62 protein-coding genes and 1 riboswitch (1 of these 63 cut by a window edge) are annotated in these 53,472 nt (G+C 64.7%); of the genes, 30 read left to right on the top strand and 32 right to left on the bottom strand.

Annotated features, from left to right (window positions below):
* On the top strand, window positions 1–547 hold the 3' portion of the coding sequence (locus tag CIT39_RS27300; protein WP_094977243.1) for an AraC family transcriptional regulator. It extends 479 nt beyond the left edge of the window; the window shows 547 of its 1,026 coding nt (coding positions 480–1,026); its start codon lies off the left edge, out of view; the stop codon is at window positions 545–547.
* A 10-nt stretch (window positions 548–557) separates the two neighbouring features.
* Here the strand turns inward: CIT39_RS27300 and CIT39_RS27295 are convergent, their stop codons facing one another.
* Complete coding sequence (locus CIT39_RS27295) at window positions 558–2,420, bottom strand: ATP-binding protein (RefSeq protein ID WP_094977244.1); 1,863 nt, start codon at window positions 2,418–2,420, stop codon at window positions 558–560.
* 129 nt (window positions 2,421–2,549) lie between these two features.
* A complete protein-coding gene (locus CIT39_RS27290; protein WP_094977245.1) occupies window positions 2,550–3,182 on the bottom strand; it encodes a cupin domain-containing protein in 633 nt (210 codons plus the stop codon).
* Window positions 3,183–3,402: 220 nt separating this feature from the next.
* On the opposite strand from CIT39_RS27290, the gene CIT39_RS27285 reads away from it, so the two are divergent.
* From CIT39_RS27285 to CIT39_RS27260, 6 genes are read left to right on the top strand one after another with little or no spacing between them, the layout of a single operon-like run.
* A complete protein-coding gene (locus CIT39_RS27285; protein ID WP_094977246.1) occupies window positions 3,403–5,094 on the top strand; it encodes a peptide ABC transporter substrate-binding protein in 1,692 nt (563 codons plus the stop codon).
* Between the two features lie 27 nt (window positions 5,095–5,121).
* Window positions 5,122–6,072 carry an ABC transporter permease gene (locus tag CIT39_RS27280; protein ID WP_094977247.1) on the top strand — a complete coding sequence of 317 codons (951 nt, stop codon included), beginning with the start codon at window positions 5,122–5,124 and terminating at the stop codon, window positions 6,070–6,072.
* A 3-nt stretch (window positions 6,073–6,075) separates the two neighbouring features.
* Entirely contained in the window at window positions 6,076–6,951 is an 876-nt protein-coding gene (locus CIT39_RS27275) for an ABC transporter permease (protein WP_094977248.1), read from the top strand.
* A 55-nt stretch (window positions 6,952–7,006) separates the two neighbouring features.
* Window positions 7,007–8,335 carry an NAD(P)/FAD-dependent oxidoreductase gene (locus CIT39_RS27270; RefSeq protein WP_094977249.1) on the top strand — a complete coding sequence of 443 codons (1,329 nt, stop codon included), beginning with the start codon at window positions 7,007–7,009 and terminating at the stop codon, window positions 8,333–8,335.
* Between the two features lie 7 nt (window positions 8,336–8,342).
* Window positions 8,343–9,269 carry a 2-hydroxyacid dehydrogenase gene (locus tag CIT39_RS27265; protein ID WP_094977250.1) on the top strand — a complete coding sequence of 309 codons (927 nt, stop codon included), beginning with the start codon at window positions 8,343–8,345 and terminating at the stop codon, window positions 9,267–9,269.
* Between the two features lie 9 nt (window positions 9,270–9,278).
* Window positions 9,279–11,147, top strand: a complete 1,869-nt coding sequence (locus CIT39_RS27260) for an ABC transporter ATP-binding protein (RefSeq protein ID WP_094977251.1) — start codon at window positions 9,279–9,281, stop codon at window positions 11,145–11,147.
* Window positions 11,148–11,153: 6 nt separating this feature from the next.
* On the opposite strand, the gene CIT39_RS27255 is transcribed toward CIT39_RS27260, so the two are convergent.
* Entirely contained in the window at window positions 11,154–12,377 is a 1,224-nt protein-coding gene (locus tag CIT39_RS27255; protein ID WP_094977252.1) for a polyhydroxyalkanoate depolymerase, read from the bottom strand.
* Window positions 12,378–12,541: 164 nt separating this feature from the next.
* Between CIT39_RS27255 and CIT39_RS27250 the strand changes: the two genes are divergently transcribed.
* Complete coding sequence (locus CIT39_RS27250; RefSeq protein ID WP_094977253.1) at window positions 12,542–13,198, top strand: glutathione S-transferase family protein; 657 nt, start codon at window positions 12,542–12,544, stop codon at window positions 13,196–13,198.
* Window positions 13,199–13,478: 280 nt separating this feature from the next.
* Here the strand turns inward: CIT39_RS27250 and CIT39_RS27245 are convergent, their stop codons facing one another.
* On the bottom strand, window positions 13,479–13,703 hold the full coding sequence (locus CIT39_RS27245) for a hypothetical protein (protein ID WP_094894014.1): 225 nt from the start codon (window positions 13,701–13,703) through the stop codon (window positions 13,479–13,481).
* Window positions 13,704–13,887: 184 nt separating this feature from the next.
* Here CIT39_RS27245 and CIT39_RS27240 point away from each other — a divergent pair, with 184 nt between their 5' ends.
* Window positions 13,888–14,241: a hypothetical protein gene (locus tag CIT39_RS27240; protein WP_094977834.1), complete on the top strand. Its 354-nt coding sequence runs from the start codon at window positions 13,888–13,890 to the stop codon at window positions 14,239–14,241.
* Between the two features lie 9 nt (window positions 14,242–14,250).
* On the opposite strand, the gene CIT39_RS27235 is transcribed toward CIT39_RS27240, so the two are convergent.
* The gene (locus CIT39_RS27235) at window positions 14,251–15,354 is read right to left on the bottom strand and encodes a mandelate racemase/muconate lactonizing enzyme family protein (RefSeq protein ID WP_094977254.1); all 1,104 of its coding nucleotides are present in this window, start codon (window positions 15,352–15,354) and stop codon (window positions 14,251–14,253) included.
* 248 nt (window positions 15,355–15,602) lie between these two features.
* Between CIT39_RS27235 and CIT39_RS27230 the strand changes: the two genes are divergently transcribed.
* The 6 genes from CIT39_RS27230 to CIT39_RS27205 all read left to right on the top strand — a co-directional run bounded on the left by CIT39_RS27230 (window position 15,603) and on the right by CIT39_RS27205 (window position 20,077).
* Window positions 15,603–16,529 carry an SMP-30/gluconolactonase/LRE family protein gene (locus CIT39_RS27230; RefSeq protein WP_094977255.1) on the top strand — a complete coding sequence of 309 codons (927 nt, stop codon included), beginning with the start codon at window positions 15,603–15,605 and terminating at the stop codon, window positions 16,527–16,529.
* 159 nt (window positions 16,530–16,688) lie between these two features.
* The gene (locus tag CIT39_RS27225; RefSeq protein ID WP_094977256.1) at window positions 16,689–17,282 is read left to right on the top strand and encodes a GNAT family N-acetyltransferase; all 594 of its coding nucleotides are present in this window, start codon (window positions 16,689–16,691) and stop codon (window positions 17,280–17,282) included.
* Between the two features lie 17 nt (window positions 17,283–17,299).
* Window positions 17,300–18,946, top strand: a complete 1,647-nt coding sequence (locus tag CIT39_RS27220; RefSeq protein WP_094977257.1) for a GMC family oxidoreductase — start codon at window positions 17,300–17,302, stop codon at window positions 18,944–18,946.
* Between the two features lie 183 nt (window positions 18,947–19,129).
* Window positions 19,130–19,390 (top strand): BrnT family toxin, encoded by a 261-nt coding sequence (locus CIT39_RS27215; protein ID WP_094977258.1) that lies wholly within the window; start codon window positions 19,130–19,132, stop codon window positions 19,388–19,390.
* Window positions 19,377–19,670 carry a BrnA antitoxin family protein gene (locus CIT39_RS27210; protein ID WP_094977259.1) on the top strand — a complete coding sequence of 98 codons (294 nt, stop codon included), beginning with the start codon at window positions 19,377–19,379 and terminating at the stop codon, window positions 19,668–19,670. Before CIT39_RS27215 ends, CIT39_RS27210 begins: the two co-directional genes overlap by 14 nt.
* Window positions 19,670–20,077: a hypothetical protein gene (locus tag CIT39_RS27205; RefSeq protein WP_155526033.1), complete on the top strand. Its 408-nt coding sequence runs from the start codon at window positions 19,670–19,672 to the stop codon at window positions 20,075–20,077. The genes CIT39_RS27210 and CIT39_RS27205 overlap by 1 nt, the downstream gene beginning before the upstream one ends.
* A gap of 816 nt (window positions 20,078–20,893) precedes the next feature.
* Here CIT39_RS27205 and CIT39_RS27200 read toward each other — a convergent pair.
* Together CIT39_RS27200 and CIT39_RS27195 are read right to left on the bottom strand one after the other, a co-directional pair.
* Window positions 20,894–21,736, bottom strand: coding sequence for an AAA family ATPase (locus tag CIT39_RS27200; RefSeq protein ID WP_027529387.1), 843 nt, complete (start codon window positions 21,734–21,736; stop codon window positions 20,894–20,896).
* 95 nt (window positions 21,737–21,831) lie between these two features.
* Window positions 21,832–22,077, bottom strand: coding sequence for a GlsB/YeaQ/YmgE family stress response membrane protein (locus CIT39_RS27195; protein WP_018318587.1), 246 nt, complete (start codon window positions 22,075–22,077; stop codon window positions 21,832–21,834).
* Window positions 22,078–22,200: 123 nt separating this feature from the next.
* Here CIT39_RS27195 and CIT39_RS27190 point away from each other — a divergent pair, with 123 nt between their 5' ends.
* The 3 genes from CIT39_RS27190 to sseA all read left to right on the top strand — a co-directional run bounded on the left by CIT39_RS27190 (window position 22,201) and on the right by sseA (window position 24,935).
* Window positions 22,201–23,376: a vWA domain-containing protein gene (locus CIT39_RS27190; protein WP_094977260.1), complete on the top strand. Its 1,176-nt coding sequence runs from the start codon at window positions 22,201–22,203 to the stop codon at window positions 23,374–23,376.
* A gap of 133 nt (window positions 23,377–23,509) precedes the next feature.
* On the top strand, window positions 23,510–23,923 hold the full coding sequence (locus tag CIT39_RS27185; RefSeq protein WP_094977261.1) for a rhodanese-like domain-containing protein: 414 nt from the start codon (window positions 23,510–23,512) through the stop codon (window positions 23,921–23,923).
* A gap of 160 nt (window positions 23,924–24,083) precedes the next feature.
* Entirely contained in the window at window positions 24,084–24,935 is an 852-nt protein-coding gene (gene sseA, locus CIT39_RS27180; RefSeq protein WP_094977262.1) for a 3-mercaptopyruvate sulfurtransferase, read from the top strand.
* A gap of 232 nt (window positions 24,936–25,167) precedes the next feature.
* Here sseA and CIT39_RS27175 read toward each other — a convergent pair whose 3' ends face one another.
* A complete protein-coding gene (locus CIT39_RS27175) occupies window positions 25,168–25,974 on the bottom strand; it encodes a hypothetical protein (RefSeq protein ID WP_094977263.1) in 807 nt (268 codons plus the stop codon).
* A 321-nt stretch (window positions 25,975–26,295) separates the two neighbouring features.
* Between CIT39_RS27175 and CIT39_RS27170 the strand changes: the two genes are divergently transcribed.
* Entirely contained in the window at window positions 26,296–27,504 is a 1,209-nt protein-coding gene (locus tag CIT39_RS27170) for a L,D-transpeptidase family protein (protein ID WP_162308708.1), read from the top strand.
* 58 nt (window positions 27,505–27,562) lie between these two features.
* Here CIT39_RS27170 and CIT39_RS27165 read toward each other — a convergent pair whose 3' ends face one another.
* Window positions 27,563–28,525: a D-2-hydroxyacid dehydrogenase family protein gene (locus tag CIT39_RS27165; protein WP_094977265.1), complete on the bottom strand. Its 963-nt coding sequence runs from the start codon at window positions 28,523–28,525 to the stop codon at window positions 27,563–27,565.
* Between the two features lie 130 nt (window positions 28,526–28,655).
* Entirely contained in the window at window positions 28,656–28,871 is a 216-nt protein-coding gene (locus CIT39_RS27160) for a hypothetical protein (RefSeq protein WP_094977266.1), read from the bottom strand.
* Window positions 28,872–29,103: 232 nt separating this feature from the next.
* On the opposite strand from CIT39_RS27160, the gene ettA reads away from it, so the two are divergent.
* Together ettA and CIT39_RS27150 are read left to right on the top strand one after the other, a co-directional pair.
* Entirely contained in the window at window positions 29,104–30,753 is a 1,650-nt protein-coding gene (ettA, locus tag CIT39_RS27155) for an energy-dependent translational throttle protein EttA (RefSeq protein ID WP_094977267.1), read from the top strand.
* Between the two features lie 7 nt (window positions 30,754–30,760).
* A complete protein-coding gene (locus tag CIT39_RS27150) occupies window positions 30,761–31,987 on the top strand; it encodes a lytic murein transglycosylase (protein ID WP_094977268.1) in 1,227 nt (408 codons plus the stop codon).
* A gap of 79 nt (window positions 31,988–32,066) precedes the next feature.
* On the opposite strand, the gene CIT39_RS27145 is transcribed toward CIT39_RS27150, so the two are convergent.
* Window positions 32,067–32,351 (bottom strand): hypothetical protein, encoded by a 285-nt coding sequence (locus CIT39_RS27145; protein WP_091966137.1) that lies wholly within the window; start codon window positions 32,349–32,351, stop codon window positions 32,067–32,069.
* Between the two features lie 238 nt (window positions 32,352–32,589).
* Window positions 32,590–32,913, bottom strand: coding sequence for a hypothetical protein (locus CIT39_RS27140; protein WP_162308707.1), 324 nt, complete (start codon window positions 32,911–32,913; stop codon window positions 32,590–32,592).
* A gap of 136 nt (window positions 32,914–33,049) precedes the next feature.
* On the opposite strand from CIT39_RS27140, the gene CIT39_RS27135 reads away from it, so the two are divergent.
* The 3 genes from CIT39_RS27135 to bfr all read left to right on the top strand — a co-directional run bounded on the left by CIT39_RS27135 (window position 33,050) and on the right by bfr (window position 34,385).
* On the top strand, window positions 33,050–33,331 hold the full coding sequence (locus CIT39_RS27135; protein ID WP_094977270.1) for a hypothetical protein: 282 nt from the start codon (window positions 33,050–33,052) through the stop codon (window positions 33,329–33,331).
* 161 nt (window positions 33,332–33,492) lie between these two features.
* Window positions 33,493–33,765 (top strand): (2Fe-2S)-binding protein, encoded by a 273-nt coding sequence (locus CIT39_RS27130; protein WP_094893810.1) that lies wholly within the window; start codon window positions 33,493–33,495, stop codon window positions 33,763–33,765.
* Between the two features lie 131 nt (window positions 33,766–33,896).
* Window positions 33,897–34,385 carry a bacterioferritin gene (gene bfr, locus CIT39_RS27125; protein ID WP_027529403.1) on the top strand — a complete coding sequence of 163 codons (489 nt, stop codon included), beginning with the start codon at window positions 33,897–33,899 and terminating at the stop codon, window positions 34,383–34,385.
* A 129-nt stretch (window positions 34,386–34,514) separates the two neighbouring features.
* Here bfr and CIT39_RS27120 read toward each other — a convergent pair whose 3' ends face one another.
* The 4 genes from CIT39_RS27120 to CIT39_RS27105 all read right to left on the bottom strand — a co-directional run bounded on the left by CIT39_RS27120 (window position 34,515) and on the right by CIT39_RS27105 (window position 37,207).
* Window positions 34,515–35,117 carry an MSMEG_1061 family FMN-dependent PPOX-type flavoprotein gene (locus CIT39_RS27120; protein ID WP_094977835.1) on the bottom strand — a complete coding sequence of 201 codons (603 nt, stop codon included), beginning with the start codon at window positions 35,115–35,117 and terminating at the stop codon, window positions 34,515–34,517.
* 51 nt (window positions 35,118–35,168) lie between these two features.
* The gene (locus CIT39_RS27115) at window positions 35,169–35,582 is read right to left on the bottom strand and encodes a DoxX family protein (protein WP_094977271.1); all 414 of its coding nucleotides are present in this window, start codon (window positions 35,580–35,582) and stop codon (window positions 35,169–35,171) included.
* Between the two features lie 43 nt (window positions 35,583–35,625).
* Window positions 35,626–35,979: a hypothetical protein gene (locus CIT39_RS27110; protein ID WP_094977836.1), complete on the bottom strand. Its 354-nt coding sequence runs from the start codon at window positions 35,977–35,979 to the stop codon at window positions 35,626–35,628.
* A gap of 151 nt (window positions 35,980–36,130) precedes the next feature.
* A complete protein-coding gene (locus CIT39_RS27105; RefSeq protein ID WP_094977272.1) occupies window positions 36,131–37,207 on the bottom strand; it encodes an alpha/beta fold hydrolase in 1,077 nt (358 codons plus the stop codon).
* Between the two features lie 129 nt (window positions 37,208–37,336).
* On the opposite strand from CIT39_RS27105, the gene CIT39_RS27100 reads away from it, so the two are divergent.
* Both CIT39_RS27100 and CIT39_RS27095 read left to right on the top strand, forming a co-directional pair.
* Window positions 37,337–37,603 carry a DUF2277 domain-containing protein gene (locus CIT39_RS27100; RefSeq protein WP_094977273.1) on the top strand — a complete coding sequence of 89 codons (267 nt, stop codon included), beginning with the start codon at window positions 37,337–37,339 and terminating at the stop codon, window positions 37,601–37,603.
* 98 nt (window positions 37,604–37,701) lie between these two features.
* On the top strand, window positions 37,702–37,923 hold the full coding sequence (locus CIT39_RS27095) for a hypothetical protein (protein WP_094977274.1): 222 nt from the start codon (window positions 37,702–37,704) through the stop codon (window positions 37,921–37,923).
* A gap of 69 nt (window positions 37,924–37,992) precedes the next feature.
* On the opposite strand, the gene CIT39_RS27090 is transcribed toward CIT39_RS27095, so the two are convergent.
* A complete protein-coding gene (locus CIT39_RS27090; RefSeq protein ID WP_094977275.1) occupies window positions 37,993–38,571 on the bottom strand; it encodes a collagen-like domain-containing protein in 579 nt (192 codons plus the stop codon).
* Window positions 38,572–38,727: 156 nt separating this feature from the next.
* Between CIT39_RS27090 and CIT39_RS27085 the strand changes: the two genes are divergently transcribed.
* Window positions 38,728–38,970 carry a hypothetical protein gene (locus CIT39_RS27085; protein WP_094977276.1) on the top strand — a complete coding sequence of 81 codons (243 nt, stop codon included), beginning with the start codon at window positions 38,728–38,730 and terminating at the stop codon, window positions 38,968–38,970.
* Here the strand turns inward: CIT39_RS27085 and CIT39_RS27080 are convergent.
* Window positions 38,967–39,215 carry a helix-turn-helix domain-containing protein gene (locus CIT39_RS27080; RefSeq protein ID WP_094977837.1) on the bottom strand — a complete coding sequence of 83 codons (249 nt, stop codon included), beginning with the start codon at window positions 39,213–39,215 and terminating at the stop codon, window positions 38,967–38,969. The genes CIT39_RS27085 and CIT39_RS27080 overlap by 4 nt on opposite strands.
* A gap of 184 nt (window positions 39,216–39,399) precedes the next feature.
* Window positions 39,400–40,167 carry an SDR family NAD(P)-dependent oxidoreductase gene (locus tag CIT39_RS27075; protein WP_094977277.1) on the bottom strand — a complete coding sequence of 256 codons (768 nt, stop codon included), beginning with the start codon at window positions 40,165–40,167 and terminating at the stop codon, window positions 39,400–39,402.
* 111 nt (window positions 40,168–40,278) lie between these two features.
* Here CIT39_RS27075 and CIT39_RS27070 point away from each other — a divergent pair, with 111 nt between their 5' ends.
* Entirely contained in the window at window positions 40,279–40,776 is a 498-nt protein-coding gene (locus tag CIT39_RS27070) for a molecular chaperone DnaJ (RefSeq protein WP_094977278.1), read from the top strand.
* A 79-nt stretch (window positions 40,777–40,855) separates the two neighbouring features.
* On the opposite strand, the gene CIT39_RS27065 is transcribed toward CIT39_RS27070, so the two are convergent.
* The 3 genes from CIT39_RS27065 to CIT39_RS27055 form a co-directional block, all read right to left on the bottom strand.
* Window positions 40,856–41,107 (bottom strand): hypothetical protein, encoded by a 252-nt coding sequence (locus CIT39_RS27065; protein WP_094977279.1) that lies wholly within the window; start codon window positions 41,105–41,107, stop codon window positions 40,856–40,858.
* Between the two features lie 237 nt (window positions 41,108–41,344).
* Window positions 41,345–41,605, bottom strand: coding sequence for a hypothetical protein (locus CIT39_RS27060; protein WP_094977280.1), 261 nt, complete (start codon window positions 41,603–41,605; stop codon window positions 41,345–41,347).
* 152 nt (window positions 41,606–41,757) lie between these two features.
* Window positions 41,758–42,141, bottom strand: coding sequence for a RidA family protein (locus CIT39_RS27055; protein WP_094977281.1), 384 nt, complete (start codon window positions 42,139–42,141; stop codon window positions 41,758–41,760).
* A gap of 530 nt (window positions 42,142–42,671) precedes the next feature.
* On the opposite strand from CIT39_RS27055, the gene CIT39_RS27050 reads away from it, so the two are divergent.
* Complete coding sequence (locus tag CIT39_RS27050) at window positions 42,672–43,106, top strand: hypothetical protein (RefSeq protein WP_094977282.1); 435 nt, start codon at window positions 42,672–42,674, stop codon at window positions 43,104–43,106.
* A 123-nt stretch (window positions 43,107–43,229) separates the two neighbouring features.
* Here the strand turns inward: CIT39_RS27050 and CIT39_RS27045 are convergent, their stop codons facing one another.
* Complete coding sequence (locus tag CIT39_RS27045) at window positions 43,230–43,925, bottom strand: glutathione S-transferase family protein (protein ID WP_094977283.1); 696 nt, start codon at window positions 43,923–43,925, stop codon at window positions 43,230–43,232.
* Window positions 43,926–43,991: 66 nt separating this feature from the next.
* Window positions 43,992–44,642 (bottom strand): glutathione S-transferase family protein, encoded by a 651-nt coding sequence (locus CIT39_RS27040; protein ID WP_094977284.1) that lies wholly within the window; start codon window positions 44,640–44,642, stop codon window positions 43,992–43,994.
* 174 nt (window positions 44,643–44,816) lie between these two features.
* Here CIT39_RS27040 and CIT39_RS27035 point away from each other — a divergent pair, with 174 nt between their 5' ends.
* Window positions 44,817–45,254, top strand: coding sequence for a VOC family protein (locus tag CIT39_RS27035; protein ID WP_094977285.1), 438 nt, complete (start codon window positions 44,817–44,819; stop codon window positions 45,252–45,254).
* Between the two features lie 219 nt (window positions 45,255–45,473).
* Here CIT39_RS27035 and CIT39_RS27030 read toward each other — a convergent pair whose 3' ends face one another.
* The 8 genes from CIT39_RS27030 to CIT39_RS26995 all read right to left on the bottom strand — a co-directional run bounded on the left by CIT39_RS27030 (window position 45,474) and on the right by CIT39_RS26995 (window position 53,390).
* Window positions 45,474–46,016, bottom strand: coding sequence for a mismatch-specific DNA-glycosylase (locus CIT39_RS27030; protein ID WP_094977286.1), 543 nt, complete (start codon window positions 46,014–46,016; stop codon window positions 45,474–45,476).
* A gap of 610 nt (window positions 46,017–46,626) precedes the next feature.
* On the bottom strand, window positions 46,627–47,724 hold the full coding sequence (locus CIT39_RS27025; RefSeq protein ID WP_202975543.1) for an AAA family ATPase: 1,098 nt from the start codon (window positions 47,722–47,724) through the stop codon (window positions 46,627–46,629).
* Window positions 47,725–47,922: 198 nt separating this feature from the next.
* Window positions 47,923–49,821 (bottom strand): phosphomethylpyrimidine synthase ThiC, encoded by a 1,899-nt coding sequence (gene thiC / locus CIT39_RS27020; protein ID WP_094977287.1) that lies wholly within the window; start codon window positions 49,819–49,821, stop codon window positions 47,923–47,925.
* A 24-nt stretch (window positions 49,822–49,845) separates the two neighbouring features.
* Complete coding sequence (locus CIT39_RS27015; RefSeq protein WP_094977288.1) at window positions 49,846–50,454, bottom strand: thiamine phosphate synthase; 609 nt, start codon at window positions 50,452–50,454, stop codon at window positions 49,846–49,848.
* Window positions 50,441–51,223: a thiazole synthase gene (locus CIT39_RS27010; protein ID WP_094977289.1), complete on the bottom strand. Its 783-nt coding sequence runs from the start codon at window positions 51,221–51,223 to the stop codon at window positions 50,441–50,443. The genes CIT39_RS27015 and CIT39_RS27010 overlap by 14 nt, the downstream gene beginning before the upstream one ends.
* A gap of 154 nt (window positions 51,224–51,377) precedes the next feature.
* A complete protein-coding gene (gene thiS, locus CIT39_RS27005) occupies window positions 51,378–51,575 on the bottom strand; it encodes a sulfur carrier protein ThiS (protein ID WP_094977290.1) in 198 nt (65 codons plus the stop codon).
* On the bottom strand, window positions 51,566–52,588 hold the full coding sequence (locus CIT39_RS27000; RefSeq protein ID WP_094977291.1) for an FAD-dependent oxidoreductase: 1,023 nt from the start codon (window positions 52,586–52,588) through the stop codon (window positions 51,566–51,568). Before CIT39_RS27000 ends, thiS begins: the two co-directional genes overlap by 10 nt.
* Window positions 52,576–52,704: riboswitch (TPP riboswitch) on the bottom strand. It overlaps the preceding gene by 13 nt.
* Window positions 52,705–52,844: 140 nt before the next feature.
* On the bottom strand, window positions 52,845–53,390 hold the full coding sequence (locus CIT39_RS26995) for a lytic transglycosylase domain-containing protein (protein WP_162308705.1): 546 nt from the start codon (window positions 53,388–53,390) through the stop codon (window positions 52,845–52,847).
* Window positions 53,391–53,472: the final 82 nt, after the last annotated feature.

Raw genomic sequence — 53,472 nt, 5'->3', positions numbered from 1 at the left:
GTTCGATCCAATGATCGATTTGGACGCGCCGGCCGGGCGGGCGCTGCGAACCAGCCTCGCCGAGCTGATGATGCTCGCCGAGCGTCTCAGCCCTTCCGGCCGGCTGTCGGCGGTCGCGATGGCCGATTGGCGGGAGCTGCTGCTCGATCGCCTGCTCAACGGCCAGCGCCATGGCCTGTCGGATGCTATTCAAACGTTCTCCGGGCAGGCCGAGCGGCTGCCGCGCGCGCTCCGCACGGCGCGCGACCATCTCGCCGACAATGCCGGCGAGCCGCTCGATCTCGCGCAGCTCGCCTGCGCCTCCGGCATCGGCATCCGCGCGCTGCAGCTCGGCTTCCGTCGTCACTTCGGCCTGTCGATCTCGCAGATGCTGCTCGATATGCGCCTCGCCGAGCTCCACGGCCGCCTCGCGCAAGGATCGCCCGATGCCTCCATCACCGACATCGCCTTCGACCTCGGCTTTACCCATCTCGGCCGCATGGCCGGCGCCTATCGCGAAAAATTCGGCGAGACGCCGTCGGCGACGCTCCGGCGGCGGATGAGCTGAGGCGAGATAGCTATTTCCGCGATCGCGTCGCGTCGTCCTCCGCCGCCTGCCTGCGCAGGAATGCCTCGACATCCGCCTGCACCGAATAGGGCGTCGGGATCGCGTCGCCGGCGGAATCGACGGCGGTGTCGAGGCAGCGGCGCAGCATGCGGGCGAGTTCGGCCTTGCGGTAGGGCTTTCTCAAGAGCGGTGCGCCCATGGTGGCGCGGCCCTGCGTGTGCAGCGAATCGTAGGCGTAGCCCGAGGTGAACAGGACCCGCAAAGAGGGGCGCGCCGCCACCATCTGTTCGGCGAGCTCGCGTCCGTTCATGCCGCCGGCCATCACGATGTCGGTGAAGAGCAGGTCGAACGGCGTGCCTTCGGCCGCAATTGCGAGCGCCTCGGTCGCATTGGCGGCCGGGATGACCTTGTAGCCGAGGCCTTCGAGCTGGACCGTGACGTAGTGGCGGACGTCGCGGTCGTCCTCGACGCAGAGCACGGTTTCTTTGCCCCCCACGATCTTGCGGTCGTCATAGCCGGTCGGGCGCAGCGCGCTCACCTCCGCCTTCGGCAAATAGAGTGTGAAGATGGTGCCGCGTCCTTCTTCGGAGGCGACCTTGATGCCGCCGCCGGACTGCTTGACGAAGCCGAACACCATGCTGAGCCCGAGCCCCGTGCCCTTGCCGACCTCCTTCGTCGAGAAGAACGGATCGAAGATCCGCTCCAGGATGGCCTGGGGAATGCCGCTGCCGTCATCGGCGATCTCGATCTCGACATAGTCGCCGGCATAGCCGGCGCCGACCGCGACCGCCTCGCGCACGCCGAACACGACGTTGCGCGTCGTCAGGGTCAGTCTGCCGCCGTCCAGCATGGCGTCGCGGGCGTTGATGGCGAGGTTGAGCAGTGCCGAGCTCAGCTGGCCGCGGTCGGCGTAGGCGAGCCAGACGTTGCGGTCGAGCCGGGTGACGATCTCGATCTTCTTGTCGAAGGTTGCCAGCAGCAGCTTGGCGAGCTCTTCGAGCAATTGGTTGACGTCGATCTCGGCCGGCTGCAGCGCCTGCTTGCGGGCAAAGGACAACAGGCTCGACGTCAGAGCAGCGCCGCGATCGGCGGCCTCGCTGATCAGCTTGGTGATGGTCGCAAGCGGCGGGTTGTCCCTGACGGCGTCGGCGAGGATCTCGATCGTGCCTGTGATCACCGTGAGCATGTTGTTGAATTCGTGCGCGATACCGCCGGTGAGCTGCCCGACCGCCTCCATCTTCTGGGACTGCACCAACTGCTCCTCGGCCGCGCGCTTCCGGGTGATATCCCTGACGAAGGTGTTGACGATGACGCGTCCGCCCAGCCGCAACACCGTGCTGGACGCCTCGGCCAGGATCCTGTCGCCGTTCCTGTGGACCAGGGTGAGCTCGAAGCGGATGCCGGCTGGCGCGCCCGACAATTCCGGAACCAGCCGCGCCATGCGTTGCCTGAAGCCGTCGCGCAGCGGCTCGGCGACGAGGAGGTCGACGACGTCGGAACCGAGCGCCTCCTGGCGCGTCCATCCGGTCAGGGCCTCGGCCTGAAAGCTCCACTCCAGCACGGCGCCGCTGTCGTCGATCTGAATGAAGGCATCGAGCGCGGTCTTGATGACGGCTTGCATCATCTGCGCGCTGTCGCTGCGGGCCTGCGCCAACTCGGCCGATTGCGTGGCGGCGCGCCTGTCCTCTGACGTCTCGATCGCTCGCGTGCAGAGGCGCACGAGCACAACGGCAACGGCGGCGCTTGCGATGAGGGCTGCGACCTGGGCGATGCCGAACCCGGGTCCGGACACGGCATAGGAGGCGAAGAGGGCCGCCGCGGTCACGACGACCTGTGTAGCCATCGCGAGTGTCAGAAGCCCCCTGGGTCTCATGGTCTCCCACCAACGACGTCCGGTACGGACCCCCACGTCCGCCCGGCAGATGACTCCGGTCTCACGTGAGCTACAGATTCAATGGGGCGGCGTCGAGGGCAATTTCCGGCGGTACCGGGCGGCAGCGGTTCAACCTGCGGGCGAATCGGTCTGGCGCAGCGTCGTCACCCAGATCGCGCGCGCGACCTGCTGGGTCGGGTTGTCGAACATGTGCGGCACGGTGCTCGGAAAGCGGAAGCTGTCGCCGGCTTCCAGCACATGGGCCTGGTTGTCGAGCCACAGCCGCAGGCTGCCGGAGAGGATGTAGCCCGCCTTCTCGCCGGTGTGCTGCAGGAAGTCGGTGCCGGAGGAGGCGCCGGGATTGAGCGTGAGCTCGTAAAGCTCGAGCTGGCCTTTGTCCGCCGGCGTCAGCGCTTCCTTGACGACGCCGCTGGCAGTGAGCCGCAGCAGCCGCCGGCTGTTCTTGCGCACGATATAGCGCTGCACGTCGGCGGGATCGCTGGTCTCGAAGAAGTACGAGATGGGAACGTCGAGCGCGATGCTGAGCAGGCGCAGCGTCCGTATCGACGGCATGGCGCGCGCGCGTTCGAGCTGGCTGATCATGCCGGTGGACAGGCCGGTCTTGTTGGCGACGTCCTGGATGGAGAAACCCGCGCGCTGACGCAGCAGCCGCACGGTCTCGCCGAGGCGCTGGTCGACCGTATCGTCCGGCTCGATCATCGGGGCGTCCTTCGGACTACTCGTATCGCCGCGACCATCCATGTCGCTCTCCCATGCATCATTTTCAGCGCAGGGCCGCATCGGGCCGGGCTTCAGTCGGAGTGAAAAAGTGGCGCATACTAGCAATGTGATTGACAGCTGTATTTAGTCATGATGAAATTTTGACTGAAAAATTTAGAAGCACTAAAGCCCACTCCTGTCCCTTTGCCGGGGTTTTCGGGGGCGCGGGAGACGGTGCCGCGTGCGACAACGGAGAGTGGTCATGGCAGACGACACCGGCAAGTTCGGCGTTGGGGCACTGCATCTCGGCATTCCGAATCGCCGACAATTCTTTCAGCTCGGCGCTGGCGCCGCGGCAGGATGGACGCTTTCAGGCAGCTCCTTTGCCCAGACCGAACGCCCAACCAATCCGCCGGACAAGCCGCGCGGACAGGTGATTGCGGCGCTGTCGCAGGAGCCGACCGTCTTTCATCCCCTGATGCCCGGCATCGAGGTCGACCAGGGCATCTGGTGGCAGGTGTTTTCGCCGCTCTGGTACATCGAGCCCGACGGCAAGTTCGTCCCCGACCTCGCGCGCGAAGTCCCGACCATCGAGAATGGCGGACTGTCGGCCGACGGCCTGACCTGGAAGATCAAGCTGCGCAGTGACGTGAAGTGGCACGACGGCACGCCGTTCACGGCCGAGGACGTCAAGTTCTCGCTTGAGCTGATCAACAAACCGGATTTCCGTGCGCGCAGTCGCGTCGGACACAGCCTCGTCAAGGACATCAAGATCGTCGCGCCCGACGAGATCCATTGGCGCATGGAAACGGCCTATTCGCCTTATATGTCGATCCTGGCGGCGCTGACCTTCATCGTGCCCAAGCACATCCTGGAGAAGGTGACCGATCCGAATGCCTCGCCGTTCCACAACGCGCCGGTCGGCACCGGACCGTTCCGCTGGGGCGAGCGCGTGCCGGGCGACCACATCCAGTTGAACGCCCATGCCGGCTATCACGGCAAGGGCCCTTACGTCGAACGCGTGGTCTTCAAATACATTCCGGACCTCACCGTCCTCTACACTCAGTTCCGCACCGGCCAGGTCGACTACACCGGCCTGCAAGGCATCCTGCCGAACTTCGTGCAGGAGGCGAAGACGCTGAAAGGCCGCAAGATCTTCGTCTCTTCGACGTCCTCGGTCGAGCACATCGCGCCCAATCTGGAGTTCGGCCCGTTCGCCGACCGCACGGTGCGCGAGGCGCTGTATCTCGGCATCAACAAGCAGGCGATCATCGATGCGCTGAACTACGGCCTGCCGAGGCTGACCGAGAGTTTCGTGCCGCAGCAGGCCTGGTCGTTCCAACAGGGGCTGCCGCAGCACAAATACGATCCGGCCAAGGCCAACGCACTGCTCGACGCGGCGGGGTGGGTTCGGGGCGCTGGTGGCGTGCGCGAGAAGGGCGGCGTCAAGCTCGAATTCACCAACTCGACGACATCGGGCAATGCTGTGCGCGAGCAGACCCAGCAGCTCCTGATCCAGGACTGGCGCGCGATCGGTGCTGCGATGCGCGTCAACAACATGCCGGCTGCGGTGATCTGGGGCGACTTCTGGCAGCAGTCGAAATTCAACTCGGTGCTGGTCTCCGTCAACTTCATGCTCGGCAGCGATCCCGACGTGACGCCACGCTTCGGCTCCGGCGCGATTCCCGCCAAGGGCGGCCGTGGCTACAACACCTATCAATATCGGAACCCTGAGGCGGATCGCCTCCTCGCCGAGGGCGCCAGGCAGTTCGAGCAGGCGCAGCGCAAGACCACCTATGGCGACCTGCAAAAGCTGATCCGCGACGACCTCGCCATCCTGCCGCTGTTCCAGGGCTTCATCGCCGAAGGCGTCAAGGAAGGGCTGCAGGGTTTCCGGCCCAACATCAACATGTCGATCAACTGCTGGAACATCCGCGAATGGTACTGGGCCTGATGCACAGGGTTTGCTGGGCAGCCTGAGATGGCCCGATACGTCGTCAACCGCCTGACACAGGCGATCATGCTGCTGGTGATCGTGTCCGCGATCGGCTTTGCCATCCTGCACATGGCGCCCGGCGGTCCGCTGTCGCAATTCGCAGCCTCCGCGCAGATGACGCAGGAAGATCTCGACCGCGTCACCAAACAGCTCGGGCTCGATCGGCCGCTGCCGATCCAGTATTTCGACTGGTTCGGCCGCATGTTGAAGGGCGATTGGGGCAAGTCCTATCGCGATGGCGAGCCGGTGCTGTCGGTGATCTCCTCGCATCTCGGCGCCACTCTGGAATTGATGGCGACGGCGACCATCATCGCGGTGCTGCTGGGCTGCTGGATCGGTATCCTGGGCGCGCTGAGGCGATACTCGCTGTTCGACACGCTCGCCACCGTCGGTGCCATGATCGCGCTGTCGATCCCGACCTTCTGGTTCGGCCTCGTCACCATCTACGTGTTCTCGGTCAAGCTCGGCTGGCTGCCGGCCGGCAACCGGCAGACCGTCGGCGACGGCTCCTTCCTCGACCTGCTGCATCATCTGATCGCACCGGCGATGGTGTTGGCGCTGGTCGAGACCGCGATGTGGGGCCGCTTCATGCGTTCCTCAATGCTCGAGGTCATCAACCAGGACTACATCCGCACCGCGCGCGCCAAGGGCATACCGGAATGGCGTATCCTCACCGTGCACGCGTTGCGTAACGCGCTGCTGCCGATGATCACGGTCGCGGGCCTGCAGTTTCCGACGCTGCTCGGCGGCGCGCTGGTGGCCGAGACCGTGTTCACCTGGCCCGGCATGGGACGGCTGTTCCTCGATTCGATCGGCTATCGCGACTATCCCGTGGTGATGGGCATCCTGATGTTTTCGGCGACAATGGTGCTGATCGGCTCGCTGCTCGCCGACATCCTCTATGCCGTCGTCGATCCGCGCATCCGGGTGGGCTAGGCGATGGTGACTGCAACCCTCTCCACCGTCCAGCTCGCGCCCGGCCAGGCCGCCTGGCGGCGTTTCCGCCGGCATCGTCTGGCGCTTGCCGGCGCCGTTATCATTCTGGTGCTGGTGCTCGGCTCGGCGTTCGGTCCGTATCTGCTGCCGTTCGACGACACCTATATCGACATCATGAAGCGGTTCGCGCCGCCGTTCTCCGGCGCGCACATCCTCGGCACCGACGAGCTCGGCCGCGACGTGCTGGCGAGGCTGATGATGGGTGGACGCGTCTCGCTTTCGATCGGCATCGTCGCCATGGTGATGGCGATGGCTGTCGGCATCGTCGTCGGCGCTTTTGCCGGCTTCTATGGCGGCGTGGTCGGCGCGGTGCTGATGCGGTTCGTCGATGCCGTGCTGTGCTTCCCGACCATCTTCCTGCTGCTGGCGCTGGCAGCGCTCACCGAGCCCGGCCTCGTCACCACCACCGTGCTGATCGCGGCGACGGCCTGGATGGCCGTAGCCCGCGTCGTCGAGGCCCAGGTCCGTTCGCTGCGCGAGCGAGAATTTGCCGTCGCCGCACTCGCCTTCGGGTCGTCGAACCTGCGCATCATGTTCCGCGAGCTCGTGCCCAATGCAATCGCGCCGATCGTGGTGGCGGCGACGCTGAACGTGGCGAAAGCGATCCTGCTGGAATCCTATGTCAGCTATCTCGGCTACGGCATCCAGCCGCCGGCGGCGAGCTGGGGCAACATGCTCAACAACGCGCAGATCTATCTCACCAGCTCGCCGTGGCTCGCGATCGCGCCGGGTCTCGCCATCACGCTGGCCGTGACCAGCTTCAACTTCCTCGGTGACGGCCTGCGTGACGCGCTCGACCCGCGCCTGAACATCCCGTGATCTGCAAACTCATGACGAGCAAAGTCTCGGTCGAACTGAAGTCCAGGAGTGCCCCATGTCCCCGCCGCTCAACCGTATAAACAGCGACGAACGCCTGCCGACACAGGTGGATGTCGTCGTCATCGGCGGCGGCGTGATCGGCGTCTCCGCGGCCTATCATCTCGCTAAGAAGGGTCTTTCGGTCGCATTGGTCGAGAAGGGCCATGTCGGCGGCGAGCAGTCGAGCCGCAATTGGGGCTGGTGCCGCCAGCAGGGCCGCGCGCGCGAGGAGATTCCGCTGGCGCGCGAGGCGCTGCTTCTGTGGGAAGACATGCAGAACGACGCCGGCGTCGATGCCGGCTTCCGCCGCACCGGCGTGCTGTTCCTGACCAAGAGCAAGGAGGAGCTCGCGAGCTGGGAGCGCTGGGCCACGGTCGCGCGCGAGATGCAGGTCCACTCCACCGTGCTGACGCCGGCCGAGGTCGCCGAGCGCATGCCGGGCAATACCGACACATGGGTCGGCGGGCTGCACACGCCGAGTGACGGCCGCGCCGAACCGTCGATGGCGGTGCCCGCGCTCGCCACCGCCGCGCGAAAGCACGGCGTCACCATCCATCAGGGCTGCGCCGCGCGCGGGCTGGAGACGACGGGCGGGAAGGTCAGCGCCGTCGTCACCGAGAAGGGCGCCATCCGCACGCAATCCGTGCTGCTGTCAGGCGGCGCGTGGTCGTCGTTGTTCTGCCGGCGTCACGGCATCGAGCTGCCGATCGGCCTCGTCAACGCCACCGCGTGCCGGACCACGCCGGGTCCGGAGATCACCTCGGGTGCGCTCGGCACCGACTTCTACTGCATCCGCCGCCGCCTCGACGGCGGCTTCACGCTGGCGCTGCGCAACCGTGGCACGGTCGAGCTGTCGCCCGATTTGTTCCGTTATGCGCGCACCTTCTGGCCGACCTATCTGCATCGCAAGAACGGCCTGAAGCTGTCGCTCGGCAAGTCCTTCCTCGACCAGATCATGCGCGGCACCAGCTGGAGTTTCGACAAGCCGTCGCCGTTCGAGACCGAGCGCGTGCGCGATCCCGCGCCCGACATGTCGCTGGTCAACGCCGCGCTGGCGTCGCTGATCAAGGCGAATCCGGAATTGAAGGACATCGAGATCGCGGAAGCCTGGGGCGGCACCATCGACTGCACGCCCGACACGATCCCGGTGATCTCGCCGGTCGATGCGCTGCCCGGCTTCTTCCTCGCCACCGGCTTCTCCGGCCACGGCTTTGGCATCGGCCCCGCCGCCGGAAAGCTCGCTGCCGACATCGTCACCGGCGCGACGCCGCTGGTCGATCCCGAGCCCTACAGCCACAAGCGCATGATCGACGGCCGGCGGCTCGCGCCGGTCAGCCCGTTCTGAGGGCCGCATGACGGTTCTCTACAAGGCCAACATGGTTCGCGGTGCCGAGTGGGCGCGCTTCTTCGCGGAGCGCGCGCCCGACGTCCCGTTCCGGCTCTGGCCTGACATCGGCGATGCCGCCGATGTGCGCTACCTCGTAGCGTGGGTGCCGCCGGACGACATCGCGACGACGTTCCCCAATCTCGAGCTGGTCTTCTCGGTCGGCGCCGGCGTCGATCAGTTCGACGCCACGAAAGTTCCGGCGCACATTCCGCTGGTCCGCATGCTGGAGCCCGGCATCGCAGAGACCATGGTGGAGTACGTCACCATGGCCGTGCTGGCCCTGCATCGCGACCTCCTGCACTTCATCGATCAACAGAAGCAGCAGCTCTGGCGCGAGATCCGGATCACGCCGGCGAAACGGCGGCGTGTCGGCGTGATGGGGCTCGGCCAGCTCGGCCAGGCCGTGCTCGAACGCCTCAAGGCGTTCGGGTTTCCGCGTGTCGGGTGGAACCGCTCGCCGCGCGAAATCGAGGGCGTGACCTGTTACGCGGGCCCCGACACCTTGCCGGATTTCCTGGCGCAGAGCGACATCCTCGTTTGCCTCTTGCCGCTGACCGACGAGACGCGCGGTATCCTCAACGCCGATTTGTTCGCACGCCTGCCGCGCGGTGCGTGCCTTGTCAATGTCGGCCGCGGCCCGCATCTCGTCGAGGCCGATTTCCTCGCGGCGCTCGACAGCGGTGTGTTGTCAGGTGCCGTGCTTGATGTCGCCGATCCTGAACCGCTGCCTGAGGGACATCCGTTCTGGAGCCACCCGCGCATTCTGCTGACGCCGCACAATGCCAGCATGACGACGCCGGATACGGCCGTCGATTTCGTGCTCGACGTCATCGGCCGTCATCGCCGCGGCGAGGAGCTGCCGGGGCGTGTCGATCGTAGGCGCGGCTATTAGGACACTCGCATGAGCATCGGCGCAAACGAACCACACCAAGTCTCCGCCGATGCACAGGCGCCGGTGCTGTCGGTCTCCGGCCTCACGACGTCCTTCATGCTCGAACGGCAATGGATTCCCGTTGTCCGCAACATCTCCTTCGACGTCGCTCCCCGTGAAACCGTTGCGATCGTCGGCGAGTCCGGTTCCGGCAAGAGCGTCACTGCGCTGTCGATCATGCGGCTCATTCCGAAGGAGATCGGCCGCGTCGAGGGCCGCGTCATGCTCGCCGGCCGCGACCTGCTGGCGCTGCCGGAAGCCAGCATGACGGACATTCGCGGCAACGACGTCGCGATGATCTTCCAGGAGCCGATGACGAGCCTCAATCCTGTGCTCACCATCGGCTTCCAGATCGCGGAAGCGCTGATCCAGCATCGCGGCCTGTCGCGCGCGGCGGCGGAGGCCGAGACGGTGCGCCTGCTCGACCGCGTCCGTATCCCCGCGGCCAAGTCGCGCTTCCACGAACATCCGCATCGCTTCTCCGGCGGGATGCGCCAGCGCGTGATGATCGCGATGGCGCTGGCCTGCAAGCCAAGACTTTTGATTGCGGACGAGCCGACCACCGCGCTCGACGTCACCATCCAGGCCCAGATCCTGGAGTTGCTGAAAGAACTCCAGAACGAGGAGGGGATGTCGATCCTCTTCATCACCCACGACATGGGCGTGGTCGCCGAGATCGCCGACCGTACCGTCGTGATGTATGGCGGGCAGGCGGTGGAGACGGACGCGACCTCGCGCATCTTCGCCGCGCCTTCGCATCCCTACACGCGCGCGCTGCTCGCCGCCGTGCCGCGCTTGGGCTCGATGGACGGCCGGGCGCGGCCAATGCGCTTTCCCATCGTCGACAAGGTGACGGGGACCTCGGACGAGCCGACGGAGACGCCCGATACGGTCTCGCCGGCCGAGCGGCCGCTGCTCGAAGTCGCAAACCTCACCACGCGTTTTCCGATCCGCTCGGGCCTGTTCGGCAAGGTCTCGGGCCGGGTCCATGCGGTCGAGAACGTCTCCTTCACCTTGCGCGCCGGCGAGACGCTGGCGCTGGTCGGCGAGTCCGGTTGCGGCAAGTCGACCACCGGCCGTTCCATTCTCAAGCTGACGGAGCCTGACAGCGGGACCGTCCTGATCGACGGCCAGGACGTGCTGGAGATGTCCGGCCGCACCTTGCGCGACGTCCGCAAGCAGATGCAGATCGTCTTTCAGGATCCGTTCGCGAGCCTCAACCCGCGCATGTCGGTGGGCACGACGATCGCCGCGCCCTTGCTCGCCAACGGGCTCGCCTCGGCGTCGCAGGCACGGGACAAGGTCGCCGATCTGCTGGTGCGTGTGGGTCTCACCGCCGACTTGGCCGCGCGCTTCCCGCACGAATTCTCCGGCGGCCAGCGCCAGCGCATCTGCATTGCCCGTGCGCTTGCATTGGGGCCGAAGCTCATCGTCGCGGACGAAGCGGTCTCCGCGCTCGACGTCTCGGTCAAGGCGCAGGTCGTCAACCTGATGCTCGATCTTCAAGCCAGCATGGGTCTCGCCTATCTCTTCATTTCCCACGACATCGCGGTGGTCGAACGCATGAGCCATCGCGTCGCCGTGATGTATCTCGGCGAGATCGTCGAGACCGGCCCGCGTGCGGCCGTGTTCGGCAATCCGCAGCATCCCTACACGAAGAAGCTGATGGCCGCCGTGCCGGTGCCCGATCCCGCGCGTCGCGCCACGAAGCGCGAGGTCGCATACGACGAGATCAGAAGCCCGGTGCGCGCGCCGGATTACCAGCCGCCGGTGCGGCAATATCGCGAAGTGTCGCCCGGCCACGTCGTCCAGGTCTGGGGCGAGGAGTGGTCGGCCTGAGACCTCTCACGAATTGACGTGCACGAAATCCCGCAGCAGCGGATAGATCTCGTTATTCCAGCGCTTGCCCGAGAACACGCCGTAATGGCCGACGCCGGCCTGCATGTGGTGCACCCTGCGATAGGCGCGCACGCCGGTGCAGAGGTCTTGTGCCGCCAGCGTCTGGCCGATCGAGCAGATGTCGTCCTTCTCGCCTTCGACCGTCATCAGCCCCATGCGGCCGACGGCCCGGGTGTTCACGGGACGTCCGCGATGCATCAGTTTGCCTTGCGGCAGGAGATGCTCCTGGAAGACGTCGCGCACGGTCTCGATGTAGAATTCGGCCGGAAGGTCCATCACGGCGAAATATTCGTCGTAGAACGTCTTGATGGTCGCGGCCTTGTCCTTCTCGCCCTTGGCGATGTGGTTGGCGAGATCCATGTGCTGCTTGATGTGGCGCTCGAGATTCATCGAGACGAACGCGGTAAGCTGCACGAAGCCGGGATAGACTTTCCGCAAGGCGCCGAGGCACTGCATCGGCACGTAGTTGATCAGGTTCTGCTCGAACCATTCGATCGGCTTACTCTTGGCGAAGTCGTTGACCTTGGTCGGCTGGATCCGCGTGTCGATCGGCCCCGCCATCAGCGTCAGCGTCGCCGGGCGCGCGGGATGGTTGTCCTCGCACATGATCGCGGCGGCCGCGAGCGCCGAGACCGAGGGCTGGCAGATCGCCACCATGTGCGGGCGCGGGCCGAGCTGCCCGAGGAAATCGATCAGATGCTCGGTGTAGTCGTCGAGCCCGAAACGGCCTTCGCTGCGCGGAATGTCGCGCGGATTGTGCCAGTCTGTGATGTAGACGTCGTGGTCCTGCAGCAGCGTCTTCACGGTGCCGCGCAGCAGCGTGGCGAAATGGCCCGACATCGGCGCCACCAGCAGCATGCGCGGCTGCTCCGACACGCCCTCTTTCCTGAAATGCAGCAGCGAGCCGAACGGCGTCGCGTAGGCGATCTCCTCGGTGACGGCGACTTCGCGATTGCCCACCATCACGCTGTCGATGCCGTAGGCCGGGCGATGATATGTGAGGGTGGAGCGCGAGATCAGCTCCAGCGCCGCCGAGAGCCGGTTGACGACCTGGCCCGGCACGCCCTCGGGCACCAGATTGAGGAATTTGAGCGCAGAGGACGCCCCGGCCCGCCAAGGCGCGGTCAGGTCCATATGGTTCTGAAAGGCCTGATAATACATCGACATCATACTGGAATGCCCACCTTCCCCTGCCGTCATGCAATATCGACGCCAGACGCGCGCCGGATCGCCCCCGAAAATTGGCACGTCGCTTGCTGCTTATTTCACGGAAAGTACGCGTCACGGGCAAACTCGCGGGCCGGGCGGGGTGCAGGGGACAGGGAAGGGCCGATATGGCGAAGGCGACACTGACCATCAGCAGCAAGAACTATTCGTCCTGGTCGCTGCGTGGCTGGCTGCTGACGAAATTCTCCGGGCTCGATTTCGAGGAAATCGTCACCGCGCCGGACGATGCGTCGGCGCGCGCCGAAATCCTCCTGCTGTCGTCGTCGATCCTGGTGCCGTGCCTGCGCCACGACGGCGCCACGGTCTGGGATACGCTGGCGATCGCCGAATATCTCAACGAGGCGATGCCGTCAGCCGGCCTGCTGCCTGATGACCGCGTGCAGCGCGCCCATTGCCGCTCGATCTGCGGCGAAATCCACTCCGGCTTCACCACCTTGCGCGCCTCGCTGCCCGTCAATCTGAAGGGTCATTTTCCCGGCTTCAAGATCTGGTCGCGCGCGCAGGCCGACATCGACCGGGTCTGGTCGATCTGGCGCGACTGCCTGGAGCTGTCGGGCGGCCCGTTCCTGTTCGGCGAGCGGCGCACCATGGCGGATGCGATGTACGCGCCGGTGGTGACGCGTTTCGTCACCTATGACGTCAAGCTCGAGCCGCAGCTGAAGGCCTATGCCGATACCATCATGGCGATGCCCGAAATGAAGGAATGGATCGCCGCGGCGAGAGAGGAGCCGGCCGAGATCGAGGAGCTCGAGGTCGAATATTAGGCAGGCATTGCATGGCCCTGCCTCTTTCGGGGGCGGGGACCGGCCACGGCGGCCCCAGCGCCCATGCCCTTGTCGCGATTAACCTTTGGCGCCCGTGTTCGGCCCGGGCCATCCAGCACGCTGCACAGATATTGTACGCGCGCGCAGAGCTGCATCGACATCTAGCCGTGAACAGCTGCGTACGCGGCCGTTCGGCTGATTCGGACGTGATTCGTTCGGGCCGCGTTCCGAAGGTTAAGGCGAAGCGCGGCCCCGTTGCATTTTGAAACAGATGCAGGCGTCAGGCCGCCCCGCGCTGCCTCACGCGCGGCAGGCGCCAGCCGATGACGGTCGCTTCGACCGCGATACCGGCCTCGTGGTTCTGCCATCGTCCCTCGACGTAACGGCAGGCGAACGGCAGCTGGTACGTTCCGCTGTGGTCCTCGCACAGCACTTCGACTGCGAGGCCCGGCGGTGGTTCTCCGGCGCCGTCGAATTCCGCCAGACGTCTATCGCGCGTTGCCATTCCAAAAATCTCCCCTAAACAAAGCCGCGGAAAGATCGCCCACTTCTTCCGCGCGCGGATCATCGTTCCCCGTCCAAGGGAACGATGCAAGCTCAACGCGAGAATGCGGTACGAGTGTGGTAGCCTTGGGTGGCTGTGCGCAAACAGCGCACATTGCCGTGATCAATTGGACGAGGAACCGTTCATGCTGCTTCGAAACGCCGGCATTCGTTTCGCGACATTGCTGCTCGCAACGCTGGCGAATGCGCCGACGCACGCGCAGGACGTGCCCGGCATCGAGATCTGCACGGTCGAGAAGACCATGGAGCGGCGCACCAGCTGCCTGCAGAGCAATGTCGACTTCCTGCAGAAGACGATCACCAAGCTCACGCTCGACCACCGGCAGAAGCTGGACGCAGCCAACCGCCAGATCGACGCGTTGAAGGTGACGCTCGCAGGCCTGCAGAAGACGATCGGTGATCTCCAGACGGCGCAAGCGAAGCAGGCGGACGATCTGAAGAAGAAGCAGGACGCGCCGCCGGCGAAGGACGCGAAATAGGCGCGCCGGTCACGTCACGCGATATCGCTCCATCACCTCCCGATCGGGCTCGTAGCCGAGCCCCACGCCCGAGGGCACCGCGACATGGCCGGTGGCGTCGCTGTCCGCGCGGCCGCCCCAGAGGCAGGCTTCGCGTTTCAGATAAAACAGCTCGACGAGCCCATCGTCGCGTGTCGCCAGCAGATGCAACGTCGCGAGCAGGCCCGGGCCGAAATACGGAGAGTGCGGAACGATCTTGACGCCGAGCCGGTCGGCCAGCGCCGCGATCTTCAGAAACTCCGTGATGCCGCCGACCTTGATCACCGACGGCTGGGCGTGGCTCACCGCGCCGGCCGCCATCATCTGGCGGAATTGATATTCCGTGCAGGCATTCTCGCCGGCGGCAATCCCGAGCCCGCCTTTGCTGCGCACCTCGGCGAGCGCGGCGAAATCTTCCGGCGGCCACACCGGCTCCTCCAGAAACATCGGCCGCGCGTCGCGGCACGTCGTTGCGAACGCGATCGCCTGCTCGGCCGTCAGGGGGCAGTTCATGTCGACCATCAGCGGAATGGCCGGCCCGATCGCCTCCCGTGCGGCGAACACCGCAGGCGCCGTGGTCTCGTGCAGCTTGATCGCGCCATAGCCGAGCGCGAGCGCCTTCTTGCATTCGCTGGCGATGTTCTGGGGCGATCCGATCCGCAGCAGGCTCGCATAGGCGGGAATGGCCGTGCGCCTGGTCTCGCCGAGCAGGCGATGCAGGGGCACGCCCTCGACCTTGGCGGCAAGGTCCCAAAGCGCGATGTCGAGCCCCGAGATCGCGAACATGGTGATGCCGTAGCGGCCGAACAGATGCAGGTTGCGCTGGATCTGCTCCATGACGGCGGGGATGCCGGCCGCATCGGGCACCTTCAGCCCGCGGGCCTGTGGCGCGATCATCTCATCGACGGCGCTGCGCGAGGTGCGCGGGCAGACATAGGCGAAGGCATCGCCCCAGCCGGTCAGCCCTGCGTCGGTGGTGACCTCGACCAGCATCATGTCGAGCGCGGAGATCGCGGACGCGCCCTGGCGGAAGCTCGCGACACCGGCATCATAGGGGATGCGGATATGATGCGCACGCACATCGGTGATTTCCATGTCGCGGTTCCTCCGGGCTTTCTGGTGAGCGGTTCTGCGCAGTGTAGCCACGAACGCCGGCTCGTTGCCAGTGGCGGTTCAAGCGCGGTCATATCGCGGCGCCGAAGGAATGCGCGCAACGCTGGCATACCATCCCGCTTGCTTGGCAAGCCGAGGCGACTTTGCCATAACCGCAGGCAAATCTTGCGTGTGGGGCCCGTGCCGGACATCCCGTGCAAGCCATAACAAGCAGCCGGGAGGGTCCCATAATGTCCAACGTTCGCGTTCTCGCCACCGACCTCGAATTTCCCGAAGGGCCGGTCGTGATGCCTGACGGTTCGGTGGTGCTGGTGGAAATCCGCGGCCAGCGCCTGACGCGCGTTTATCCCGACGGCCGCAAGGAGATCGTCGCGAAGATTCCGGGCGGCCCGAACGGCGCCGCGCTCGGCCCCGACGGCAAGATCTACATCTGCAACAATGGCGGCTTCTCCTGGATCCCGACCCGCAACATGATCATGCCGGGCCCGCAGCCCGACGATTATCTCGGCGGCTCGATCCAGCGCGTCGACCTGCAGACCGGCAAGGTCGAGACCGTTGTGACCAAATGCGGCGAGCACGAATTGCGCGGGCCGAACGATCTCGTGTTCGACAAGCAGGGCGGCCTCTGGTTCTCCGATCTCGGCAAGCGCCGCCATCGCGAGATGGATGTCGGCGGCATGTACTATCTCAAGCCCGGCATGACCGAGCTCGTCGAGGTCGTGCACGGCATCCTGCCGGCGAACGGCATCGGGCTGTCGCCGGATGAGAATACCGTCTACATCGCGGAGACGCCGACGGGTCGGCTGTGGGCCTACGAGCTCTCCGCGCCCGGCACGCTGAAGCCGCGCGACGTGATCTATCGCGGCGAGCGGGGAAAACCGATCTGCGGCCTTGGCGGCTACCAGATGTTCGACTCGCTCGCGGTGGAGGCGAACGGCAATGTCTGCGTCGCTACCCTCGTTTCCGGCTGCATCTCGGTGATCGCGCCCGATGGCACCCTGGTCGAGCAGGTCCCGACCGGCGACCGCGTCACCACCAACATCGCCTTCGGCGGCCCCGAGCTGAAGACCGCCTACATCACGTTGTCAGGCAAGGGCGAGCTGGTCGCCATGGACTGGCCGCGCGGTGGATTGCCGTTGAATTTCCTAAACAAGTGAATGTATCTGGACGAGCCGACACATCCGTCGTCATTCCGGGATGCGTGCGCCAGCACGCAGGCCCGGAATCCATCGGGCCGCAGGGTCTGTGGTTGAATGGATTCCGGGCTCGCGACTTCGTCGCGCCCCGGAATGACGGCAGTCATTATGGAGTGAGATATGCCCTGGCCTGATCCCATCACCCTGCGTGGACAGCACGCCCGTCTCGAGCCGCTGTCGCAGCAGCATCGCGAGGGGCTGGTGGAGGCCGTGAAGGACGGCGAGATCTACAAGATCTGGTACACCGCGATCCCGACGCCGGAGAACGTGGCCAAGGAGATCGACCGCCGCCTGGGCCTGCAGGCCGCGGGCTCGATGCTGCCGTTCACCGTGTTCGATGCCGGCGGCAAGATCGTAGGACAGACGACCTACATGAACATCGATGCTGCCAACCGGCGCGTCGAAATCGGCTCGACCTGGTACGGCAAGAGCGCGCAGCGTGGCCCGCTCAACACCCAGTGCAAGCTGCTGCTGCTCACCCATGCCTTCGAGACGCTGAACTGCATCGCGGTGGAATTCCGCACCCACTTTTTCAATCACCAGAGCCGCAATGCCATCGAGCGCCTCGGCGCCAAGCAGGACGGAATCCTGCGCAGCCACCAGGTCGCGCCGAACGGCACGCTGCGCGACACCGTGGTCTACAGCATCACCGCGGCCGAATGGCCGACGGTGCGAACGCATCTGAATTATCAACTCAACGAAAAGCCGCGCTGAGCGGCGGCCGAGGCATCATGGACAGATTTGATTATGTGATCATCGGCGCGGGCTCTGCCGGATGCGTGCTCACCAGCCGGCTGAGCGAGGACCCCAACACCAGCGTCTGCGTGCTCGAAGCCGGCCCGTCCGACTGGCATCCCTACATCCATCTGCCGGCGGGCTTCATCAAGACCTTCCACATGAAGAGCATCAACTGGGCCTATCAGCAGGAGCCGGGTCCCTGGACCGGCGGGCGCAGTATCTACGCGCCGCGCGGCAAGACGCTCGGCGGCTCCTCCTCGATCAACGGCCACATCTACAACCGCGGCCAGCGGATGGATTTCGACACTTGGGCGCAGATGGGCAATCGCGGCTGGGGCTATGCCGACGTGCTGCCCTACTTCCGGCGGCTGGAGAAGCGCGTCGGCGAGGGCGACGACACGTTCCGCGGCCGCGACGGCAAGCTCACCGTCACCACCATGGACTGGCGCGATCCGCTCTGCGAAGCCTTCATGGAAGGCGCGGTGTCGCTCGGCATTCCCCGCAATCCCGATTACAACGGCGCCATACAAGAGGGCGTCTCCTACTGCCAGCGCACCATCGACAAGGGCTTGCGCGTTTCCGGTTCGACCGCGTTCCTCAAGCCCGCGATGAAGCGGCCGAACGTGCATGTGCACACGCATGCGCATGCCACCGAGATCATCTTCGAAGGCAAGCGCGCCGTCGGCGTGCGCTACACCAAGGGCGGCCGCGGCGGCACGCCGATCGAAGTGCGCGCCAACAAGGAAGTGATCCTGTCCGGCGGCACCTATAATTCGCCGCAGCTGCTGCAGCTCTCCGGCATCGGCTCGCCGGATCTGTTGAACGCCCATGGCATCAACGTGCGTCACGCGCTGCCGGTCGGTGAGGGCCTGCAGGACCATTACGCCCCGCGCACTGTGGCGCGGGTCAAGGACATCAAGACCATCAACGAGCTTCGCCGCGGCGTCTCGCTGTGGATCGAGGCGCTGAAATGGGCGACCGCGCGCCGCGGCCTGCTCTCGCTGTCGCCGACCATGGTCTATTGCTTCTGGCACTCCGGCGAGAGCGCGGACTCTTCCGATCTGCAGCTCACCTTCACCCCCGCGTCCTACAAGGAAGGCGTGCAGGGCCAGCTCGAGGACGAGCCCGGCATGACCGTCGCGTCCTGGCAGCAGCGCCCCGAGAGCCGCGGCTATGTCCGCATCCGCTCCAGTGATCCCTTTGCGCCGCCGATCATCCAGACCAACTATCTCGACGCCGAGCTCGACCGCCGTGTCATCGTCGGCGGCATGAAGCTCGCGCGTAACCTGCTGAAGTCCGCGCCGCTGTCGCCCTATTACGCCTACGAGGATTTCCCCGGCCCGAACATCAACACCGACGACGAGTTTTTGGCCGCTGCGACCGAACGCGGCACCACCACCTTCCATCCCGGCTGCACCTGCCGCATGGGCCCGGCGGATTCGAGCTGGGCGGTCGTCGACGACCAGCTCCGCGTCCACGGGTTAGAGGGATTGCGTGTGATCGACGCTTCGGTGATGCCGCGCATGATCTCGGCGAACCTCAACGCCTCCACCATGATGATTGCCGACCGCGCCTCGGATCTCATCCGCGGCAAGCAGCCAATGGAAGCCGCGCGCATTCCGGACGTGGCGGTGGCGTGAGCTTTCGTAGGGTGGGTTAGCTGCGCGACTGCGCGAAGCGCAGGCCGCGCGGCGTAACCCACCACTTCTGTTAACGCCGAGACAAAAGAGGCGGGTTACGCTGACGCTAACCCACCCAACTGCTTCTTTATTTGTAGCTACAGAAAGTTGACGGCCAGCTAAATTGTAGCTACATTAAAGACAATGAAAATCGTCTGGGATGAACCGAAGCGGCTCGCCAACCTCGACAAGCACGAGCTGGATTTTGCCGATCTCAACGAGACGTTCTTCGATAACGCACTGGTCATTCCGTCGCACAACAAGAGCAAACGCTGGGTTGCGATCGGCGTGAGCATCCGTGGTGTCATCGTTGTCGTGTTCGCCCGGCTGGGACGCGAAGGCGTCAGCATCATCAGCATGCGACCGGCAAGCCGCAGCGAAAGGAAACTCTATGCCGAACGCTAAAAAGAAGTCGGGTTACACCAAGAGAGACCTGCGTGCGGTCAGCGACACGCCGGAGCTGACAAGGGCCGATTTCGCCAAGGCGCGGCCTTTCTCTGAAGTCTTCCCTGATCTCAGCGCAGCCATCCGCAAGGGCCGAGGTCCGAACAAGGCGCCGACAAAGACGCTCGTCTCCCTGCGCCTCAGCCCAGAGGTGGTCGAGCATTTCAAATCGACCGGACCGGGCTGGCAGTCGCGGATCGACGAAACCTTGCGCAAGGCGGTGAAGCGCAAGGCGTCGTGATGGATATCAAGAACGAGAAGAGCAGACTGTCAGATGCCTTGAAGCAGAATTCTGAGCAGAAGTGGGCTGCTGCCGCACTGTCTGTTACTGACGATCCGCGGGTCGTATTCGCGGGAAGCGCCGGCGGGGCGAGCAGTAAAGCCGGGGATCTGTTGCGGATATACCAGATCAGGCAAAAACACTGCGTGGAAGAGGGTATCGAGACCTATGGAATGGCTGAGCTGATCGACGTCCTGTCCGACTTCGGTGAGCGAGGCCTGATCCAAGTACAGCCGTTCCTCGGACCTGGAGGCAGCATTGCCGCCTTCTGGGATGCCGCAGGAGACTTGTTGGGTTGCATCACGGTGCTTGGACGAGATTCGGAGAGTGGGTGGGGGAATCTCGATTTTGCGAATGGGAAGATCTAGGCGCAGGCGGGTCACTTCGCGGTCCGTCGGGCAAAACACCCCGCACCCGTCAACCCCTTCCCACAAAAATATTCCACTTTACCGAAATTCGGAATTGCGGCATAAGTCGATACAGCCCGGCCCGACGAAGAGGGGCGGTTCGCGAGTCGTTCGAAACGCGGGCCGGGTTGCGGTGGACGCGGCAGCGTCGTGCGCGAGAGGCGCGGGCAGGGCGGGTAGTCCCTGTGAGCCCGAGGCTTCGTGCGGACGAGCGGCGCCGAAGTCCGGCGAAGCCTCTTGGGCGGAGCCGGATGAGCTGCGTACGGCAAAACCGTGTGGTCCTGGCCGTCGTTGCTACGGTCAAGCCTTTGCGGAGATGTGCGCGAGCCCAACCGGGCAGACGGCATCGTCAATTCGCGGGGCGAGGGAGGCCAGAAGGAAAGTTCGGCTCCCGGGAGATCACGGCATAAGCCGTCCGACCACTGCGCAGGGAAGGCCGTGTGTACGGCCACACCTGTATGCTGCTGTGCGGTTTGTCTTGCGTGTGCGTTTCGCGCAGCAGACCGCGGGTGCGAGCCGGCACCCGGCCTTCCCTGCGCCCTCTGATCGAAGAGGGAGCGAGACTGAAGCAAAGCTCGGGCGAAACACGCCGCGAGGCTGCGAAGGCGTGTCTGCGGCTACACTCACACTGTCATCGCCCGCGAAGGCGGGCGATCCAGTATTCCAGAGATGGTTATGGTTGAACCGAGAAGCCGCGGCGTACTGGATTCCCCGCCTTCGCGGGGAATGACACCGTGACTGGAGCGGCGGTGGAGGCCTGTCGCGTAGAGACCGCGCCTACACTTCCCGTCGGCTCAAGAACGCCAGCCGCTCGAATAGATGCACGTCCTGCTCGTTCTTGAGCAGCGCGCCGTGCAGCGGCGGGATCAGTTTGCGCGGGTCGCGCTCGCGCAGTTGCTCGACGCTCATGTCCTCGTTGAGCAGCAGCTTGAGCCAGTCCAGAAGCTCCGAGGTCGAGGGCTTCTTCTTCAGCCCGGGCACTTCGCGCACCTCGAAGAAGATGCGCAAGGCTTCTTCCACCAGACGCTTCTTGATGCCGGGGAAGTGGACGTCGACGATGCGGCCCATGGTGTCGGCGTCGGGGAACTTGATGTAGTGGAAGAAGCAGCGGCGGAGAAAAGCGTCCGGCAGCTCCTTCTCGTTGTTGGAGGTGATCATCATGATCGGGCGCTGCTTCGCCTTGATCGTCTCGCCGGTCTCGTAGACATGGAATTCCATGCGGTCGAGCTCGAGCAGCAGATCGTTCGGGAATTCGATGTCGGCCTTGTCGATCTCGTCGATCAGGAGCACCGGGCGCTGCTCGGCCGCGAAGGCGTCCCACAGCTTGCCGCGCTTGATGTAGTTCTTGATGTCGGACACGCGCGCATCGCCGAGCTGGCTGTCGCGCAAGCGCGACACCGCGTCGTATTCGTAGAGGCCCTGCTGCGCCTTGGTGGTGGACTTGATGTGCCAGGTCAGCAGCGGCGCATTCAACGCCTTCGCCACTTCCTCGGCCAGCACCGTCTTGCCGGTGCCGGGCTCGCCCTTGATGAGCAGCGGGCGCTCCAGCACGATCGAGGCATTGACGGCGACCTTGAGATCGTCGGTCGCAACATAGTCCTTGGTGCCGGTAAATTTCATTGCGTGTCCTTGGGTAATCGTCGGCGCGAGGTGCGGCCCCGGTCGCGACAAGGGAACGGCCGCTCGCGGCGGCCGTTCCTGGTTCGGTCAGGCTTTCAGACCCGTTTTATCAGCGAAAGGATGACGAGCACAATCACCGCGCCGATGGTGGCGTCCACGATGGCGCCGACCGTGCCCGTTGCGAGCTGGATGTGCAGCTGGGGCAACACCCAGCTTGCGACCAGCGCGCCGATGATGCCGACAACGATGTTGCCGATCAGTCCAAATCCCGCCCCGTGGACAATCTTGCCCGCAAGCCAGCCTGCGATCGCGCCGATGATGAGTGCTGCGACAATTCCCATTGCAAACGTCCCCAAAACAACCCCGTGAGGGCCCCAATTCTAGAGCAAAAAGCTTCCCGGTCCAGCGCCCGGCGGCGGTCTCCGCCCCTTGACGTTCGTCCCCCGACGGGCAATCTGTCACTTATGTTCTTGCAATTCTTCACCTCTCTGCGCGATGCGCAGGTCCCCGTGACGCTGCGCGAATACCTCACGCTGGTCGAGGCGCTCGACGCCGATCTGGCGGATTATTCGGTCGAGAATTTCTACTATCTGTCGCGCACCTCGCTGGTGAAGGACGAGCGCAACCTCGACAAGTTCGACCGCGTCTTCGGCACGGTGTTCAAGGGGCTGGAAAACCTGCTCGACGCCATGGAGAAGGCGGAGATCCCCGAGGAGTGGCTGAAGAAGCTCGCCGAGAAGTACCTCAGCGAGGAAGAGAAGAAGCAGATCGAGGCCATGGGCTGGGACAAGCTCATGGAAACCCTGAAGAAGCGCCTCGAGGAGCAGAAGGGGCGGCACCAGGGCGGCTCGAAGTGGATCGGCACCGCCGGCACCTCGCCGTTCGGCGCCCACGGCTACAATCCCGAGGGCGTCCGCATCGGCCAGGAGAAGAACCGCAACAACCGCGCCGTTAAGGTCTGGGACAAGCGCGAGTTCAAGGACCTCGACGGCAATGTCGAGCTCGGCATCCGCAACATCAAGGTGGCGTTGCGCCGGCTGCGCAAATTCGCGCGCACCGGTGCCCCCGATGAACTCGATCTCGACACCACCATCCGCGAGACCGCCAATCACGGCTATCTCGACGTGCATATGCGTCCCGAGCGGCGCAATGCGGTGAAGCTGCTCGTATTCTTCGACATCGGCGGCTCCATGGACATGCATATCGAGCAGGTCGAGGAGCTGTTCTCGGCGGCGAAGAGCGAGTTCAAGCACATGGAGTATTTCTACTTCCACAACTGCCTCTATGAAGGCGTGTGGAAGCAGAACAAGCGCCGCTTCACCGACCGCACCCCGACATGGGACGTGCTGCACAAATATCCGCACGACTACAAGATCGTGTTCGTCGGCGACGCCTCGATGTCGCCTTACGAGATCATGGTGCCCGGCGGTTCGGTCGAGCACGTCAACGAGGAGCCCGGCTCGGTCTGGCTCGACCGCATCATCCGCACCTATCCGCATGCGGTGTGGCTGAATCCGGTCGCGCAGAAGCATTGGGACTATTCGGAATCGACCACCATCATCAAGCGCATCTTCGCGAACCGGATGTATCCGATCACGATTGAAGGGCTTGAAGGTGCGATGAAGGAATTGACGCACTAGCTCCCGCCGTCATTCCGGGGCGCGACGAAGTCGCGAACCCGGAATCCATCGGGCCGCAATATTCGTCGATGAATGGATTCCGGGTTCGATGCTGCGCATCGCCCCGGAATGACGAAAGAGAAGGGAAGACCCAATGCCCCAAAACATCACCCGCGGCATCAAGGCGCTGATCGACGAGGCCAATGCCGAGATCGAGACGCTCAACGCCAAGGACGCCATCGAGATCTCCAGGAACGGCGACGTCGTCATCGTCGACATCCGCGACCCCCGCGAGATCGAGCGCGACGGCCGCATCCCCGGTGCGTTCTCCTGCACCCGCGGCATGCTGGAATTCTGGATCGATCCGCAGAGCCCCTATGCCAAGCCGGTGTTCCAGGAGGACAAGAAGTTCGTGTTCCACTGCGCCGGGGGCTTGCGCTCGGCGCTCGCGGCCAAGACCGCGCAGGACATGGGCCTCAAGCCCGTCGCCCACATCGCAGGCGGCTACGCCGCCTGGCGCGATGCCGGCGGGCCGACGGAGAAGTGGGAGCCGAAGAAGAAGGGGTGAGGGGGCGCACCGCTCTCTCCACCCGTCATTCCGGGGCGCGCGTAGCGCGAGCTACGGTGCGCAATTGCGCACCTGAGAATCCATTCATCCACCAATATTGCCGCACGATGGATTCCGGGTTCGTGCTACGCACGCCCCGGAATGACAAGGAAAATTCTGCATGACCACCGATCCCCTCGTCTCCACCGAATGGCTCGCCGCCCATATCAACGACGCCAACGTCAAGGTCCTCGACGCCAGCTTCAAGCTGCCGGGCGTGCTGCCGCTGCCGAAGGACGACTATCTCGCCGCGCACCTGCCGGGCGCCGCGTTCTTCGACGTCGATGCGGTGTCGGACCATTCCAACCCGCTGCCGCACATGTATCCGAGCGCAGAGCAGTTCGGCCGTGACATCGGCAATCTCGGCATCTCCAACGCCGACACCGTCGTGCTCTACGATGCCGGCGGCTGGGTCGCAGCGCCGCGCGCGTGGTGGATGTTCCTGGCCTTCGGCCATAACAACGTGCGTATCCTCAATGGCGGATTGAAGAAGTGGCGCGCCGAAGGGCGAGCGGTCGAGGCCGGCGAGGTGAGGCCGAAACCCGCGAGCTTCAAGGCGAGCTACGATCCGAAGCGCGTGCGCAGCATGCAACAGCTGATCGCGAACGTCGAAAGCCGTGCCGAACAGGTGATCGACGCCCGCGCCGCCGACCGCTTCGAAGGCCGCGCGCCCGAGCCGCGGGCGGGCATTCGCTCCGGCCACATCCCCGGCGCCCGCAACGTGCCCTACAATCAGCTGTTCGACGCCGCGACCGGCGAGATGAAGCCGCTCGAGGATCTGCGTGCTGCCTTCACCAGCGCCGGCGTCAAGCTCGATGCGCCGATCGTGACGAGCTGCGGCTCGGGCGTGTCGGCCGGCGTGCTGACGCTCGCACTGTATCGCCTGGGGATCGCCGACACCGCGCTCTATGACGGCTCCTGGTCGGAATGGGGCCGGGAGGGCGGCCCAGCCATCGCGATCGGGGCGGCGTGAGCCCACGATGATGGTGCGCTTCCTCGCGCTCTGCACGCCTTGAGCGCACGCCTCGTCCTTCGAGACGACTGCTTCGCGGTCTCCTCAGGATGAGGCGAAGCAGCATCGGTGCTCGTTGAAACCAGTGCCGCGCACTCGGTCCTCATCCTGGGGGCCCGCCAACGGCGGGCGTCTCAAGGATTGCCACAAGCGACATCGCTTCCCGCAAGCGGGGAGAGGTGAAGAAGGCGCGTCACCGCGTGCGCGTGGTCGTCGTCGCAAAGGTCTGCGGCTGGCCGAACGGATCGAGCTGCTGCTGCAACTGCTGAGGGGGCGGACGTCGCACCACGCGATGCCGCTTCTTGGCCTTCGCCTTGCTCTTGGTCGCCTTGTCGTCGGCCTTGCTCTCAGCCTTGCTCTCAGCCTTGGCCTTCGCCGGCGCATCCTTCACGGCCGTCGTCGCCGGCTCGTTCAGAGCGGCCAGCTTGGCCGAGGCGACGTCGAGTGCGGAGGAGGCCAGCGCCGCACTGTCCGCCGGCGCCGGCTCGCCGGCGGTCGCGGCAGGCTCGGGCGCGGGGATCGACGCCGTGGTGTCGGCCGGGGTGAGCGTATCGGCGGGTGCCGGCGCAGCGGCCTCCGTCGCCGTCTCGGAGCTGGCCGGTTCGGCGACCGTGACGTCGGCCGGAGGTGTGGCGGCCGGAGACTGAGTCTCGGTCGTCAGCGCGGCGATCTGCTCGGGCTCGCTTCCGGGCAGTCCAATGGTCGGCACCTGGTCGCGCAGTGACGGCTCGGGCTCGGCCGCTTCCGGCTCCGCTCGCAAAACCGCTAACACCGGCTGGGCGGGCTCGGGAGCCTGCGCGAACATCTGCTCCTGCGGGCCGTTCCGCCAGGAGGGGTTGCTGACATACTGCTCATGGCTCGCGCGCAGCAGTGCGGCGGCGCCCAGGCCGAACACCAGGATGGAGGATGAGAGCAGGATCGCGGCAAACAGGAAGCGAAAGCCGGGAAGCATCGAAGGATTGCGAATTTCCGCCCCGGCGGCGAAGTAGCCAGGGCTCATGAGCCATCTGAACGCGGTGACGGTACTGCTTGCCGCGTTCGCCGCGCGGGGATCGGGAGCTAAAATGGGCGGCGAATCAGGCTGATTCGAACATACCGCAACGATTCCGAGCCGTTCCCTTAAATTCGGAGGCGAAGACTGCGGCAATTGACGCCATGAGCTGATTTCCGCCCCGTGATGCAACGGGGCAACGGTAGTCTTGCGGATCACAAATCGGCAAGTCCCGCGCAAATAAGCCTGATATGTCTTGAATGTGCCGCTATCTTCGGCCATCTGGCCGGTAACGGTCCTGACGGGCCCGGGGACACTGCAAGAGCGATGATGATCAAACATTTTCTGACGATATGCGCTGCCGCAACAGTCGCTGCGGCGGGAACCTCGCTCGCACAGGCTCAGAGCTACCCGGTCCAGCAGGCACCGAGCTACGGCGCCCCGGCCGAATACCGGCCCGGCGATCGTGCGCCGAATTTCGATGCGCTGGAAGATGACGACGACGCGCTGCCGCAGGCCTCGCTGCCGCCGCCCGGCCCGGCCGACGATCCGCGCTATGGCCGCCCGGTCGGCGCTCCCCCGGTCTACTCGGCCGCGCCGTCGCAGGGGCCGGTGATGTCGCCGGATGACCCGCGTTATGGCCGTCCGGCTGGCGCTCCGCCGGTCTATTCGGCCGCGCCGCCGCAGGGTCCCGTGATGTCGCCCGACGATCCCCGCTACGGCCGCCCCGCCGGTCCGCCGCCGGTGATCTATGCCAATCGTCCGGGCCAACAGGGACAGGCCCCTGCTGATGACGGCCTGCGTCCGCCGGAGGCCGTGGCTGGTCCCGCCGCGACCGGAACGGTCCAGGCCGGGCAGCCGCCGGTTGGTGCCGATGGCCGGCCGATTACGGTCGCTTCGCTGCCGCCCGAGGAGCAGCCCGACGCTGCGCCGGCACAGCTGCCGCCGAACCTGCGCCGCCAGGAGGTCTCGTTCCAGACCAAGGAGCCCGCCGGCACCCTCGTGGTCGATACGCCCAACACCTATCTCTATTACGTGCTTGGAGGCGGCCGTGCGATCCGCTACGGCGTCCGCGTCGGCCGCGACGGCTTCACCTGGACCGGCGTGCAAAAGATCACCCGCAAGGCCGAGTGGCCGGATTGGCATCCGCCGACCGAGATGATCGAGCGCCAGCCCTATCTGCCGCGCTTCATGGCCGGCGGCCCCGGCAATCCGCTCGGCGCCCGCGCGATGTATCTCGGCTCGACCGTCTACCGCATTCACGGCACCAACCAGCCCTCGACCATCGGCAAGTTCGTCTCGTCCGGCTGCATCGGCATGCTCAACGAGGACGTCTCGGACCTGTTCGATCGCGTCAAGGTCGGCACCCGCGTGGTGGTGCTGCCCGGTGGTCCGCCGCCGGGAACGGCGACCGCCTCCGCTGCGCCCGCGCCGGGCGCTGCTCCCGGTCCCGCTCCGATGGCCGCGCAGGCCGGCCCGGTCCCGGGCACGCAGCCGACCGTGGTGCCGCCGCTGCCCGCACCGGTCACCGTGCGCTAAGCCTCGACCTACAATTCAGAATTGCGAAGGGCGTGCCACCGGCGCGCCCTTCGTCGATTCAGGCCAGCTTGCGCGGCAACTCGCCGCCCCCTGTGAAGGCGTCGATGGCCTCGACCATCTGGCCGTAATGGATGCGCAGTCCGTCCTCGGTGGCGTAGCCGAGATGCGGCGTCAGCACGAGGTTGTCGAGCTTGCGGAAGGGATGGTCGACCGGCAGCGGCTCGACTGCGAACACATCGATGCCGGCGCCCGCGATCCTGCGCTGCTGCAACGCCTCCAGCAGCGCCTGCTCGTCCACGATCGGCCCGCGCGCGGTGTTGACGAGAAAGGCCGTCGGCTTCATCCGCGCCAGATCGGCAGCGCCGACCAGCCCGCGCGAGCGCTCGCTCAGCACCACATGGATGGTGACGATGTCGGCCTTGGCGAACAGCTCCTCCTTGGTGGCATATCCGACGCCGACGCCTGCGCATTTCTCCGGCGTGAGGTTCGGGCTCCAGGCGATCACGTTCATGCCGAACGCCTTGGCGATCCCGGCCATCCTGCTGCCGAGCTTGCCGAGCCCGACGATGCCGAGCGTCATGCCCTCGATCTCGACGCCGGCGAAGGTCTGCCAGGGCTCGCCGGCATGCATGCGCGCGTTCTCGCGGCCGATGCCGCGGGTCAGCTCCAGGATCAGGCCCATGGTGAGCGGTGCGGTTGGATCGCGCGAATATTGCGTGCCTGCGACGGTGACGCCGCGCGCCTTCGCAGCTTCCATGTCGATCGCGGCATTGCGCATGCCTGACGTGAGCAGCAGCTTCAGCTTCGGCAAGCTCTCGAACAGGCTCTTCGGGAATGCCGTCCGCTCACGCATCGCGCAGATGATGTCGAAATCGGCCAGCGCGCTGGCCGCGGCCTGCTCGGAGGCGAAGGGATGGCTGAACACGGTGACGTCGAGGCGGTCGGACAGCTTCTGCCAGTCAGCGACGTCGAGCGCGAGGTTGAAATAGTCGTCGAGAATTGCACAGCGCAGCCGGCTCATCGGTGGTCATCCATGGCGAGAGGGAACGGCGCTGGGCGGGCGCCATCGTCGAAACCAGGCCATGGTTGCGCGCAATCAGGACGGCGCGCAAGCCGCTCGCGCCTTCAAAACTCCGATAGCAGGAGATGGTTCAGAGGTCGCGGGGCTTCAGGCGGAACGGCGCGTTCATGCCGTGCTTGGCGCGCCAGGCGGGGCCGGGGCCGCGCATGTAGTGCAGTTCGGGCCGGTAGGGATTGAAGGCGGTGGCGAAGAAGCGCTTGAAGAACCCCTTGATCTCCGAGCCGAGCGCAGAGGAGCTGCCGGCTTCGGCCGGAACAGGAAGTGAATGGGTGTCGATCAGAGCCATGACGCTGTCTCGCTGTGCTCCCGCTTGTTCTGAGCGGGTGGCGCTGTTGCCGCGCGAGACCGAGCATTCGGCCTGATTGATTAAAAGATGGTTTCAATTGTCCGGATCTGGCCCGGATGGTGTCCGTTCCGTATTCATCCGTGGTGAACGGACGGAAAACATTGCCCTTTGGGGGCGGGATCGCTACATCGGCGGCAGCAAATCTCCTCAAATTGAAGGTGTCACGGGACCCATGGCGCGCCAGTTCATCTATTTCATGCAGGGCCTGACCAAGAGCTACCCGACCCGCAAGGTGCTCGATAACATCCACCTGTCGTTCTACCCGGACGCCAAGATCGGCGTGCTCGGCGTCAACGGCTCGGGCAAGTCGACGCTGCTCAAGATCATGGCTGGCCTCGACAAGGAGTATAACGGCGAGGCCTGGGTCGCCCAAGGCGCCCGGGTCGGCTATCTCGAGCAGGAGCCGCATCTCGATCCGGCACTCAACGCGCGCGAGAACGTCATGCTGGGCGTCGCCAAGCAGAAGGCCATCCTCGATCGCTACAACGAGCTGGCGATGAACTATTCCGAGGAAACCGCCGACGAGATGACCAAGCTGCAGGACGAGATCGAGGCCCAGGGCCTCTGGGATCTCGACAGCAAGGTCGACCAGGCCATGGACGCGCTGCGCTGCCCGCCCGACGATGCCGACGTCACGAAACTCTCCGGCGGCGAGCGCCGCCGCGTCGCGCTGTGCAAGCTGCTGCTCGACCAGCCAGAGCTGCTGCTGCTCGACGAACCGACCAACCATCTCGATGCGGAATCCGTGTCGTGGCTGGAGGGCCACTTACGCAACTATCCCGGCGCGATCCTGATCGTCACCCACGATCGCTACTTCCTCGACAACGTCACGAGCTGGATTCTCGAGCTCGACCGCGGCAAGGGCATTCCCTACGAAGGCAACTATTCGTCCTGGCTGGTGCAGAAGCAGAAACGGCTGGAGCAGGAGGGCCGCGAGGACGCCGCGCACCAGAAGACGCTCGCGCGCGAGCAGGAATGGGTTGCCTCGTCGCCGAAGGCACGCCAGGCCAAGTCCAAGGCGCGCTACCAGCGCTACGAGGATCTGCTCAAGCAGGCGAGCGAGAAGCAGACCCAGACCGCGCAGATCATCATTCCGGTCGCCGAGCGGCTCGGCGCCAACGTGGTCGACTTCGAAGATCTCAGCAAAGGTTTTGGCGATCGCCTCCTGATCGACAATCTCACCTTCAAGCTGCCACCCGGCGGCATCGTCGGCGTGATCGGACCGAACGGCGCCGGCAAGACCACGCTGTTCAAGATGATTACCAAGCAGGAGCAGCCTGATTCAGGCACCATCACGGTCGGCGAGACCGTGCATCTCGGCTATGTCGACCAGTCGCGCGACGCGCTCGACGGCAACAAGAACGTGTGGGAAGAGATTTCCGGCGGCAACGAGCTGATCCTGCTCGGCAAGAAGGAAGTGAACTCGCGCGGCTATTGCTCGGCGTTCAACTTCAAGGGCGCCGACCAGCAGAAGAAGGTCGGTGCGCTCTCGGGCGGTGAACGCAACCGCGTACATCTCGCCAAGATGCTGAAGTCGGGTTCGAACGTTCTGCTGCTCGACGAACCGACCAACGACCTCGACGTCGACACGCTGCGTGCGCTCGAAGAGGCGCTGGAGGATTTCGCCGGCTGCGCCGTCATCATCAGCCATGATCGCTGGTTCCTCGACCGTATCGCGACCCACATCCTGGCCTTCGAAGGCGACAGCCATGTCGAATGGTTCGAAGGCAACTTCCAGGATTACGAGAAGGACAAGATGCGCCGGCTCGGCCAGGACAGCGTCATCCCGCATCGCGTGAAGTACAAGAAGCTGACGCGGTGACGGCGGCATGATGCGGCGGGCGCTCATCGCTGCGGTGATCGTGGTCACCTGCGGCTGGTCGTCCGCCCGTGCGGCCGATGCCGCCTTCACGCAGTTCATCGCCTCGCTCTGGCCTGAGGCGCAGGCTGAAGGCGTCTCGCGCAGGACGTTCGACGAACAGACGCGCGGGCTCGAGCCGGATTACAAGCTGCCCGATCTGATCCTGCCCGGCCGCCCCGCGCTAGGTGCGCCGTCGCAGGCCGAGTTCGTTCAAGTGCCTGCCGACTACGTCAAGGAAGCCTCGATCGCGCGGCTTGCCGGCGAGGGGCAACGGCTGCTGCAGAAATATCGCGCCTCGCTGGGCGAGATCGAGAACAAGTCCGGCGTGCCCGCGACCGTGATGCTCGCGATCTGGGGCCGCGAGACCGATTACGGCCGCTACACGCTGCCTTACGATTTGGTCCGCGTGCTGGCGACGCAGGCCTATGTCGGGCGCCGCAAGGATCAATACCGCACCGAGTTCATCCTCGCGCTGAAGATCCTCAGTGAAGGCGTGGTGACGCGCAAGGACATGCGCTCGTCCTGGGCGGGTGCCACAGGGCTCACGCAGTTCCTGCCATCCGAATATTACAAGCACGGTGTCGATTTCGATCGTGATGGCCGCATCGACATCTGGCATTCGGTGCCGGATGCGCTGGCGTCGGCCGCGCAGCAGCTCGTCAACAAGGGCTGGCAGAGCGGCGTGCGCTGGGCCTACGAGGTGCAGGCGCCGACCAAGGTCGATTGCACCGCCGGCGTGCCCGAGGTGACGAAGCCGATCGGACAGTGGCTGCGCGAAGGTTTCGTGCCGGTGCGCGGCCAGAAGCTGAGCGCCGCCGAACAGGCGCAGCCGGCCTCGCTGCTGCAGCCGGAAGGCATCTACGGCCCGTCATTCCTGACCACCAAGAACTACTTCGTCATCAAGGAATACAATTTCTCCGACCTCTATGTGCTGTTCGTCGGGCACCTGGCCGACCGCATGACGAGCCCACTGCCGTTTGCAACGCCATGGGCGGCCTCGAAGCAATTGCGCACGAAAGACGTCGAGACGATGCAGCGTGGGCTCACGCGCGCCGGGCTCTACAAGGACAAGATCGACGGCAAAGCCGGTATGCAGACGCGCGCCGCGCTCGGCGCCTATCAGAAGTCGGCGGGCCTCAAGGTCGACTGCTGGCCGAGCGAAGAGGTGCTGCGCGCGATCCAGGCGGCGCGATAGCGCGGGAGCAAAGAAAAGCCCGGCCGAGATGTTCGGCCGGGCTTCGATCGCGGCGCTCACGAGCGCCGGTGCGATCAGATCAGTAGCAGACGCGAACCGGGCGAACGACCCATCCGTAACCGTCCCAATAACGCTGACGCTGCCAATAGCAGGGCGGGGGCGGCGGGCCGGGCTCGGCGACGTAAACGGGGCCGCCATAGGCGGGCCGGCTCGACGCGATGGCGCCGCCGACGATGGCGCCGCCGATCAGGCCGGCCGCGAGACCTGCGCCGATACCGTCATGCGCCTTCGCGGACGGAGTGGCGGTCACCAGCGAACCGGCGACCGTCGCGACCGTGAGGGCGGCAACTAAAGTCTTCTTCATGCTTTTGGCTCTCCTGGGAGATGGGTTCCTCTTGTTAGAGGCGCCCGGGTTTCAAAGGTTCACACACACGCTGGTGGAATTGGCCGTGCAGCTAGGAAGCGCGCAATTGGTCAACCCACGGTAAACGCACACGGAGCTGTGACGAGAAAAAGCGGTCTTTTTCAGGCCCGGAGATGAACGGCACATCCGCCGTGAACCGGTCGGCCGAAGCGGTCGCGATGGACCGGTTCAGGTCGCCTCAGCCGCAGACTCTGACGCGGCGGACGCGCCAGGCATAGCCGTCCCAGAAGCGCTGCTTCTGCCAGACGCAGCCGCCGCCGTAGTAGCCGTCGGCGACATAGCCCGGGCCCGGCGCATAGTAGCGGGGCGGGTAGTAGCCGGGCTCGTAATAGCCGGGGCCGGGTCCGTAATAATACGGAGAGGCCAGCGCGCCGCCGACGATGGCGCCGCCGATGATGCCTGCCGCCACGCCCGCCGCGACGCCACGCTGGGCATGGGCGGGTGTTCCGGCCGCAACGGCCAGGGAGGCGACGGCGGCGACCGTCAGGAGCAACTTCTTCATGGGCCGGACCTTTCGTACGAGCGCGCGGGAACCTTTGGGGCAGAGTTCCATACTTCGTTTGAATGATCAATGAACGGCACATTCGTGGCGGGCGACCAATCGATATGGACCGCAGGCTCGGGCCGGGGAGACGACAATGGGCAACGCGATGGTCAATGCATTGATTGCTGCCGGGGTCGTGTCCGCGATCGGCTACGGCCTGATCACCCATCTCCAGAATCGCGGCCAGCGGCGCTCCCGCGCGGGGGCGGGCGGCGATGGCAGCAGCAGCGGCGACACCTCTTCGGGCAGCAATGACGGCTTCTCGCTGGGAAGCTGGTTTTCCAGTGACAGTTCGGGCAGCTCGACCGACGGCGGCAGCTGTTCCAGCAGCGATAGTGGCGGTGGTGGCGGCGATTGCGGAGGCGGCGGCGATTAGATCCGCTCCAATCTTGACCCAGCGCAACGCTGAAATTTAGAGCCGTTCTAGGCTGTTTCCGGGCCAGTTTGGAATAGCTTCAAATACCGCTTTTTCCTTTTGCATCCGGCCGGCCCGTTAAATATCGATGATGGCGCATCACCGAAGGGCCCGCCGCTTCCATGATCGTTTGTTCCTGTAACGTGCTGAGCGATGACGACATCCGCGCCGCCGTCGCCGAGTCCGACGACGCCGTCCGCCATGCCAAGCAGGTCTATGGATGCCTCGGCTGCAGCGCCGAATGCGGTCGCTGCGCGCGGACGATCAAGACCATCATCGACGAAGCCCTCGGCCCCTGCGCCCAGTCCTGTTGCTCGGGCTGCCCGCATAACCACACCGTAGCCGCCAACGACGAGGCGGCCGAGCCCGCCCAGTTCGCCCTCGCGGCCTGCTGATTCTTACGCCAGCCACGGCTGAGCTTTCCCCCGGCTGCGTCCGTGTAGCCAGTTGCCCTCATTCGTAAACTGACTTAGAAGCGTTCTAAATTCGGTCAGGCCGATTTGGACTGCAAGAGCTGGAGTGAACCATGCAGGGCGACGCAAAAGTCATCGACTATCTCAACAAGTCACTGCGTCACGAACTGACTGCGATCAACCAGTACTGGCTGCACTACCGCTTCCTCGACAATTGGGGCCTCCTCGACATGGCCAAGGTCTGGCGCAAGGAGTCCATCGAGGAGATGGAGCACGCCGACAAGCTCACCGCGCGCATCCTGTTCCTCGACGGCTTCCCGAACATGCAGGTGCTGGATCCCCTGCGCATCGGCCAGAACGTCAAGGAGATCATCGAGTGCGACCTCGCCGCCGAGATGAGCGCGCGTGCGCTGTACCAGGAAGCGGCGACCTACTGCCACGGCGTCAAGGACTACGTCACGCGTGACCTGTTCGAGAAGCTGATGAGCGACGAGGAGCACCACATCGACTTCCTCGAGACCCAGCTCGACCTGATCGGCCGCATCGGCCTTGAGCTCTACACCCAGAAGCACGTCGGCGGGCTGGAGGGCGAGGGGCACTGAGCTCCGGCCCGCTCCCTCCATTCGTCATGGCCGGGCTTGACCCGGCCATCTACGTGTTGCCGCACAACGAAGACGTAGATGCCCGGGGCAAGCCCGGGCATGACGTTCGTGCGCGGGACCACGCACCACCTACAACTGCGTTTTGTAGATCTCTTCCACGGCCTCCTGGCTCGCGGGCTCGCCGAGGCCGGTCTGCTCGTGAACGACAGTGACGATGCTGGGCATGACCGAGCGCTGCACTTTCTCGGGCGACCATAACTTCGAGCGCATCAGCGCCTTGCCGCAGTGGAAATAGACCTCGCTGACGGCGACGTTGAGCACCGCGCGCGGCGGCTTGCCGAATTCGACCATTGCGGCGAGCAGATCCGGATCGGCCGACAGCGTGCCGCGTCCGCCGACACGTAGCGTCTCGTCGATCCCGGGCACGAAGAACAACAGATGCACGAAGCCCGAGCCCTCGACGACGTTGCGAAAGCTGTCGATCCGGTTGTTGCCGGAGCGGTCCGGCATCAGCAACTGGTTGGGACCGGCGACATGGACGAAGCCGGTGCCGCCGCCGCGTGGCGAGGCATCGACGCTACCGTCCGCGCCCGATGTCGCGAGCACGCAGAACGGCGACATCTCGATGAACTTCTTCGCGTGCGCATCGATCGCGGGCCGCGCTTTCGCGATCACGCGCGGGCTCGGTTCGGCATAGATGGTGGCGAGGTCTTCGGGGCAAAGCTGGGTCACGAAGGTCTCCTTGATTGACCGTGCCGAGACTATCATTCTCCGGCCGCCCCGCTATCCCCTTTGTCGCCGCCATGGCCATGCGATCACGTCGGCGCAGTAGAGTGCCCACCAGATCAGCACGGGCTGAAGCACCAGGCGCGGTCCATGGTAAAGCCAGCTGTTGGGGATGGGCGGAACGTCGATACCCTCCAGTGCGTGCTTGATGTTGGCCGGCCAAACGCAAAGCGCATAGAGCGCGAGCGCCACGCCTGCCCACCAGCGCAGCGGCGTCGTCAGCAATGCGATCGAGCCCGCAATCTCACAAACGCCGGTGACGAGAATGACCTCTATCGGGAACGGAACCCACGACGGCGCGATCGCGAGAAACTTGTCAGGGACGGCCAGATGCGCAAACCCGGCAGCGATGTAGAGCGCGGCAAGAGCGAAGCGCATCACCGCGCGCCTGCGGTCGGGTTCGGACGCCATCCCTCAAACTAGCACGCGCGGATCGAAGGCGCCATCGTGCGCGCTAGACTGCGTCCGCCGGCACGAAGCAGCTGATGATGATGGCGCCACGGTGGTGGACGTACCACACGACGGCCTGGCCAACGGGATTGCCGCGATCGCGGATGATGGCGCGTTCGGGAACCTCCATCCATTGCCCATCGATCGGCACCCAATAGGCGCCGCCGCGCACATCGTAGTCGGTGCGATGACCGTCGGAGACGTCGCAGCAGGGTACACCGTTCGGCGCGATCACGCTCTTGAACCATGCGCGGATGTCGGGCGGGACGTGATCATATTGTCCGTTGTCGAACGCGAACGCGGCGCCGGTCAGCGCCGTCGTTGCGGACAGCCAGACGCACAGTGCGAGCCTGCGCATGGGATCCTCCTCGTCGCGTGTCTTGCCGATCGCGCGCGATTGACCCGCGCGTCGACTCGCATCGCTGGCTCCGATTAAGCCCGAGCCATCAGAGCATTGCATGCTCAAAAAATATGCGGCGTGGGTGCTTCGCACATGATGCGATGCAAAATCAGCGGCGTGCCGATTCGATCGTTCGCTGCGGCGTGATCTCCAGCAATTGCCGGACCTGCTCGCTGTAGAATTTCGCATTGCCGGTGGTGCCGTGGCCGCGCGTCTCGGCACTCGCCGGGATCAAATAGAGGCGGCCGTTCTTGACCCGCTTCATGGCCGCGTCCGTGACGCCGGTCTCGGGCGGGTTGCGCTCGTCGTCGGCGGAATTGATCAGCAGCAGCGATGCTTCGATGGCTTCGAGCTTCTCGCCGGCATTGTAGTCGTGCGAGGACTCCCATTGATAGACGAAGTCGTTGGCGTCCGCCGTGATCGGCGTCGCCAGCCGGTCATCGACGATCTTGTCGGCCTTGGCCGCGGTCGGCGCCTGCGATTGATAGGCCAGCGTGCCGCCGATGCTGGCGATGCCATAGGCGGTGGCCGCGTATTTCATCATGCGCGGCTGGCTGGTGTAATTGCCGCCATTGTAGTCGGGATCGTTGCGGATGGTGTCGAGCATGATCCGCCGCATCATCCAGTTGCGCGAGGCCATCTCGGTCGGCTGCGAGGCCATCGGGACCAGCGCGTCCATCGCGCTCGGATATTTTTCGCCCCACAGCCAGGTGTGCATGCCGCCCATCGAATTGCCGATCACGAGCCGCAGATGCTTGACGCCGAGGCCTTCCGTCACCAGGCGATACTGCGCCTCGACCATGTCGTCGTAATCGTATTTCGGGAAACCCGTCTTCATCCCGTCGGAGGGCTTCGACGATTTGCCGTGGCCGATGCCATCAGGAAGGATGATGTAATATTTGGCGGCATCGAGCGGTTGTCCCGGACCGAACATCTCGCCACCGAATGTCGGCCCCAGCATGCCGGTGCCGGAGCCGCCGGTGCCATGCAGCACCAGCACCGGTTGGCCCGAGGGCTCGCCGACCGTGGTGTAATGCAGCTTCAGCTCCGGCATGGTCTCGCCGGTGTGGAACTTGAAGTCCTTGGCGATCCAGTCGCCTTGCCTGGGTGTCGGATAATCGGCGGCGAAAACCGGCGTCGAAAAGGTCAGGACGACAGCTGACAATGCGGCGTAGCAAGCCTTCATGTTTCTCTCCCCAGTGCGGCTCATGGTCGGCGGCCGCGTTGCGGCGGAACTTAGCAGAACTGCGCGGACGGATGTAGGATTTCGGCTCCGTCGATCGTCTTCAAGGAAACATCCGGAAGAGGCCCCTGCATGTGCCGCAACATCAAGACGCTGTTCAACTTCGAGCCGCCGGCGACGGAGGACGAGATCCACGCCAGCGCGCTCCAGTTCGTGCGAAAGCTGTCCGGCTTCAACAGGCCGTCGCAGGCCAACGAGGCGGCGTTCGAGCGCGCAGTGGCCGAGGTCTCGCAGGCCGCGCGACATCTCCTGACCTCGCTGCACACCCATGCGCCGGCGCGCGACCGCGAGGTCGAGGCGGAAAGGGCCAGGGAGCGCTCGCGGTTGCGATTTGGCTAGAGGGCTGCGGCTTCGCGTTCCGTGATCTGGCTCACGGAATGAGGCGCCACGCTCTGCGATGATGTCTGCCGGGGTTTTTGACAGCCCGGAGCAGGACCATGAGCCGCCCCCTTCTTCCATTGAAAGCAGGTGCCATCGTCTTCACGCTGCTATGGACCGCGTGGATGATGTGGTGGAGCGGCTCGTTCTCGAGCGCGAACGTGGTGATCCTGGCCTTGTGCGGCGCAGCGGTCGGCTATCTCTGGTATCGCGCCATGCGCTGGCAGTTCGAGCGCATGGGCATGCTGCCGCACAAGGACGATTCCACCAACAGGTCTTGATGCTCCAGCGTGTCCCGGACGTGTTGCCGCGCGTCGGCGCTGCGCTGCGTCCGGGGCACGGGAAAGCCACTAATCCTTGTAGCCGTGTTTCTTCTTTTTCTTCTTCTTCCTGTGCTCGTCGCCTTCGGCGTCGTCGCTCTCGTCGTCGACCATGTCCTCGTCGGTCTCCCGCACCGCGGCTTCCAGCGCGGCGCGCTCGGCGGCCTCCAGTGCCTCGCGTTCGGCGGCGTCGCGCTCGCGCTGGCGGCGGCGCTCGTCCCAGGCGTCGAACAGCTGATCGAGCCACGGCAGCACCTGTTCGATCGAGGGCAATTGACCGGCCGGCCCCGCCTCGCCGCGCGGGCCTTGTGGTCCCGCCGGCCCCTGCAGTCCGGCAGGTCCTTGTGCTCCGGCAGGTCCCTGCGCGCCGGCGGCCCCGCGCGGACCGACCTCGCCCTGCTTGCCTTGCGGACCGGACTTGCCCTGCGGTCCCGCCTTTCCGATCGGCCCCGGCTTGCCCTGCGGCCCCGGCTTGCCCTGCGGCCCCGGCTTGCCGCGCGCGCCATCGGGTCCGCGGCGGCCCGGATGACCCTGCGGTCCCGGCCGTCCCGGCTCGCCCTGCCGTCCGCGCGGCCCCTGAGATCCCTGCCGTTTCTGTTCGTCTGCCACGCCGCTGCTCCCTTGTCCGGAAGCAAGCTACTTAGCGGCGTTTGACGACAGCAGCAATTCCGCCCGGACAGCTCGCCACGCTTGATCAACATCAATCGGCGGCATGCGCCGCCGTGTCATCGATCGTACGGCCACAACTCCTGTCAGGAGCGACCGATGCGCGCGGCGTGGAAGATCTTCTGGCTGTTCGCCGTCGTCCTTGCAGCAGCGCTTGGCCTCGCTCATCAGCTGGTGCCCGACGTCGTGCCGGTCGCATTCGCCGAGGAGCCGCAGCCGTCATGGGCTGTCATGACGGCCTTCTTCCTCCGCGCGATCGAGATGATCGCCGCCTTCGTCGCGATGATCGCGCTTGCGATCATCACCGGCGGACTGATTCAGCGGCGCATTCTCGGACGCTAGTCCTGATAGGCGGGCACGTCGATCCCGGACGCCGCGTAGATCCTGATCTTGTTGCGCAGCGTGCGCACCGACAGGCCGAGCACGCGCGAGGCGCGGGTGCGGTTGCCGTCGCAGCGCGCGAGCGTCTGGAGCACGAGCTCGCGCTCGACCTCGTCGACGGTGGCGCCGATCAGAAGCGGCACGATCTGGTGAGGGGCAAGGAATTGTGCGCCCGGTTCGGACGCAGCGACATGAACAGTGGTCATCGACATACTCCCCGATCAACGCCCGCTGCCATCGTTGGAAGCGGATCGAGAACAAACGACCCCCAAGCCGTAGATCTACGGTGGGCGGGTTTGGTTAACGAAAGGTTAATCGCGGACGATCGCACCAGATGACCTCGGGAAAGCCGCGAAGCCGCCGCGATTGGCGGCGGCTCAGTGATGGCCCTCACACCGTGCGGTAGCCGCCGTCCACCATCACGATCGTTCCCGTGACATAGGCCGACAGATCAGAAGCGAGGAAGATCGCGGGACCCACGATATCCTCGGGCTTGCCGGTGCGCGCCAGCGGGGTGTGGTCGACGAAGGCCTGCACCAGTGCCGGATTTGTCGCGCGCACATTGGCGTTGATGTTGGTCTCGATGAAGCCCGGCCCGATCGCGTTGACGCGCACGCCTTCCTTGCCGAGCTCGGCCGCGAGCGCCTTGGTGAAGCCGAGCACGCCGTGCTTCGAGGTCGTATAGGCCGCCGAGCTCGGCGTGCGCAGATGCACGAAGGACTGGATCGAGCCGATATTGACGATGCGGCCTTTGCTCGCGCGCAAGGGTGCGAGGAAGGCCTGCGTCACGTTGAAGACGCCGTTGAGGTTGAGCGAGATGATGTCGTTCCAGTCCTTCGCCACCGTCTCGGTCTCCGCGGTGAAGGCGTTGCGGCGGGTGATGCCGGCATTGTTGACGAGGATCGAGACCTGCCCGACCTTGTCGGCGACCTGTTTGGCCAGCGCGAAGCAATCCTCGCGCCGGGTCACGTCCAGCGCAAAACTCTCGGCCCTGCCGCCCGCCTTGCGGATCTCCCCGGCGGCCTCCGCGACGGTGTCGGCGTTGACGTCGAGCAGCACCATTTGCGCGCCCTCGCGGGCATAGCCGGCGGCGATGGCGCGGCCGATGCCGGAGCCGGCCCCGGTGACGACGGCGATATGGTTTGCGAGCAATGCCATGACATATTCCTCCCGATTTCGTTTCGAAGTTTCATGAAACGCTAACTCGAAATTAAGGGGTCGGAAACGGCAGCCTTGGCATACTGATCCTCATTGCTAAACGTTGCGCGCATGATGGAACGGCTCGACACCCGGCTCGACTCCTGGAAACCTGCCCTCGAACGCCTGCGGTCGGCGCATTCGGCCGATTGGGCCGAGGCGGGGCGGCTCGTGGCCGAGATCGCGCGGATGAGCCCGGATGCCACGCTGCGCCAGGCCGCCGAGCAGGCGCTTCCGGTGCTGCGCCAGGCGGTCGACAATGACGATCACGGCGTCACGCTGGCGGCCCAGCGCCGTCTCGGTGTGGTGCTCGAAGTCGTTCATGATCTGACCGCGCCGCGCTTCGGCCGCCGCAACGCCACGCCGAAACAACTGTCCAGCGAGGATCGCGCCCGCAAGGTGCTCGGCCTGCCGCTTTCGGTGCAGATCACCTGCGAGGACATCAACCAGGCCTATCGCCGCGCCGCCAAGGGCATGCATCCCGACCGCGGCGGCAGCGCGCAAGCCTTCATCGACCTCGCCGCCGCACGCGACCTCCTGATCCATCCCGGCGCGCATAAGGACGCGTGAGAAGCTCAGTTCTCAAAAACAAACGGGCAAGGACGCATGCCCGCGTCCTTGCCCGCTCTTCGTCCGCCGATCGATTATTTCACCACTTGCAATGGCCGTTCTTCAACGCGGCATCCTTCATTGCGAGTGCGTCGATGAAGGTCGGCACGGTGGCGCTGGCGCGATGATAGCCGGCCGGCCACGGCGTGGTCGGGATGGTCTCGTCCCAGATCTGGCACAGGCCGGTGTCCTGCCAGCGGATCAGGTGATAGCTGGCCTGTGCAGGGCTCGCCGCGACGAAGGCGGTGACGGCAAGGCCGGCGGCAGCGCACAGCACGGAAATACGACGCATGATCAGCTCCTCAAATGAATGGTGTGGTGCGCCTCCCGGCAATCACGGGGAGGGCTTGGTGCCGGACGCTTGGGGATGCGCGCCGGACAAGATGTGAGTAGGTCCGCGTGCAGATCAGGTTCAAAGCGCGCGGACGGGAAATAGCTGATTTCGGCCGGAAAACGCGCGGTCCCGCAAAGGAAAAAGGCGGGCCGCTCGCGCGACCCGCCCTCGAAATCCGGTCCGTTGCTAAAGCTCTCAGAGCGTGCAGCGACGCTCGGCGCGCAGCTTGATCTGGACGTCGGACGCGGCCTGGAAGGTCGGGAGCGGCTTGCTGACGACCTTGTAGGTCGACGCGCCAAACTGGAACGGCTTGTACTTCAGGTCTTCGTTCCAGACCTGGCAGATGCCGGTGTTGTCCCAGCGGATCACGTAATAGCCGACGGCCGCCGACGCGGGCACGGCGAACACGGAAGTGGCGATGCCGGCAACGGCACAGAGGGCGAGAACGCGACGCATGAAATATCTCCTTGAGGGAAAGTACGATCTCGAAATTCGTGCGGTAAAAGCAGGTCCTTTGCAAGCCGGGGAGCTGCCGTTCACGGACATGTCAGCTGTTCCCCGGGCATTTGGTTGGACCGCGTGCCCGGCAAGCCACACGCGAAGGCCGCTCACTTCGCCAGCGAGGCCACCGCTTCGATCTCGATCAGCATCTTCGGATCGGGCAGGGCCTGCACCACGCAGGTGGTGCGCGCCGGGTAGGGCGGCGGGCCGAAGGCGCCGGCATAGAGCGCATTCATGGCGGCGACGTCGGCGGCGCGGGTCAGGAGCACGTTGACCTTGGCGAGGTCGCGGATGCCGGCGCCGGCCTCGTCCAGCACGCGCTTGATGTTGACGACGACATTGGCGAACTGCGCCTCGAAACTCTCGGGCAGCGCGCCATTGGCGTCGAAGCCGGGAATGCCGGAGACGAACAGGAGATCGCCGACGCGCGTCGCGAACGACAGCGGCGGCGCCTTGACGTGCGGCGGGGGCGCGAAATGCTGGATCGGCATGGGATCACCTCGAACAGTGTTCTCGTGGTCCATGAGCGTAGCGGCAGGCGAGGGGGGCTCAAACCAAAAAATGCGAAAACAACCCCATGCACAGTAGGGATGATGCGGAAATCATTGGGTTTTTAGAATTCGGAAACGGCAAAAAATTCGAGTTGCTCCGTCGGGCAATACAGGGGCATGATTGCATCATGTCGGGGTGCATGTTTCGTCTCTCAACGCATGGCCGCATATATGGGAACCGAGGTCTCTGCGGCGATCCTTCGAGACGCCCGCTTGGCGGGCTCCTCAGGATGAGGGCGGAGTATGCGGCAGCAGCTTCCGCGGGATCGGTGCCAGTTAGCCTCATCCTGAGGAGACCGCTGCAAGCGGTCGTCTCGAAGGACGAGGCGCCTGCTCAGACCGCGAGGGGCTCGCGGGGAGAGCGATCGCCCGCCACGCGCCTCACCCATCATGTTGCCGCCCCGATCCATCCTGTACATTCGCTGCGTCTGATTCGAATCCTCCCTTGAAAAATAGCCCCGGAGACACCCATGAAGTTCGCATCCACTTGTCGCGCCGCGCTGGTCGCCATCGCCGCCCTGGCCGGCCTCTCGACCTCGGCGCTGGCCGACGGCGGCACCGTGGTGCTGACGATCTACAAGGCGGGCTGGATCATCGGCGGCTCCGGCGGCTCGGGCACGCTGAACTTCCGCGGCCGTTCCTATGCGCTGTCGACCGGCGGGCTCGACTACGGCCTGGTGTTCGGCGGTTCCAAGACCGTGCTGCGCGGCCGCGTCTCCAACATCAACCGTCCCTCCGACGTTGCCGGCGTCTACGGCGCCGCCGGAGCCGGCCTCGCGATCGGCCGCGGCGCCCGTGCCATCGTGCTCTCCAACCAGAAGGGCGCCGTGCTGGAGCTGTCGGGCTACCAGACCGGCCTGATGGCGAATGCGGATCTCAGCGGGCTTGCGATCACGATGCGGTAGGGCAGGTCGCGTAGGGTGGGCAAAGGCGCGCAAGCGCCGTGCCCACCATCGGTGCCAGTACGACACGAAACAGTTGGTGGGCACGCTTCAGCTTTGCCCACCCTACGAGATACGAAGCCCGGACTACGATCCACTCACCGCCGCGTGAATCCGCTCGCAATGCGCGACGAGATTTGCGTGCGCGTCGACGAAGGCCTTCAGCGGGGTCGGGATCGGAAAGTAGTAGATGTTGGCGATGAAGCCATAGATGCCGGCATCGACGCTGGTGGGCTGCTCGCCGTGGACGAAGCCTGTCGCCGGCACGATCTCGGCCAGCACCTGCAAATCGGCGAGCCCTCGCGCGTAGGCCTGATCGGGCGCGTAGCGGCCGATGCCCTGATAATGATAGCGCTGTGAATTGTACGCCTTCGCCTTCTCGAATCCTTTCGCATCGATCTGCGGATGCTGCGCGATGAAGCCGTCGCGGAACGCCGGATAGAAGCGATCGTCCTTCCAGCGCGAATACGACATCACCCAATAGAGGTCGTCGAGCATGCGCGTGACGAAGTGATTGGTGCGGCGCTGCTCCGCGGATAAATCGGCATCGATGGTCAGGCGATATTTCGCGATCGCATGCGCGATGATGGTCTCGCTATCGCCGATGGTCTCGCCGTCGTCGACGATATAAGGCAGCTGCCCCCGAGGCGCGGCGGAAGCATCGAAGACGTGTTCATGCACGAACGGCACGCCGGCGAGCTTCAGGAACGCGTAGACCTTGAGGCCGTAGCCGTTGTTGTCGGCGACGCCGAACAGATCGGGATAGGAGTAGAGGGTCAGCATGGGACGCTCCTCTGCGTTGGGGGCAGCATGCAGGGGAGCCGTGGCAGACGCAATGAGGGAGTGCCCCTACGAACGCGATGCCGCGGTGAACACCGCCAGCTGCGCATCGAAAGCCCGTCGGAACGCCGGCCGCGCCTCGCCGCGAACGACATAGGCGGCAAGATCAGGATACTCGTCGAGCAGGCCCGATGTGTGCAGCCGGCGCAGCACGGTCACCATCATCAGATCGCCGGCGCTGAACCCGCCGTCGAGCCAGTCGGCACCGCCGAGGCGGCGGGACAATTCGCCGAGCCTGGTACGGACGCGATCCCTGAGCATCGGCAGGCGCTCCGCGTACCAGCTCCTGTCGCGCTCGAACAGCATGGCCATCCCGAGCTCGACGATCGGCGGCTCCAGCGTGCTCAGCGCGGCAAACACCCATGCGATCGCACGGCTCCTGGCATTGTCCTCGTCAGGCAGCAACCCGACATGGCGCTCCGCGAGATGCAGCACGATCGCGCCCGACTCGAACAAGGCGAGGTCGCCGTCCTCATAGGTCGGAATCTGCCCGAATGGATGCAGGGCGAGATGGGCGGGTTGTTTCATCTCGGCGAACGAGACGAGGCGGACATCGTAAGGCTGCCCCACCTCTTCGAGCGCCCAGCGCACCCGCATGTCGCGGGCCTGGCCGCGCCCGCGATCGGGTGAGCTTTCGAAGGCGGTGATGGTGGGGATCATCGGGGGCTCCGGGGTATCAGGTGTCGCATTCGAAGGACGGATGGCCGGCGCGGGTTCCGACGGCGGACGCCGTAAAAAATCCGGCGCCCGTGTCGGAACACCGTTCCGCCGCTCGTCCTTGGAGCGATGATGCGGGTGTCGCGCGTCCCGCCCCGAGGCAAAAGGAGTGAGTTCATGACGTCAATCACGCCGTTTCTCTGGTTCGACAACAACGTTCAGGAGGCTGTCGCCTTCTACAAATCGGTGTTCCCCAACGCTGAGGTCGAGACCGTCAGCGACTTCATGGCGGTGTTCGAGCTCGAGGGCCAGCGCTTCCACGCGCTCAACGGCGGGCCGCAATACAAGTTCAACGAAGCGGTGTCGTTCTTCATCAGCGTGGAGACGCAAGCGGAAGTCGACTATTTCTGGAGCCGGTTGATTGCGGACGGCGGTGAAGAGTCCCGCTGCGGCTGGCTCAAGGACAAGTTCGGCCTGTCCTGGCAGGTAGTGCCATCGGCGCTCGGCCGCTATCTCGGCGACCACGATAGGACCAAGGCCAACCGCGTCATGCAGGCGATGATGGGGATGCGGAAGATCGTGATCGCGGACCTCGACAAGGCCTATGCGGGGTGAGGACCGACGGCCGTAGGGTGGGCAAAGGCGCGCCCTTCGCGCGCCGTGCCCACGCACTGCCGGGACTCACGGACAAATCGTGGGCACGGCGCTGACGCGCCTTTGCCCACCCTACGAAGCTAGACCCTCATGGTGCGGAGGCGCGAAGCGCCGTCTCGAACCATGCAGGCCCGCATCTCGCCCGCGGCCATCCTTCGAGACGACCGCTTTGCGGTCTCCTCAGGATGAGGTCTGTGGGCGTTGTGCGTCGAGTGCAGCGATCCACGCCGCAAGCTCCCGCCACGGCTCCAGCGTCCAATGCCCGGACGCCGCGCCCGACGGCGAGGGCAGCACAAAGATCTCCGGCAAATCCTCATTGCGCATCTGCCGCCCCAGCCTAATCGCCGTTGACGGCCGGCCGTAGAACAAGCTCGCCGCCTTCTTGCTCGTGAACGCAATCGTTCGCGGCCGGTACGTCTCCATCTTCGCCCTGAAGCCCGGCACGTCGATCGTCTCCGCTGCGATCTGGTGATCCATTCCCGCGCCCGTCTTGGAGAGATCGGTGAAGCCGATCCCAAGCTCGATCAGCGACGCGAATTCGCCTGGCTGATAGCGCCGCGGCGTGATCCCGGCCTCATGCAGCGCGCGCCAGAAGCGGTTGCCGGGATGGGCGTAGTAATGCCCGAGTTCGGCCGAGCGCGTCGAGGCGGCGGTGCCGACGAAGACGAGGCGGAGGTTTGGGCGGAGTTGGTCGGGGAGGCGGTGGATCCCAGTGTTAGCCAAATCGGGTGTCCGTACTCAGGGCTACCTGATCGCCGCAACTCGTCTGCATGCACGCGCCAAGCTTGAATTACTTTGAGCGGCTGTTCCGACGTCCCAACTGGTCTGTATAAACTTGGACACGCGCGAATTATAGGCCGGTCCCACTGGTGAGGTGAATCCTGGCGCAGGAACCATATCTTGGACTATTTCGCGGCTACGACTACGACGTGCAAGCTGAATTAGAGTCTCTTTAGCGTTCCGATCGGCGTCTGTAACCACCGGTACTGCCCCAATCGGCACGTTCAAAAATTCTGCAAGATTGTGCCGATCTGCAAGTAGCCAACTTTCAACCTCATGAAATGCAAACCGTACGTATATGTTCTTTGGTTGCGAGTTCTGAAACCATCGACTAATCGCATAGCTCGGGCAGGTAGCCCCTAGCACGTCGCCGTCCAAGAATACCAGAAACTTCAGCGACGTTGCCGATCTGCGAATTTGATCAACGCGACTCTGAAAATATGAAAACCCGCGCCGACCCATCAGGTTGGACACTATCAGCCTTGGATTTTCGCGGGCGATGATCTTCTGAGCCGCCTGCTCGATAAGCGCGTCCTCAGAAAACAATATGATATCAGTCATCTACTTGCGCGAATAGATCTATCTGCGCCGGGGCAGTTTTGGGAAGAACGGCTTCGCTTACTGGGAAGCCAGATTTGATTAGTTGATATGCGTCAGAAACCTCGCGAAGGTTCACGGCTCTGGTTGCCTCGCCGGATGTGTCCAAAAGGATTACCTCTTCAGCAGCTATGCCCGAGTCAGAGAGCAAATCTACACTGTGAGTGCTGATGATCACCTGCCGACGTCTCTGCCGTTGAAGTCGATAAATCAAGGGGGCAAGTTTCGAGACGATCGCAGAATTTAGCGATAGTTCAGGCTCCTCAAGCAAGAGCAGTGCGTCGTCCTCGAGGAGAGCCCAGAGAAGACCTATGAGCCGTAGTGTACCGTCAGAAAATTGATCTTCTCTTTGCCAGCCAGCGTTTGCGCGCCAGTGCTTGTAAAGCGCCGCAAGGTGCGGTCGTCCGGTTGCTTCATCGCGCTCGAACTTAAGTTGCTCAAGGTTAGGAACTGCAATTTTTAAGGCGCGTTCGATTCGGCTGAGGCGGCTTTTCTGTGATCGCGGCGTAGTTTTAGCGACGCGGTCGAGGAAGCCTTGACCAAATGGGTCCGTCTCGATCGTCCGTCCCTGAATTTCGTCATTGAACCGGAGTAGTTGTGGAACGAGATGAAGGTAAGTCGTCGATGCAAAGAACCTCGCCACTTCTCGAAATTCGACGTTGTTGTTGACCTGCTCAATGTGGGTTTGGATCAGCCTCTCAGGATCCCCTTCGTCGTCGCTGTCAGGTCGCTCAAGTATCTTGTGCCCGTCCCTATAAACAATCTCCTTCTGAACGATCGGTCGACGAAAGCCGCGGGGCTCTTGGGCAATAGAGAGTATGTAGCGCCAACTTTCGCTCGACTCCGAGGACGGTTTGAGCGTTACGTCGATCTCGATATGAGGGTTCTGTCTTGCGGATAAACATCTAACCTTGGAGAGACCTCCGCGAGATTGAATAGCCTTTTGTAATCCGCCACCTTGAGGGGAGCAGACATCTCGCAGAAAGCGAAAGACGTCGAGAAAGTTGGATTTTCCAGACGCATTCGCGCCAAGGATAAAGACACGATCTGTCAATTCCACTTCTGAACTGCGGAAGTTTCGCCAGTTCTTTATGGCGAGATGTGTGACTATCAAAGCGAATGCCCCTATCGTATCGACGACGTTCTATCAAACACGATGCTCAACGCCCAGTAGAATCGCGCGCCGGGCTGGTGAGGACCAGCCCGGCGTGTGCTACTGCTGGTAGGCCAATATCAGGCGCAGCCGGCGCCCTCACAACACCCGATTACTCTCCTTCACCTTCTCCGCATCCAGGTACAAGCTCTCGCCCATCTCCTTGAACTTCGCACTCATCTGCTTCATGCCGTCCTCGGCCGTGCCGCTCATCGACATGCCCACGCTGTTCGGATCATTCAGCGTCGCGGCATAATCCCGCACGTCCTGCGTGATCTTCATCGAGCAGAATTTCGGGCCGCACATCGAGCAGAAATGGGCGACCTTGTGGGCTTCCTTCGGCAGGGTCTCGTCGTGGAAGTTTTTCGCGGTCTCGGGGTCGAGGCCGAGGTTGAACTGGTCGCTCCAGCGGAAGTCGAAACGGGCGCGGGAGAGGGCGTCGTCGCGCAGTTGGGCTGCCGGGTGGCCTTTGGCGAGGTCGGAGGCGTGGGCGGCGATCTTGTAGGTGATGACGCCGACCTTGACGTCGTTGCGATCAGGGAGGCCGAGATGCTCCTTCGGCGTGACGTAGCAGAGCATGGCGCAGCCGAACCAGCCGATCATGGCCGCGCCGATGCCTGAGGTGATGTGGTCATAGCCCGGCGCGATGTCGGTGGTCAGGGGTCCGAGCGTGTAGAAGGGGGCTTCGCCGCACTCCTTGAGCTGCTTGTCCATGTTGATCTTGATCTTGTGCATCGGCACGTGGCCGGGGCCTTCGATCATGACCTGGCAGCCCTTGTCCCACGCGATCTTTGTGAGCTCGCCGAGCGTCTCCAGCTCCGCGAACTGGGCGCGGTCGTTGGCGTCCGCAATCGAGCCGGGGCGCAGGCCGTCGCCGAGCGAGAACGAGACGTCATACTTGCGCATGAGGTCGCAGATCTCGTCGAAATGGGTGTAGAGGAAGCTTTCCTTGTGATGCGCCAGGCACCACTTCGCCATGATCGAGCCGCCGCGGCTGACAATGCCGGTGACGCGGCTGGCGGTGAGGTGGATGTATTGCAGGCGCACGCCGGCGTGGATGGTGAAATAGTCGACGCCCTGCTCGCACTGCTCGATCAGCGTGTCCTTGTAGAGCTCCCAGGTCAGCTGCACCGGATCGCCGTTGCACTTCTCCAGCGCCTGGTAGATCGGCACGGTGCCGATCGGCACCGGCGAGTTGCGCAGGATCCATTCGCGGGTGGTGTGGATGTTGCGGCCGGTCGAGAGGTCCATCACGGTGTCGGCGCCCCAGCGGATCGCCCACACCATCTTCTCGACCTCTTCCTCGACCGACGACGTCACGGCGGAGTTGCCGATATTGGCGTTGATCTTGGTCAGGAAGTTGCGGCCGATGATCATCGGCTCGAGTTCACTGTGGTTGATGTTGCAGGGGATGATGGCGCGGCCGCGCGCGATCTCGGAGCGGACGAACTCCGGCGTGATGAAGGCGGGGACTTCGGCGCCAAAGCTTTCGCCGTCGGCGAGTGCTGCCTCGGCGCGCTCCAACTGCTCCTTGCGGCCGAGATTTTCGCGGGCGGCGACGTAGATCATCTCCTTGGTGATGATGCCGGCGCGGGCGAATTCGAGCTGGGTGATCTTGTGGCCGTCGAGGCCGCGCAGCGGCTGGTGATAGGCGCTGAACGCGCGCGCGGCCTTGTCGGTGGAGACGCTGCCATTGTCCTCCGGCTTGATCTGCCGGCCCTGATATTCCTCGACGCCGCCGCGCTCCAGCACCCAGGCTTTGCGGTTGCGGGCAAGGCCGGCGTTGACATCGATCGTCACGGACGGATCGGTGTAGGGGCCGGAGGTGTCGTACACCGGCAGGTTCGGCTCGCCGGCGCCTTCGGACAGGATGATCTCGCGCAGGGGCACGCGCAGATCCGGCGCGGCGTCGGGGGATGCGAAGATCTTTCGCGAGGAGGGCAGCGGGCCGGTGGTGACGGCGGGGACGGTTTTGTCGGGGTTGGAGCGGATGTTCATGGGATCCTCCGGTGTATTTCTGGTTCAGGCGGCTTTGGCGGAATCGCCAAGCCATTGTTTGACCCGCGCATCCGGGTCGGCATTCTGGGTGACGTCGCTGACCACCGCGATCGAATCCGCGCCGGCGGCGAAGATCTCCGCGGCGTGCTCGAACTTGATGCCGCCGATCGCGACCAGCGGGATGGCGCCGATACGCTTCTTCCACTCCGTGATCTTCGGAATGCCCTGTGGCTCGAAGCGCATCGATTTGAGCGTGGTGAAGAAGATCGGGCCGAGCGCGACGTAGTCGGGCTTGGCGGCGAGTGCAGTTTCAAGCTCGGCGTCATCATGGGTGGAGATGCCGAGCGAGAGGCCGGCTTCGCGGATCGCCTTGAGGTCGGCTTCGGCCAGATCCTCCTGGCCGAGATGCAGATATTTTGCGTCGGCGACGATCGCGGCGCGCCAATAGTCGTTCACGACCAGCTTGGCTTGTGTGCCGTTCGTGATCGCCAGTGCGTCGGTGACCATCTGCAAGGCCTGCCCGTCGTCGAGATCTTTCGCGCGCAGCTGGATGGTGCCGACGCCGAGCTTGGTCAGGCGCTCGACCCAGGCGAGGCTGTCGACGACGGGATAGAATCGATCAGGATACGGCATGCCAGAACGGTGTCCCAACGACAGGGGTGGAGGGGGAGGCGAAGTCGCGGGCGTTCATCAGCCCGGCTTCATAAGCGGTGCGGCCGGCATCACAGCCGAGACGGAAGGCGTTCGCCATCGCGACGGGATCGGCAGCCTTGGCGATTGCGGTGTTGAGCAGCACGGCATCATAGCCGAGCTCGAGCGCCTCGGCTGCGTGGCTGGGCGCCCCCAGGCCGGCGTCGACCACCAGCGTGATGTCGGGCAGTCGCTCTCGCAGCAACCTCAAGGCATCGCGATTGGTGATGCCCTTGGCACTGCCGATCGGAGCGGCCCACGGCATCACGACCTTGCAGCCGGCGTCAACCAGACGGTTCGCGACCGAGAGATCTTCCGTGCAATAGGGGAATACTTCAAAGCCGTCCTTGATCAGGATGCCGGCGGCTTCGACCAGGCCGACGACATCGGGCTGCAGCGTGTCGTTGTCGGCGATGACCTCGAGCTTGATCCAGGTCGTGCCGAACAATTCGCGCGCGAGTTTTGCCGTGGTCACGGCCTCGCGCACGCTGCGGCATCCCGCGGTGTTCGGCAGCACGGTGACGTCGAGTTCGCGGATCAGCTTCCAGAACGCATCGCCCGACTTGCCGCCGGCGGATTCGCGCCGCAGCGACACCGTGACGATGTTCGAGCCGGAGGCGCGGATCGCAGACTGCATGATCGCAGGCGAGGGATAGAGCGCGCTGCCGATGAGGAGGCGGGAAGAGAAGGTCTTGCCGTAGAAGGTCACCATGTGGGAGGTGTCTCCTCAATTGTAGCTGTCGTCCCCGCGAAGGCGGGGACCCAGTACGCCGCGGCTGCGCGGCTGGAATCGCAAAGCCGCGGCGTACTGGATCGCCCGGTCAAGCCGGGCGATGACAGCGGAGAGTTTGGCGAGAACATCATCCTCACCCTCCCTGCCGCGGCGTGATGATCTCGATCTCGTCGCCGGCCTTCAGGCTCGTCTCGGCCCAGCGGCTTTTCGGCACGACGTCGTAGTTCAGCGCGATGGCGAAATGAGTGCCTTCGTAGTCGAGCTCCGAGAGCAGCGCGTCGACGCTGGCCGCATTGATCTCGCGTTGCTCGCCGTTGACGATCACGCGCATTGCATCACCTCGTTGTCGATCTGACCGCGCTGGACGTATTGCAGCGTCAGCTCGGCGAGCGCCGGCGCGATCAGGAAGCCGTGGCGGTAGAGGCCGTTGACGGAGATCGTGCTGCCGCGAATGCCGATGCGCGGAAGATTGTCGGGAAAGGCGGGACGAAGCCCCGAGCCGAATTCGACGATGCGGGCCTCGCCGAACGCCGGATGCACCGTGTAGGCCGCGCCCAGCAGCTCCAGCGCGGAGCGGACGCTGACGCCGGTGTCCTCGGTCTCGATCGAGGTCGCGCCCAGCATGAACAGATTGTCTTCGCGCGGGATCACGTAGAGCGGCCAGCGCGGGTGCATCAGCCGCACCGGGCGGGCCAACTGCACTTCAGCTGTCTCGATCAGGATCATCTCGCCCTTGACGCCGCGAAGCTCGGGTTGCTCCTCGCGGGCGCCGAGGCCGCGGCAGTCGATCACGATGCCGTCGGGATCCCCAGCGAGATCGCTCACGGTGACGTCGCTGCCGAATTTGATGGTGCCGCCGGCGGCGCGGATGCGATCGTGCAGCTGCGGCAGCACGCGGCGCGGCTCGACATGGCCCTCGGCCGGAAAGAACAGCGCGTCGCGAAAGCGGCCCTCCAGCGAGGGCTCGAGCGCGGCGAGGCCCGCGGCATCGAGCCGGCGGTGGTCCTCGGTCATGCGCGCAAAGCGCTCGAAATCGTTGCGCTCGCGCGGATGCGCGACGACCAGCGAGCCGTTGAACGGCGTGTCGGGCAGCTCGCGCCGCCAGAGATCGAGCGAGCGCAGCCCGAGGCGGCTGATGATGGGTTCGGCGACCTCGGCCTCGCAATAGGGCGCGAGCATGCCGCCGGCCCAATGGCTGGTGGCATCCGTCATCGCCTCGTCACCGCGCTCGTGCAGGGTCACGGCATGGCCGGCCTGCGCGAACAGCAGGGCCTGCCAGGCTCCCGCAATGCCTGCGCCGATGATGGATACCGGAGAGTCCGGTCGCTTGGTCGTTTGCAACATCCCTGTCCCTTCGCCGGCATGACCCGGATCAGGTTCAAAGGGTCACCGCGGTCCTGGGCGTTATTGCCCATTTAGCGGTATCTCAGCTCCTCCTCGGAGCACCCCTCGGAACGGTGCTAATGTAGGACAGCGGGGCGGGGTGGTCAACGCGTTAACGGTCGTCATGCCCGGGCTTGCTGTTTAGCCCGGGCATCCACGTTCTTGTTATCGTGCGAAAGGTCGTGGATGGCCGGGACAAGCCCGGCCATGACGGCGATTACCGACCGGGAACTTGCGCCCGCGCGTTGCGGACGCGCTGGGCCAGCTTCCTGTGCGGCACAGTGCCGAACATCGGCTGCGGGTTGCCGTTCGGCTCGAGCCAGACCTGGGAATTCGTCTCGTTGCTGGCCTGCTGCACCATCTCCTGCCGCTGGCGCTTGGCGGCGTAGTAATAGCCGCCGGCGAAATAGCGTACGGCCCGGGCGTGGTCGCCATTGGCGGCGCGATAGGCGCCGGCAAGGTATTTCACGGCATAAGTGAGATTGGTGTCGGGATCGCGCAGGCCGGCGGCATCGCCGGTGTAGCCGACCCCGCGGGCGGTCGCGAGCTTGATCTGCATCAGCCCGATGGTGCCGCCGCGGCCGACGAGGTGCGGCTGGTAACGGCTCTCGCGCATGATGACGCGGTGCACCAGCGCCTCCGGCACGCCGTTGGCGCGGGCATGGGCCGCGACCATCTCGGCATAGTCGGCTTCGCCGGCGAAGGCGGCCTGTGGCAATGTCAATCCGGCCGCGAGCAGCGCGGCAATGCGTAAAAATTTCATCAGATATTCCTGAGGTCCTATGAGTGACCTGCGCCCGATGGCCGATAGGCCTGTCGAACGCGGCGATGATGTGACCAAACGC

The sequence above is a fragment of the Bradyrhizobium symbiodeficiens genome (genome assembly GCF_002266465.3).
GTDB classification, from domain to species: Bacteria; Pseudomonadota; Alphaproteobacteria; order Rhizobiales; family Xanthobacteraceae; genus Bradyrhizobium; species Bradyrhizobium symbiodeficiens.
The sequence above is the reverse complement of the archived record's forward strand: the minus strand, read 5'-3'. Positions and strand labels throughout refer to the sequence as shown.

Coding starts and splice junctions, on each gene's coding strand:
- CIT39_RS27065 (WP_094977279.1), bottom strand. CDS start 41,107: ATGCGTCGTATTTCCGTGCTGTGCGCTGCCGCCGGCCTTGCCGTCACC.
- sseA (WP_094977262.1), top strand. CDS start 24,084: ATGACCACCGATCCCCTCGTCTCCACCGAATGGCTCGCCGCCCATATC.
- CIT39_RS27185 (WP_094977261.1), top strand. CDS start 23,510: ATGCCCCAAAACATCACCCGCGGCATCAAGGCGCTGATCGACGAGGCC.
- CIT39_RS27240 (WP_094977834.1), top strand. CDS start 13,888: ATGCTGCTTCGAAACGCCGGCATTCGTTTCGCGACATTGCTGCTCGCA.
- CIT39_RS27220 (WP_094977257.1), top strand. CDS start 17,300: ATGGACAGATTTGATTATGTGATCATCGGCGCGGGCTCTGCCGGATGC.
- ettA (WP_094977267.1), top strand. CDS start 29,104: ATGGCGCGCCAGTTCATCTATTTCATGCAGGGCCTGACCAAGAGCTAC.
- CIT39_RS27060 (WP_094977280.1), bottom strand. CDS start 41,605: ATGCGTCGCGTTCTCGCCCTCTGTGCCGTTGCCGGCATCGCCACTTCC.
- CIT39_RS27140 (WP_162308707.1), bottom strand. CDS start 32,913: ATGAAGAAGTTGCTCCTGACGGTCGCCGCCGTCGCCTCCCTGGCCGTT.
- CIT39_RS27105 (WP_094977272.1), bottom strand. CDS start 37,207: ATGAAGGCTTGCTACGCCGCATTGTCAGCTGTCGTCCTGACCTTTTCG.
- CIT39_RS27285 (WP_094977246.1), top strand. CDS start 3,403: ATGGCAGACGACACCGGCAAGTTCGGCGTTGGGGCACTGCATCTCGGC.
- CIT39_RS27015 (WP_094977288.1), bottom strand. CDS start 50,454: ATGCCGTATCCTGATCGATTCTATCCCGTCGTCGACAGCCTCGCCTGG.
- CIT39_RS27035 (WP_094977285.1), top strand. CDS start 44,817: ATGACGTCAATCACGCCGTTTCTCTGGTTCGACAACAACGTTCAGGAG.
- CIT39_RS27170 (WP_162308708.1), top strand. CDS start 26,296: ATGATCAAACATTTTCTGACGATATGCGCTGCCGCAACAGTCGCTGCG.
- CIT39_RS27245 (WP_094894014.1), bottom strand. CDS start 13,703: ATGGCAACGCGCGATAGACGTCTGGCGGAATTCGACGGCGCCGGAGAA.
- CIT39_RS27235 (WP_094977254.1), bottom strand. CDS start 15,354: ATGGAAATCACCGATGTGCGTGCGCATCATATCCGCATCCCCTATGAT.
- CIT39_RS27135 (WP_094977270.1), top strand. CDS start 33,050: ATGGGCAACGCGATGGTCAATGCATTGATTGCTGCCGGGGTCGTGTCC.
- thiS (WP_094977290.1), bottom strand. CDS start 51,575: ATGCGCGTGATCGTCAACGGCGAGCAACGCGAGATCAATGCGGCCAGC.
- CIT39_RS27255 (WP_094977252.1), bottom strand. CDS start 12,377: ATGATGTCGATGTATTATCAGGCCTTTCAGAACCATATGGACCTGACC.
- CIT39_RS27115 (WP_094977271.1), bottom strand. CDS start 35,582: ATGGCGTCCGAACCCGACCGCAGGCGCGCGGTGATGCGCTTCGCTCTT.
- CIT39_RS27040 (WP_094977284.1), bottom strand. CDS start 44,642: ATGATCCCCACCATCACCGCCTTCGAAAGCTCACCCGATCGCGGGCGC.
- CIT39_RS27200 (WP_027529387.1), bottom strand. CDS start 21,736: ATGAAATTTACCGGCACCAAGGACTATGTTGCGACCGACGATCTCAAG.
- CIT39_RS27250 (WP_094977253.1), top strand. CDS start 12,542: ATGGCGAAGGCGACACTGACCATCAGCAGCAAGAACTATTCGTCCTGG.
- CIT39_RS27225 (WP_094977256.1), top strand. CDS start 16,689: ATGCCCTGGCCTGATCCCATCACCCTGCGTGGACAGCACGCCCGTCTC.
- CIT39_RS27110 (WP_094977836.1), bottom strand. CDS start 35,979: ATGCGCAGGCTCGCACTGTGCGTCTGGCTGTCCGCAACGACGGCGCTG.
- CIT39_RS27290 (WP_094977245.1), bottom strand. CDS start 3,182: ATGGATGGTCGCGGCGATACGAGTAGTCCGAAGGACGCCCCGATGATC.
- CIT39_RS27100 (WP_094977273.1), top strand. CDS start 37,337: ATGTGCCGCAACATCAAGACGCTGTTCAACTTCGAGCCGCCGGCGACG.
- CIT39_RS27095 (WP_094977274.1), top strand. CDS start 37,702: ATGAGCCGCCCCCTTCTTCCATTGAAAGCAGGTGCCATCGTCTTCACG.
- CIT39_RS27075 (WP_094977277.1), bottom strand. CDS start 40,167: ATGGCATTGCTCGCAAACCATATCGCCGTCGTCACCGGGGCCGGCTCC.
- CIT39_RS26995 (WP_162308705.1), bottom strand. CDS start 53,390: ATGAAATTTTTACGCATTGCCGCGCTGCTCGCGGCCGGATTGACATTG.
- CIT39_RS27070 (WP_094977278.1), top strand. CDS start 40,279: ATGATGGAACGGCTCGACACCCGGCTCGACTCCTGGAAACCTGCCCTC.
- CIT39_RS27050 (WP_094977282.1), top strand. CDS start 42,672: ATGAAGTTCGCATCCACTTGTCGCGCCGCGCTGGTCGCCATCGCCGCC.
- CIT39_RS27145 (WP_091966137.1), bottom strand. CDS start 32,351: ATGAAGAAGACTTTAGTTGCCGCCCTCACGGTCGCGACGGTCGCCGGT.
- CIT39_RS27210 (WP_094977259.1), top strand. CDS start 19,377: ATGCCGAACGCTAAAAAGAAGTCGGGTTACACCAAGAGAGACCTGCGT.
- CIT39_RS27260 (WP_094977251.1), top strand. CDS start 9,279: ATGAGCATCGGCGCAAACGAACCACACCAAGTCTCCGCCGATGCACAG.
- CIT39_RS27195 (WP_018318587.1), bottom strand. CDS start 22,077: ATGGGAATTGTCGCAGCACTCATCATCGGCGCGATCGCAGGCTGGCTT.
- CIT39_RS27215 (WP_094977258.1), top strand. CDS start 19,130: ATGAAAATCGTCTGGGATGAACCGAAGCGGCTCGCCAACCTCGACAAG.
- CIT39_RS27265 (WP_094977250.1), top strand. CDS start 8,343: ATGACGGTTCTCTACAAGGCCAACATGGTTCGCGGTGCCGAGTGGGCG.
- CIT39_RS27160 (WP_094977266.1), bottom strand. CDS start 28,871: ATGGCTCTGATCGACACCCATTCACTTCCTGTTCCGGCCGAAGCCGGC.
- CIT39_RS27010 (WP_094977289.1), bottom strand. CDS start 51,223: ATGGTGACCTTCTACGGCAAGACCTTCTCTTCCCGCCTCCTCATCGGC.
- CIT39_RS27165 (WP_094977265.1), bottom strand. CDS start 28,525: ATGAGCCGGCTGCGCTGTGCAATTCTCGACGACTATTTCAACCTCGCG.
- CIT39_RS27175 (WP_094977263.1), bottom strand. CDS start 25,974: ATGAGCCCTGGCTACTTCGCCGCCGGGGCGGAAATTCGCAATCCTTCG.
- CIT39_RS27295 (WP_094977244.1), bottom strand. CDS start 2,420: ATGAGACCCAGGGGGCTTCTGACACTCGCGATGGCTACACAGGTCGTC.
- CIT39_RS27205 (WP_155526033.1), top strand. CDS start 19,670: ATGGATATCAAGAACGAGAAGAGCAGACTGTCAGATGCCTTGAAGCAG.
- CIT39_RS27130 (WP_094893810.1), top strand. CDS start 33,493: ATGATCGTTTGTTCCTGTAACGTGCTGAGCGATGACGACATCCGCGCC.
- thiC (WP_094977287.1), bottom strand. CDS start 49,821: ATGAACATCCGCTCCAACCCCGACAAAACCGTCCCCGCCGTCACCACC.
- CIT39_RS27085 (WP_094977276.1), top strand. CDS start 38,728: ATGCGCGCGGCGTGGAAGATCTTCTGGCTGTTCGCCGTCGTCCTTGCA.
- CIT39_RS27080 (WP_094977837.1), bottom strand. CDS start 39,215: ATGACCACTGTTCATGTCGCTGCGTCCGAACCGGGCGCACAATTCCTT.
- CIT39_RS27055 (WP_094977281.1), bottom strand. CDS start 42,141: ATGCCGATCCAGCATTTCGCGCCCCCGCCGCACGTCAAGGCGCCGCCG.
- CIT39_RS27190 (WP_094977260.1), top strand. CDS start 22,201: ATGTTCTTGCAATTCTTCACCTCTCTGCGCGATGCGCAGGTCCCCGTG.
- CIT39_RS27270 (WP_094977249.1), top strand. CDS start 7,007: ATGTCCCCGCCGCTCAACCGTATAAACAGCGACGAACGCCTGCCGACA.
- bfr (WP_027529403.1), top strand. CDS start 33,897: ATGCAGGGCGACGCAAAAGTCATCGACTATCTCAACAAGTCACTGCGT.
- CIT39_RS27150 (WP_094977268.1), top strand. CDS start 30,761: ATGATGCGGCGGGCGCTCATCGCTGCGGTGATCGTGGTCACCTGCGGC.
- CIT39_RS27275 (WP_094977248.1), top strand. CDS start 6,076: ATGGTGACTGCAACCCTCTCCACCGTCCAGCTCGCGCCCGGCCAGGCC.
- CIT39_RS27230 (WP_094977255.1), top strand. CDS start 15,603: ATGTCCAACGTTCGCGTTCTCGCCACCGACCTCGAATTTCCCGAAGGG.
- CIT39_RS27280 (WP_094977247.1), top strand. CDS start 5,122: ATGGCCCGATACGTCGTCAACCGCCTGACACAGGCGATCATGCTGCTG.
- CIT39_RS27045 (WP_094977283.1), bottom strand. CDS start 43,925: ATGCTGACCCTCTACTCCTATCCCGATCTGTTCGGCGTCGCCGACAAC.
- CIT39_RS27000 (WP_094977291.1), bottom strand. CDS start 52,588: ATGTTGCAAACGACCAAGCGACCGGACTCTCCGGTATCCATCATCGGC.